Below are 52,150 nucleotides of genomic sequence, written 5' to 3'. Positions count from 1 at the left end.
AAGATAATCAGCTAAAATTATTTTAATGCCTCGTGGGCTTGCCCCGAGGATTATTTACTAAAATTTATATTTTATAGATATAAAGCATATTATCAAGATTAACAGTTTGTCATAATTTGATGTTTTTTATCGACAAATAATGTGAATTTTTTTTGATTGTTTTTAAATTTAAAAAAATACATCTAATTTTCAGTTAGTTATATTTTTTTAAATATTAAGTTGAATATGCTTAAATAGTTTAAATAAAATATAATATTTAGGATTTTTCTTTCTTTTTTAAATATTTTAATTTATTCGTTGACTATCTTTGCATTTTAAAAGCAATACTAGATAGCTTGCTTTTAAGAACTTAACCAAAAACAATGAATAATGGAAAAAAGTACAATTACTCATTTATTTAATCTCTTTGATAAACCAACGTATTCGGTGGACAAAGTGTTAAAAAGCCTGAACTCATTAATAGCAGTAGTATTCCTTGGAATTGGATTTACAATGAATGCTCAGTTCGAATTTGAAAGCATACCAATTGCACCAGATCCAGGAATTGGTAGAGTTTGGGAGTTGCAAGAAGCGCCTTCGGATGATTTTAACTATACCTTTGATGCAAGTACAACTCGTGTTGATTTTGGTCCTCCAGGTGAAAATAAATGGTATAACACCTATCATGATTTACCAAATGGACAGCCAAATGTTTTTGAAGGACCTGGTCCAACTATATGGAGACCCGAAAATCTTTATGTAGATGGAGATCATTTACATGTGTTTAATACACGTATTGATGGAGAAGAAAAAGATCAACTAGATAATCAATATCCTTATGCTACTAGAGGTGGTTGTATGACAGGTTTGACTAAAGTAATTTATCCTGTTTTTGTTGAGGCCAGGGTAACGGTTGCAAATTCAACTGCAGCATCCGATGTGTGGCTTTTAAGCCCCGATGATACTCAAGAAATTGATATTATTGAAGCCTATGGAGGGGCAGGGATTGATGGAACAGTACCTGGGGAAATGACTACGGAAACTGGAGCTGGACGTAATAGTTTTTTTGCAGAGCGTATTCATTTGAGTCACCATGTATTTATTAGACCCCCAAATTTTCAAGATTACCAGCCTAGGGATTTTAATAGCTTTTGGAGAAGAAATGGAATTACAACATGGGGTGGAACAACCGTGGATATAGGTGTATATTGGGTGACACCTACAAGAGTTGAATATTATATTGATGGAGAACTTGTTCGTGTATTAGATGATAATGGAAGCGCCTCAGAAATAATAGGTGGATCATGGGAGTATACTTACCCTACAGGTCTTGTAACTGCAGGCGGAGCTACTGTGAATATGAATTTAGGCAATGATGGTCAATTATTATTTGAAACACTTAGACCAGGTTTTCAAGATATGACATTGCAAAACTGTGGTCAAACGGCGATTTATGATGAATCTTGTTTAAGAGCAGCAAAGGCAGCTTCAAATATTAGTGTTTTGGATCCTTTTGATTATTTGAATAATGGACGTCGTTTTACTAAAGAATTAGATATTATAATTAATACAGAAGATCAAACTTTTCAAGCAAACTCAACACCTAGTCGATCTCCAAACGACAATGAAATAAGTGATGTGGAAACAGTTGATCAAACCATGTTAGTTGATTGGATACGTGTGTACAAACCTGTTGATGATGGTACTGGTGATAGTAATAGAGCAAGATCGGTTACATTTGATAATAGAGCATCTTTTATACCAGCTGGAGGTACTGACCCAGTAGTAGATTATGGAGAGGTCATGTCAATTGATATTACCTACCAAACTGGATTAGCAGCAGGAGTTGAAGAAGATTTAGATTATATTGCCATTCAAGTGCGTGAAGTTGATGAATCAAATAATATTGTAGCAACAAGTGCTTTTACACCTGTGGTGTTTACAACAGCAGAAAATAGTGGAACAGTAACCGTTGATTATACTATTCCGACTAATTTTGCAGTAGGATCAGATAATGTAACAGCTCTTACAGAGGCTATTCCTAGAACTGAAGATTTAGATGCAGGACACAAATTATTATTATTGATTTTTATGCAAACCGATAATGGAGAGGTAATGAATAGTAAATCTTTTGCGGATGCTAATGACACACTTATTATAGAAGAGGATACTACATTGTCTAGCCCTGTATTTGATGCACAAGCCGATGTAATTAGAGTTTATCCAAACCCAACACAGAATGTATTAAATATTTCAGGTGATTTTGAATCTTGGAAAGTTTATGATTTATCCGGTGTAGTTGTAAGTCAGGGTGGAGCAAAAGCAGTAAGTGTTTCAAGTTTAGCCACAGGATTGTATTACATTTCATTAGACGGAAATAAAAATAACACCTATAAGTTTGTCAAAAAATAACAGCACTTATTGCTATTAAGCTAAGCTGGTATTTATTAGAATAGTAAGACAAAAATTACTTTCCTTTACCGGAAACAACAATGACAAGCTCTCCTTTGGGGGGCTTGTTTTTGTAATGTGTAGCAACTTCTGTTGTTGTGCCTCTTTGAGTTTCTTCATGAATTTTGGTCAGTTCTCTACTAACCGATACTTTACGGTCTTCACCAAAATAAGTAGCAAAGTCGGTAAGTGTTTTTACCAATTTGTGAGGTGATTCGTAAAAAATTAATGTGCGAGTTTCTTCTGCTAAAGCAAGTAAACGTGTTTGTCTGCCTTTTTTAACAGGCAAAAAGCCTTCAAAAATAAAACGATCATTGGGAAAACCACTATTGACCAATGCAGGTACAAAAGCTGTAGCTCCGGGTAAACATTCTACAGGGATGTTATTGGTAATTGCTGCACGTGTTAGTAAAAAACCAGGGTCGGAAATAGCAGGTGTTCCAGCATCGCTTATTAGGGCAATTTGTTGGCCCGCTTCTAATTTTTTAATTATTCCCTCAACAGTTTTATGTTCATTATGCATATGATGACTTTGCATATGCGTTGAAATTTCAAAGTGTTTTAATAGTTTACCACTTGTGCGGGTATCTTCGGCTAAAATTAAATCAACATTTTTTAGCACTTCAATGGCTCTAAATGTTATATCATTTAGATTACCAATTGGCGTAGGAACAAGGTATAATTTACTCACAATAGTATTTTATGAAGACTTATAAGGTGTCAAACTTACGAAAAACTACTTCCAAAAAGCGCGTTTCAAATGCTTCTTTATTTTCCCAGTTGTTGTATTCGGGTTTTACCATTTGATTGATAAAGTTTATGGCTTCGGTATTAGTTTCAAAAGTATTGAGTTGTGAAAGCACACGCGTATAATCATCTTGGTTTCCATCAAACAAATGTTTTATAAAGCCAATACGGTCATTTAAGCCAATTTGAATGCTTTTTTTAAGGCTATCATTTAGTGATGATTTTTGTTGTGTCGCAATCACATCATTTACTTTAGTTTGATTTTCCGAAGCCTTTGAAATTACAGGTTCAAAAACTGGAGGAACTTCTGTTGTTGGGTTATTAGTTGTTTCTGTAGGGGTACTTATAGGATCAAATTCGGGTAAATCAAAACCCGACGTTAAGGCCTCGAGTTCGTGTAAAAGCGCTGGGGCATGAGTATCCTTTTCTGGAGTTGCTTCTGGTTTATCTGTCTCTTCGGTAACCAAAAGTGTTTCTTCGCGAACAACTTTAGGTTCGTCTGCAACGGACTCTAACTCTAACAGGTTGTTGTTTTCAGGAATTATTTCCGATAATATTTCCGAAATAGGTTTTGTTTCTGAAGTTGATGGGATTTCCCTTTCCACTACAGTTTCAGTAGTAAAGGTATCTTGAGCTGTAATTTCATCAGTTTCTTCCGCCAAGGAGCCTACAAAATCAGTTACTTCATTAATAGTGGTAAATTCTTTTTCAGGCGTAGTATCTGGATCGGCTATTTTAATTGTTTCAGTTTGATTTTCGGTGTAAGCCAATACACATAAGCGTTCGTATATTTGAGCAACTTTATGCTTTAAATCATTCGTATTTTGATGTTGCATACTTAAAATTTCAACAGCCAAGTCTTTTAATTCTTTTTCGAGTTGCGCTTTCATAGTGTATTTTTAATCCACATGGTGGAGTTCATTTTTTTGAGGCTTAGCTCAAAATGTAAAAAATTAGTGTTCAATAGTTACTTCATAGTTTGGTATAAAGTAAATTGACTAGCCAATGAAATATTAGCAGGAATCAGTGTTTATTGCATACATTTGTATGACTAATAACAGGTTTTATTCCTTAGTGCATACTTGCTTTAAAAAAGGAATTTAACCGACTGAAAAATACGAAATGTTTCTTGAAAATACAGTAAATCCTGATGCTCAATTTGGATGGATCGAAGTGATATGCGGTTCCATGTTTTCGGGAAAAACAGAAGAATTGATAAGACGCTTAAAACGAGCACAGTTTGCCAAGCAAAAAGTGGAAATTTTTAAACCCATGGTTGATACGCGTTATAGTGAACAAAATGTGGTATCGCATGATCATAATAAAATTTCATCAACTCCAGTACCTGCAGCGGCAAATATTCGTATTTTGGCAGATACCTGTGATGTTGTAGGTATTGATGAAGCTCAGTTTTTTGATGAAGAAATTGTAGGGGTATGTAATGATTTGGCGAATAAAGGCATTCGCGTCATTGTGGCTGGATTAGATATGGATTTTAAAGGCCAACCATTTGGCCCAATGCCAGCACTTATGGCTACAGCAGAATATGTTACTAAAGTACATGCAGTTTGTGCTAAGACCGGGAATTTAGCACATTATAGTCATCGGAAATCAACGGATGATGATTTGGTAATGTTGGGAGAATCGGAGGCATATGAACCTTTAAGCCGAGGGGCTTTTTATAAAGAGAATAATAAATAGACTTAAAAATACACCAATGAGCGGTACCGTTTTAACTATAAATTTGGATAATTTAACACATAACTATGAGTATTTACGTAGTAAAATAAATCCTAAGGTAAAACTTTTAGCGGTAGTCAAAGCGGTGGCATATGGGAGTGATGCCATAGGTATAGCCACTCATTTAGAATCATTGGGAGTAGATTATTTTGGTGTTGCTTATGCAGAAGAAGGAGTAGCACTTCGCGAAAGCGGGATAGGTACCCCTATTTTAGTACTACACCCGCAACCTAGTAATTTTAATTTGTTGGTCAAACATAAGTTGGAGCCAAGTATATATAGTGTACGTTTATTAAATTTATTTGCCAACTTTTGTTTAGAACAACAATTAGAAAATTATCCGATACATATAAAGTATAATTCGGGCTTAAATCGTTTAGGTTTTTCGGATACCGATATTCCTTTTATTTTAGATGAGGTTGAAGGGGCTAATTTGTTAATTAAATCGTTGTTTTCGCATTTAGCGGCAAGCGAAGATGTAAAGGAAAGAGCATTCACAATGCAGCAAATAAAGTCTTTTAAGCAGTTTTCGGGGGCTTTACAATCACAAATGATTAATGATCCTATTACACATCAATCAAATACATCTGGAATTTTAAATTATCCCGAAGCACATTTTAGTATGGTGCGAACGGGTATAGGTTTGTATGGTTTTGGAAACGAGGCAATATATGACGAAAACTTAAAACCCGTAGCCAGTTTAACTTCGGTTATTTCGCAAATTCATGAAATTCCAGCAGGGGGATCATTAGGTTACAATCGTGGCTTTATTGCGGATACACCTGTTCAATCGGCTACTATAGCTTTGGGTCACGCCGATGGAATTGGTCGAATGTATGGGCATGGCAAAGGCTTTGTTTATATTAATGGACAAAAGGCTCCAATTTTAGGAAACGTATGTATGGATATGCTTATGGTTAATGTGACTCATATTGATTGTAAAGAAGGCGATGAAGTAATTATATTTAATGAAACCTATTCAGCGGCAAGCTTGGCTGAAGCTGCGGGTACTATTTCATATGAGTTAATTACAGGTATAGCTCCTAGAGTTAAGCGCATTTTAACCCAAAAATAAGTCATACCTCGACATAAAATTAATAAAAAATTAACATAATTTTAAATATAGTTGATTTTTTAAGTAAATTAGTAGTGCTAACAATTAAAACAAAAATCAAATGGCATTTTTCAGTGACTTTAAAAAGTTCCTACTAAAAGGAGACATTGTATCATTAGCAACAGCGGTTGTAATAGGTGGTGCATTTAGTAAAGTTGTAAATTCGGCAGTAGCTGACATTATTATGCCTGTTGTAGGTTTAATAACAGGAGGAACAGATTTTACACAAAAATTTATTGCTTTAAATGGTGAAAATTATGAAAGTTTAAAAGCCGCTAAAGAAGCTGGAGCAGCTGTAATGACTTACGGAAATTTAATACAAACAATTATCAATTTTATAATTGTAGGTTTATTTATCTATATCGTACTTAAAGCTTACGAAAAAACAAAAGAGCCAGAAGCGCCAAAAGCACCAGCTGGACCATCTGATAATGATTTATTAAAGGATATATTAGAAGCTTTAAAAAAATAATAAATAGAAAAAGTAGCTAACCGCTATACTACTTATTTTATAAATGTAAACCCCAAGTTAGCCATCTGCTAACTTGGGGTATTTTTTGTTAAAAATAGGTAAATTACAATATAAAACTCTGATTTTTAGTAAATTACACTTGTATGAAAGTGTTGATGATCTGTTTAATTTTTATACCTATAACTTTATTTGGGCAAACCACAAATGATTTTAGATCAGTAGGTACAGGGAATTGGACAAATGTATCGGTATGGGAAGTTTTTAATGGAACAACTTGGGTAGCAGCAACAACCTATCCAGGGCAAGTGACAGGAACAAATGATGTAAGTATTGAAGGAGGTTTTTCGATTACCATAAATTCAAACATCCCTAATGAAATTAACTCATTGACAATAGGTGATGGTATTGGTGCTACTGATACTTTTTTTGTAAGTGGAACATCTTCACTAAACACAGCATTAATTACTTTAGCTAATGGTGGTTTTGGGGAGTGGACCGCAAATGTAACTTTTTCCATACCGGCAGGTACTGCTTTTGTTGTAATTCCTAATGGTAGTTTGGATACTTCAAACCCTTGTAGTGCCGCAAAAATTTTACAAATTGGAACAACAAGATACGCCAGTTGTAATGGTAATGGACAAGGAAACCCGTTCTCTTTTGCAGAAATAAATGCAAATGGAGGAAGCTTAAGTGTAACTCCAACGTCAAATACTCCTATTTGTGGAGGTGATATGTTAAGCCTTTTTGCGAATAGATCGGGTATAAATAGTGCAGGAGCTTCTTTAAACTGGACTGGTTCTGGCCCTGCTGGTTATACGTTTAGTTCAACCTTGGATAATCCCGTAATTGCTGGTTTAATAGCAGGGGATTATAGTTTTACAGTAACTATAAGTAGTGGTAGTATATTTAACACCAATACTATTGATGTAATAGTTGGTAATGCCCCAACAGCTCCTGTTAGTGGAGGAGATCAAACGCTATGTGCAGGTGGAACCATACCAACACTTACAGCATCGGTTAATATAAACGAAACGATTGATTGGTATGATGCGAGTACAGGAGGAAATTTACTTTTGAGTTCCAATACAAGTTATACCCCAACCATAGCGGGTAGTTATTTTGCCGAAGCAAGAAATTTAACCACAGGGTGTATATCATCAAATAGAACAGAAATTCAACTATCTATAGGTTCATGTACGATTGTTACCAACCGTAGAATTACCTACAGGGTAAAAAAATGAATGTTTAGGTTTATATAAATATGAATTTTTTGGATACTCTCCTAAATTATGGAGAGGGAAAATATTTGAGACCATAGTCCATATTTTTTTCTCTTTTTTTTGGTTGTATTTAAGTGTTGTTTTTTTTAGCGTTTTATTATAATAAAAATCCCCAAAACCAATAAAGGAAAAGGGGATCATAATATTTACATATAAATAAGCCTTAGGCTTTTACAATTTCGCTAACCAGCTTTTAAAAGAAGTTTTTTCTTCTAAAATTTGTTTTAAATCGGCAATAGCGACACGTTGTTGTTCCATGGTATCTCGATCACGAATGGTTACTGTTTTAGTTTCAAATGATTCGTGGTCTACCGTAATACAAAATGGGGTACCGTTGGCATCTTGTCGACGATAGCGTTTACCTACAGCATCTTTTTCATCGTAAAGGACATTGAAATCAAACTTTAAGTCGTTTACAATTTCTTTAGCCAATTCGGGCAAACCATCTTTTTTAACTAATGGAAAAATAGCGGCTTTTGTTGGAGCTAATACAGCAGGTAATTTAAGTACCACACGAGAGCTTCCATCTTCTAAAGTTTCTTCCTTTAAAGATTTCGAAAATACGGCTAAAAACATACGATCTAAACCTACGGATGTTTCCACCACATAAGGCGTATAACTTTCGTTGATTTCGTTATCAAAATACCTAAGCTTTTTACCAGAAAATTCCTCGTGCGCTTTTAAATCAAAATCCGTACGCGAGTGAATTCCTTCTAATTCTTTAAATCCGAATGGGAAATTAAATTCAATATCCGCAGCAGCATTAGCATAATGTGCTAATTTATCATGATCGTGGAAACGGTAATTTTCATCGCCTAAACCAAGTGATAAATGCCATTTTAAACGCGTTTCTTTCCAGTATTCATAGGATTTCATTTCTTCGCCTGGACGCACAAAAAATTGCATTTCCATTTGTTCAAATTCGCGCATACGGAAAATAAACTGTCGGGCTACAATTTCATTACGGAAAGCTTTTCCTGTTTGAGCAATTCCAAAAGGAACCTTCATACGACCCGTTTTTTGAACGTTAAGGAAATTTACAAAAATACCTTGAGCCGTTTCGGGGCGTAAATATAAATCGGTAGCCGTTTCGGCCGAAGCACCTAATTTAGTACCAAACATTAAATTGAACTGACGTACTTCGGTCCAGTTTTTTGAACCTGATTCTGGGCATCCAATTCCTAATTCTTCAATTTGAGCTTTAACATCGGCTAAATCTTCATTTTCTAAAGATTTACCCATACGCGATAGTATCGCTTTATTTTCAGCTAAATATTTAACTACTCTTGGATTGGTAGTTACAAACTCTTCTTCATTAAAAGCATCACCAAAACGTTTTTTAGCTTTTGCAATTTCTTTGTTTGCTTTTTGCAGAATTTTTTCAGCGTAGTCCTCAATTAAAACATCGGCGCGGTAACGTTTTTTAGAATCTTTATTGTCAATCAAAGGATCATTAAAGGCATCTACGTGACCAGAGGCTTTCCAAGTGGTTGGATGCATAAAAATAGAAGCATCTAAACCCACAATATTTTGATGCATTTGCACCATACTTTTCCACCAGTATTCGCGGATGTTTTTTTTAAGTTCAGCTCCGTTTTGACCGTAATCATAAACAGCACTTAACCCATCATATATTTCACTCGATCCAAATATGTAACCATACTCTTTGGCGTGTGATATTACTTTTTTAAAAATGTCTTCTTGTTTTGCCATGTGGCAAAAGTAAATGATCCCATTTTAACCTCAAAATGCTATTTAATGGAATAAGAAAAAAAATAGGATTAATCTAACCTAAAGGTGGTTGTTTTTTTCAATTCATGTTCGGCAGAAAATAATTGAAGTGTGTAAGTACCGTAAGTTAAATAACGCGTGTCGATTTTTATAGACACACAATGGTCTACTTGTTCATTTTTGTAGGGAACAAACTGTTTTGAACTGTAAGCAATTACATCACCCTGAAAATCTTCCTGTACAAAATCACCTAAAAGCACATTATTAGGATTTAATAATTTTAAATAAACCAGCTTATCCTCTCTAATGGAATAAATATTATCCATTATAGTAAAGCATATTTTTATACGTTGCGCTTTTTTAGCTTTTTTGGTACCATATTCTCTGTTTCCTTTAACTCTAACAGCTTCCCCTTTAAGGTTAGCAAAAGCTAATTCTTTCTTTTTGTGGACAATTGAGGTAAGTTTAGTATTCTCTTTGGATAGTTTTTTCTGTAAATTTTTACTTTGATTTAAAGCATTAGCCGTTTTGTTTAAATTGCCTTTTATTAAATCATTTTCCCTAGCTAAACTATCATTGATATGGAATAATCGTAATTTTTCCTCTTTTAATGCCGAAATTTCTCGTCTAAATTTTATAAGAAGTTGTAACTTAGGTTCATTGGAACGAATGGTATCTAAGAGTCTGACAATGCGCTTCTTAGATTCGATAAGATGATTGTCCATTACACTGTTAAGTGCTTGTACATTTTCATACTTTTCAACTAGTAGTGATAGTTCACTTTCCATAGCTAATTTCTCTTTAGCCAGATCTTCATTGTTAAGTAAATGCTGTTTATAATCATTATAGGTATACGCAGCCAGGCCTAGCAATAGAATAGCAAGCACGGAGGATAATATAGAGAGTGATATTGTACTACTTTTTGGACTCATAAAGGGTCTTAGATAAAACAAATATACTTATTTATTTGACACATTTATGTTGAACGAAATTTTGTACATTTTTTTTCCAAAGAGTTGTGGCTCTTGTAATATCCCATTACATACGTTTGAGGAAGGCATTTGTACGTCTTGCAGGCATTCATTACCCGAAATTAGTTTTGTCTCATCTGTTGAAAATCAGATGCATGACATTTTTAAAGAATATAAAATTAGTTTAGCAACGGCATTATTTAACTTCGAAAAACATACTGAGGTACAGGAGTTAATACATAATTTAAAATATCGAAATCAAAAAAAAATTGGAAAGGTTATAGGGCATTGGCATGGAGCAAAGTTAGCTTTGGACACCAATTTTTGTCATGTCGATGTGGTATTACCAGTACCCATTCATAAAAAAAAGTTAAAACAGCGGGGTTACAATCAAGTTTCAAGTTATGGAACAATTTTAGCAAAAAAATTAAATGCAGATTTTAATGAATCAATTTTAAAAAAGGTCATTCATACCAAAACACAAGCTAAACAAACACGACAAGAACGTTTTGAAAATATGTTTAATAGTATGGAATTGGCAGATGCCACTAGTTTAAAGAACAAACATATACTTTTGGTTGATGATGTAATTACAACAGGAGCCACCATGAAAGCTTGTATCGAATGTTTAAAAGAAATAGAAGGAATAAAAATTAGTGTGGCCGCAATAGCTGTCACATTGTTGGAAGATGCATAGTTGTTATAAAAGTCTACAGTAGTTCATATCAGAACTCGTTAGGTTTTTGTTTATTTGTATAAAAAAGAAAATGAAAGAAAGTAAGCTTACTTTTTTTATAAGTTATATAGTCGTCTTATTTACAGTAGTTAGCTGTGCAAAAAGGGGTTCTATTACCGGAGGACCTAAGGATGAAGAACCGCCAAAATTTATACGTTCCACGCCTCCCAATTATTCAACAAGCTTTAAAAGCAAGGAAGTACGTATTTATTTTGATGAGTTAATTACCTTACAAGATCCTCAAAAACAAATAGTGATTTCACCACCAATGAAAGTGAAACCCATTATTACTCCATTGGGAGTTCCAGGAAAGTATATCAAAATTCAATTTAAGGATACGTTGATTCCTAATACAACTTATACAGTAAACTTTGGATCAAGTGTGGTGGATAATAATGAAAAAAACCCTTTTCCATTTTTTCAATATGTATTTTCAACGGGACCTGTATTAGATTCATTATCCTTTAAAGGAAGTGTTAAGGATGCCTTTAAGCAAAAATTAGATGAATATGTTTCGGTATATTTATACAAAGCAGATGAAAGTTTTACGGATTCGATTGTATTTAAAGATCCTCCACGTTACATATCAAGTACGTTAGATAGTACAGAGTTTGAGTTCAAAAATTTAAAAGAAGGGAAATACCATTTAATTGCATTAAAGGATAACAATTCAAACTACACCTTTGAACCCAGACAGGACAAAATAGGTTTTTATGACACTATAGTTTCTATACCAAAAGATAGCATTGCAAATCTTAAATTATTTAGAGAAGTTCCTGAATTTAAATTTGACAGAGCAAAACAAGTATCAAAAAATCAGTTCATATTAGGTTACCGAGGGCTAATAGAAGCTCCAGAAATTAGTGTTTTAGGAAATAGAACTGTAAAAACACGATTTTATAAAGATCCAGATAAGGATACCTTGAATATTTGGACAAGACCGTTTTTTGAACAAGATTCTATTGTATTCATAGCCAAAACAAAAAAATACACCGATACTATTGTTTCTCGTTATAAAGATCAATTCAAGGATTCGTTAACGGTATCCATGTCGTCGCCTTCAAAACTACGTTTAAGTCAGCAACTTACTTTAACAGCAAAAACACCAATAGATAGTATCAAAATTTCTAAGTTTAAATTAATAGATCAAGATACCTTGGAGGTTGCCTTTAAACACAAATTAGATAAGCTTAAAAATGAATTGGCTATAAGTTTTAACAAAAAAGAAGATGCTCGATATTCGTTAAGGGTATTACCAGAAGCAATTACTGATTTTTTAGGAAATAAAAATGACAGTTTAGCATTTAATATCAGTACAGGTAATGAGTCTGAATATGGTAAAATGATTTTAAATTTTGAGCAGTTAAAGGAATGGCCCATTATTGTTCAGTTATTAAAAAGTGAGGGTAAAGTAGATTATGAGGTGATTTTAGAAGAAGGAAAAACATCAGCATTAATTGAATCAATAGTGCCTGGGGAATATAGTGTAAAAGTGATTTTTGATACGAATAAAAATCAACAATGGGATACTGGTAATTATCTTAAAAAATTACAGCCTGAAAAAGTGATTTTTCACCCAGAGCCTATAAATGTGCGCGCCAATTGGGATGTAAAACAAGCAATAAATTTAGGGGAATGAATTCAAAGGTTAAAATGAATGGTATTAAACATTATTTAGCGGTAGTTTTATGTTTGAAATGCTAGTATTGTTAATTTATACATTTTTTAAGCAATGATTATTAGTTATTTGTGATGTTTTTGTGTGATAGGTAAAACCTAAAGTATCTTTCTTGAAATGGATTCCTGTTTTAGATGTTTTTTAATGAAATGTAATAATAGAATCTCTCAGAAAAACAATCTTAAAAAAATCAATAAATTTTAATTTTTTAAGATTGGGAGGATTAGAAGAAATGATAGATCTTTAGAAATTGCACGAGAAGTTTCGAATAACCCTTTCTTACAAAAAACGACACGATTTTAGTATGAATATTTTCAGAATAATAGCTTTTTGTTTATTAATATTTTCCTGTGATAAGGAAAATAAGTACCATGGAGTAGTTAATTTAAAAGACTTTAGTAATTCTAAACAAATTTCCATACACTCGCCAAAAGAATATACACTGAATATTATAAGATTAGAAATGTTTATTTCTGGTTTTTTATCCGAAGAAGGGGGTACATTAAAACTTAGAGAAAATCGTAATTCTAGATTTGAAGAATTTGAATTGAAAGGAGTAATTGAAAAAAAAATACATACAGATTGGTATCAAAGAGAAGCAATAATTGAGTTAAATCCTAATATATTTAAAAAAACAGATAGTTTAAAAATTAAGTATCGATTTTATTAGTCCGAGCTATAATGTCAGATCTTTTGATCAGCTTCCTAATCACTTACAACAACTTATTAATTCTTTTTCTCACACTCCAGAAATAGAACAAGCACTTAACTTAATGATTAGGCAACAAGCTTATTTAGAAACTCATTTACAAAATAGCCAACCAGTATTTGCCAATTTTATTAGATCTTTAGAACAAGATTTTACAGCTACAACTTTTGATAATTTGGTTGCTATTAGTGAGATAAGGCAGGAATTAGTCAGAAATGTGCAGTCTCAATTTATTATGTCTACCTTTTCTGTACAAAATGTTACAGATATTTTATTTTTAGCAGCTTTTAAAATCGATTTAAGAGTGCCAGCGGCTATTTTTAGTTCTAACAAATGGTTAGATGCTTCTTTAAGATGGACTCGTTTAGGGAATAAAAGTATGATCCCTACCCAGTTTGCTAACTCTACGAGAATGGGGGAAGATTTATTAAAGTGGGGGGTTAAAAGAGATGCTGCCGCTGCCTTAAGTAGAGCTGTATTTGTTAGAAATAATCCTCAACTTATATTGAGTGAATTAACTCAAGCTGGATTTACGAGAAATATGGCTAAATTTTGGAGGGATTTTTATGTAAAAGCAGCAGCAAATAATTTAGGTGGACAAATGGCTCCAGCTAGGTTACAGTTGTTAGAAGAAATTTTAAGACTTTTTTAATGGAATATAAGTATGCAAATAAAGAAGAAAAGACTATAAAGGTAATTATTGAGCCGATTTTTGATGAATATTATTTAGAAAAGAAAGAGGTATTAGTCATCAAAACAGATGATGATATCCCAATTGATATAGACATTGACGAAAGTGATTTAGATCTAGTAGTTTTAACACTAGACAGTCATTTTTTTTACAAAACTGAAATAATAAAAGTCATTCAAGACTAAATAATTAAGAATTCTCTACCCTTGAAGTAATTAAGCTTTAGGTTTTTTTATACGCTATAAGCAAGTCTAGTTTTACAGAAGCTAGTAAATTATCGATAGCACGAAGTGTATGATTTGAAAAATCCAAGAAAAAATAGATGCTCCTATGAGAAAGAATCTATGCGATTATAAAAAGTAGCCATATGTTTTTTGAAAATTTAAGGAAAGAATAAAAAATTGTTTTCTCAACTATATGATCAGTTGATGATTCAAAGAACCTATTTTAAAGGATTTAAATATAGAGTAATGTATAAAAAATAACTGCTCTAGGTATAAATTAAAATGTACAACTGCTTGCTAATTGGTTTTTATTGGTCTCAAAAATAGTTAAAACTATACACTTTAGTGCATCTCGCTTTTAGTTTCTAAAAATAGGACAAAGAGCTCTTGGCTTTTTATATATTTATCAAATTTTTATTGCAAATAGCTAAGAGCAAAAATGGATGTTTAAAAAGATGGTGACTTTCAGTCATAACCGAAACTATGGTATTTTCAGTCCATAATGGTTCATTTAAGGATAAACTCATCTCGATCATTCAAAAAAGGGAATTTTTTTCGAATGCTTAGAATAGTTTCTTTCTCAAGAATAAGGTGTAGCATAGTTTCATTACGAGAAGTTTCCAAAAGTGGTTTTCCTAAAGGATCATATCCATTTGAATGACCAATATAGGTTAAGTTAGTAGCGTCTGTTCCTACTCTATTCACACCAATAGTGTAACTTTGATTTTCAATAGCACGCGCTTTTAATAAGGTGTCCCAAGCTTCTATACGAGTATGGGGCCAATTAGCCACACAAATGAGTGCATCATAATCTTCGGTATTTCTGGCCGAGACCGGAAAACGAAGATCATAACATATAATTGGTTTTATACGCCATGTATTCAATTCAAAAATAACAGTTTTGTCGCCTTTTTTAAAGTATTTATCTTCATTACCATAGGCAAATAAGTGTAGCTTGTCATAATGTTGAATTTCTCCAGAAGGAGCCACTAAAAGCATACGATTATAAACCGCATCATTATCTAAAATCATGATGCTTCCCATTAAAGCACTTTGGCTTTTTTTGGCCATTTTTTGCATCCATTGTACTGTAGTTCCATCCATGGTTTCGGCTAAATGAGTATCAAAGCAAAAACCCGTGTTAAATAATTCGGGAAGGATAATTAAATCGGTGTTTGTAATAGTTTCAATTTCTTGCTCAAATTTTAGCAAATTGGACTCAGGTTGTTGCCATAAAATAGGAGATTGTACAAGGACGCAATGTAGTTTGGAGTTTGCTTTAGTCATAATGGAGCCATTTTGAATTAAAAGTTACATAAATTCTAAAGTTTCACATAGTTTCATGGGCTTCAAATTTTTAAAAAAATCCCTATTTTCGCAACTTGGAAACTAGGAATAGTTTTTAACGTACGGGGCTTGCCTCATAATCATAAAAAATAGTGCAACTAAATTCCCTTGGTTTCATTGGAAGCAGTTGCTAAAAAAGCCATTACCATGAGCACAAAGTTCACTGAATATAAAGGACTTGACTTACCTAAATTAGCTGAAGAAACATTAGATTTTTGGAAGGCTGAAGGTATTTTTGAAAAGAGTATCACTGAGCGCGAAGGACAAACTCCTTACGTGTTTTTTGAAGGACCACCTTCGGCAAACGGATTGCCAGGTATTCATCACGTAATGGCGCGTGCTATAAAAGATATTTTTTGTAGGTATAAAACACAAAAAGGATTTCAAGTAAAACGAAAAGCAGGTTGGGATACGCATGGTTTACCTGTGGAGTTAGGTGTTGAAAAAGAACTTGGAATTACTAAAGAAGATATTGGAAAAAAAATCACGGTAGAGGAATATAATAAAGCATGTCGTACTACCGTAATGCGTTACACAGATATTTGGAACGACTTAACCGAAAAAATTGGGTATTGGGTGGATATGGAAGATCCGTATATTACCTATAAGCCAAAATATATGGAATCGGTTTGGTGGTTATTGGCGCAGTTGTATAAAAAAGGTTTGATTTACAAAGGCTATACGATACAACCTTATTCGCCAAAAGCGGGAACAGGATTAAGTTCACATGAGTTAAATCAGCCAGGAACCTACCAAGACGTTACAGATACTACCGTAGTGGCACAATTTAAGGCTTTGGATAATTCGTTGCCAGAATTTTTACTAGGTTTTGGAGCTATTCATTTTTTAGCTTGGACTACAACTCCTTGGACATTGCCAAGTAACACAGCCTTAACTGTGGGACCAAAAATTGACTATGTTTTAGTGGAAACTTACAATCAATATACCTTTGAATCCACTAAAGTAATTTTGGCCAAAAACTTAGTAGGTAAACAATTTGCGGGTAAGTTCACTGCCGTAGAAACAGCCGAGGAGTTACAAGCGTATACACAAGGAGATAAAAAAATACCATATAGAATTATAAAATCTTTTATTGGTAAGGATTTATTAGATATTCGTTACGAACAGTTGTTGGATTACACACAACCGAATGATAATCCTGAAAATGCATTTAGAGTAATTTTAGGGGATTTTGTGACGACCGAAGATGGTACTGGGATTGTACATACAGCACCCACTTTTGGAGCCGATGATGCTTTAGTAGCCAAACAAGCTACCCCAGAGGTGCCACCAATGTTGGTAAAAGATGCCAATGATAACTTAGTGCCTTTAGTAAACCTACAAGGAAAGTTTACGGAGCATATGGGGGAATTTGCTGGTAAATACGTTAAAAATGATTACTATGCGGATGGCGAAGAACCAGAACGTTCGGTAGATGTTGAAATTGCTATAAAACTTAAGGAAGAAAATAAAGCTTTTAAGGTTGAAAAATATGTGCACAGTTATCCAAACTGTTGGCGTACAGATAAGCCTATTTTATATTACCCATTGGATAGTTGGTTTATAAAAGTAACGGACGTAAAAGACCGTATGCATGAGCTAAATATGGAGATCAATTGGAAACCTAAAGCAACCGGCGAAGGCCGTTTTGGAAATTGGTTAGCCAATGCAAACGATTGGAATTTATCCAGATCACGTTATTGGGGTATTCCGTTGCCAATTTGGCGTACCGAAGATGGTGATGAAGCATTAATTATTGAATCTGTTTCCGAGCTTAAAGCTGAAATGCAAAAAGCAGTTGCAGCAGGAGTAATGGAAAAAGCAGTGTTTGAAGATTTTGTTTCGGGAGATATGTCCGATGAAAATTATGACAAAATTGACTTGCATAAAAATATAGTAGATACCATAACATTAGTTTCTCCGCAAGGAAAACCAATGAAACGCGAGAGTGATCTAATTGATGTTTGGTTCGATTCTGGAGCTATGCCAGTAGCACAGTGGCATTATCCTTTTGAAAATAAAGAAAAGGTTGAGGCAGGAGCTCGCAAGGCTGATTTTATTGCCGAAGGAGTGGATCAAACTCGTGGATGGTTTTATACACTGCATGCGATATCAACTATGATTTTTGATGATGTTGCCTATAAAAATGTAGTATCAAATGGATTAGTACTGGACAAAAATGGACAAAAAATGTCCAAGCGTTTAGGTAATGGAGTAGATCCTTTTGAAACACTAAAAGCTTATGGCCCCGATGCGACGCGTTGGTATATGATTAGTAATGCCAATCCATGGGATAATTTAAAATTTGATCTGGAAGGAATTGCGGAGGTGAGACGTAAGTTTTTTGGAACTTTATATAATACATACTCTTTCTTTGCGTTATACGCAAATATTGATCAATTTAATTATAGCGAAGCGGAAATTCCGATTCATGAAAGACCAGAAATTGATCAATGGATTTTAAGTGAATTAAATACATTAATTACTAAAGTCGATACGTTCTATAATGAGTACGAACCTACAAGAGCTACAAGAGCTATTTCGGATTTTGTACAGGAAAATTTAAGTAATTGGTACGTGCGTTTATGTCGCCGAAGGTTTTGGAAAGGGGAATATGCTCAGGATAAAATTTCGGCTTACCAAACCTTGTATACTTGTTTATTAACCGTAGCAAAGTTAGGAGCACCAGTAGCCCCATTTTTTATGGATAGGTTATACAAGGATTTAATAGCATGTACAGGTCAGGAAAGTTTTGAAAGTGTGCATTTATCAGAATTTCCAGTAGCCGATAAAAGTGTTATTAATAGTGCTTTGGAGCAAAAAATGGGAAAGGCACAAATTGTGTCATCATTGGTGTTATCATTACGTCAAAAGGAAAAAATAAAAGTACGCCAACCATTACAGCGCATTATGATTCCTGTATTGAATGAAACAGAGCGTAATGAAATTGAAGCGGTTGCCGATTTGATAAAAAGTGAGGTTAATGTAAAAGAAATAGAGCTATTAGATGATGCATCGGGTATTTTAGTGAAGAAAATTAAGCCTAATTTTAAAGCTCTTGGGCCTCGTTTTGGAAAGGATATGAAGTTGATTGCTGGTGAAATACAAAAATTTGATCAGCCAGAAATTGCAACACTTGAGCAAAAAGGTGAAATCCTTTTAGAAATTAATGCGAAAAGTATTACATTGCAATTGAGTGATGTAGAAATTACTTCACAAGATATTGAAGGTTGGTTAGTAGCCAATGCAAATGGGTTAACCGTTGCTTTAGATGTAACTATAAGTACCGAATTAAGAAAAGAAGGAATAGCAAGAGAGTTAGTAAATCGTATTCAAAATTTACGTAAAGATCAAAATTTTGAAGTAATTGATAATATAGCGATCAGCTTTACGGCTAATAAAACAATAGAAGAAGCAGTTAAACAAAATGAAGATTATATAAAAACGGAAACTTTAGCAAAGGAAATACTATTTAAAGAAAGGTTAAATGACGGAGTAGCTATTGAATTTGATGACGTAAAAGCAGAAATTTTTATTAAAAAAATATAATAATTATGGGACAAGAGATAAAAGAAAGATATTCTGATGAGCATTTAGCTGAATTTAAGGCGATCATTTTAGATAAAATAGCTCATGCTCAACGTGATTTAGAATTATTGAAAAGTGCTTATAAAAATGACGGAAATAATGGTACTGATGATACATCACCTACGTTTAAAGCCTTTGAAGAAGGGAGTGAAACGATGTCGAAAGAAGCCAACTCTCAATTAGCAATACGTCAAGAGAAATTTTTAAGGGATTTAAAGAATGCGTTAAATCGTATTGAAAATAAAACCTATGGTATTTGTCGTGTTACAGGTAAATTAATTAATCCAGAGCGTTTAAAATTAGTTCCTCACGCTACATTGAGTATTGAGGCAAAAAAAATGCAAAAGAAATAAAAGAATAAGTGATTTTAAAATGCAACGCTTCCCATTTTGGAAGCGTTTCTTTTTAAGAGTTGGAAATTTTAAGTAAAAAAATGAATTTAAAAAAGGCTTCGTTACTAATTTTATTAGTCCTTATAATTGATCAGGTTTCAAAAATATATGTAAAAACACACTTTGCTTTAGGTGATTCATATGAAGTATTTAGTTGGTTTAAAATACATTTTGTTGAAAATGAAGGTATGGCATGGGGAGTTAAAATTCCTGGTTTATACGGTAAGCTATTTTTAAGTTTATTTAGGTTAGTAGCTATCTCTGGTATTGGGTATTGGTTATGGGATAGTATACGTAAAAAGCAACCTAATTTACTTATTGTATCTATTTCATTAATATTCGCTGGTGCTACAGGGAATATTTTAGATTCCATTTTTCAAGGAATCTTTTTTAGTCATAGCAATGGACAAGTAGCTACATTTATGCCTGTCGAAGGTGGATACGCTTCCGTTTTTTATGGAAAAGTAGTTGATATGCTTTACTTTCCATTATACGAAGGTGTTTTGCCTGAGTGGATTCCCATTTGGGGAGGTACCTACTTTACCTTTTTTGAGCCTGTTTTTAATGTAGCCGATTCTGCAATTTGTATTGCCGTTATTCTATTAATTTTATTTAATAAAAAAGTATTTCCTAAGGAAGAAAATTTGAATATCCGTAATTAGCCATAATTGATAAAAAAGGTTTATTTTAGATAAAAAATCAAGGATGAATATTTTCAGTTTTATAGCCCATTTTGACAGTGAAGAAACTTGCCGTAATCACTTTAAGGCAGAGCGAGATAAAATAGGCGTTAATTGCAAAAGGTGTGCTCATACTAGTCATTATTGGATAAAGAGTAAATGGAGTTATGAGTGTAAAAAATGCCGAAGCAGAACTTCGCTGAGAAGCGGAACAATTATGCAAAGTTCTAATCTATCTTTTCTAGTTTGGTACAAGACGATGTTTTTATTAACTACTACAAAAAAAGGCTTTTCAAGTAAAGAAATTCAGAATCAATTAGGCTTGAAACGCTACGAGCCAGTATGGGCGATGGTACATAAACTTCGTAAAGCTATGGGTAATAGAGATGCTCGTTACACTTTAGAGGGAATGATAGAAATGGATGAAGGTTATTTTACTGTAGAGGCTTCAGAAATAGAGAAAAACAAAGGAGTTAGAGGTCGTGGAGCTGCAGGAAAATCAAACGTGGCAATTATGGCTGAATCCACCGTTTTAGAAGATATAAATACTGGAAAAGCACAAAGGCAGTGTGGTTTTTTTAAAGCTAAAGTTTTAGAAAATCATAAGGCAGAAGGCATAAATCAAACTATACAAGAATCCATAAAAGACACCAGTATAGTATTCACTGACAAAAGTACTTCATATATTGATATAGCAGATTTTGTAGAGCTACATTACACAGAAAAATCAGACAAACAAACCACAATAGAGACATTAAAATCGGTACATATAACCATAAGTAATGCTAAAAGAAATTTGCCAGGAAATTATCACAAAATTAAAGGAAAATATCTGCAGTTGTACCTCAATGAGTTTGTATATAAACTAAATCGAAGATACTTTGAAGACAAACTCTTTGATAGGCTAGTAATTGCTAATATTACAGGATTATGAGTAAAAACGGATATTCAATAAGAAAATTAAGAAGCAATAACATTACAAATAGTCTCGAAGGTTTTAAGCGATATCGGTTTGGAAATGTAATCCTGAACGCTATCAATATTTTTGGCCTTTTCCGAGTCCATAGGATCAATGGATGAACTTACTACATATAGACTAGGTTTTAATCCTAGGTTTGATTTTAGTTGATTGTATTGTTCTAAAAATTCCCAGCCATTCATAACAGGCATATTTAGATCTAATAAAATAAGCTCAGGTAATTGCTGAATTTCTAAATTTTCTTGACTAAAATAATCTATAGCTTCTTTACCATTTTTAAAAACAATAATTTTTTCGCAGAGTTTTTTTAGCTGAAGTAATTTTTTTACCAACTTAATATATACAGTATCGTCATCGATAATGCAGGTGAGTTTCAATGTTGGGGGCATATTGACTAACTTTGTGTTATTTCAAAAATAAAGTTACGAATTTACTTTTGCTATATTTTTGTGTTTTATTAGATGAAATTGTAGGTTTTGTCGGGCAAAGTGCAATAATCTAACGGAACATCTCGTATATCGACGTCATTTATTTTAGTTTCGGCTTCAAAAAAAGATAAGCCTACACAGAGTTTAGGTTTAGAAGAAGCTAAAAACCGATCATAAAAGCCTTTTCCGTAACCAACTCGGTTTCCTTGTGTGTCAAATGCCAAAAGGGGTACGAAAACTACATCAATTTTATTATCCGGTATAGGGATTCCATCATTAGGTTCTGGAATACCCCATTTATTTACTGATAATATAGTTTGGTCGGTAAGTAAAAAGTGAGAGAGACTTCCGTCAGAAAAATTACTTTTAGAAATCACTATGTGTTTATCCTTTCCTTGTAGAATGTGTAGTATAAATTCAGTGTCAATTTCGTTTTGAGTGCTAATAGGTAAAAAAATATGATAGTATTGGTGTTCCCAGATATTTAATTGTAATAATTGATTAGCAATGGCTATACTTTTTTCTTCAATTTCAATAGGAGTAAACTGCGCTCTAAGTTGCTTGTATTTTTTTCTGAGTTCCTTTTTAGTCATTTGATATTTTTTTATCACTACTTATATGAAAAATAGCATCACCTTGATATACAATAGGAGCTTCATTAGTGTTAATAATGTAACCTTTATTAGTTGCTTTTACTACATGTCTTTTTGTGCCATAGGGGTCAGTAATTACAGCAAGTTCATCTCCTTTTTTAACAAAAGTACCACAGGCTACTTTAAGGTGAATTAATCCACTGTATTTGGCGCGTATCCAGTGACTATTTTCAATAATAACAGAGCCAGTTTTAGGTGTTTCAATTTCAAATGTTGATTGTAACATACCCAAATGTTTTAAAACGCGCATGGTTCCCTCTATACCTTCTTTAGCAATAGCTTTATCATTTGAAAGGGACTTCCCTCCTTCGAATAATAAGATTGTTTTCCCTTTTTTTGAGCAGGTTGCTCTATAAGATTTATCAATATTTTTTGAATAAAGCAGGAAAGGGGCATTAAAAACATGGGCCAGTTCTAAGCTAATTTCATTGTTTTTTGATATTCTAATTTGAGGCGCATTATATCGACTAGCTCCCCCAGTATGAAAATCGATACAAATATCCGCATGAGGTAAAATTTCGGTACTAAATTGATAAGCAAATTGACTGGCAAGGGATCCGTTTTTTGAACCAGGAAAAACACGATTTAAATCACGTCCATCGGGGAAATTCCTGCTCATAGACAAAAAACCAAAAACATTAAGTACTGGAATACATATAATAGTGCCTTTTGCGGGTCTATTAATTTTTTTTTGAATCAATTGACGTACAATTTCAACACCATTAATTTCGTCACCATGAATACCTGCTGTTATTAAAACTACTGGACCAGGAATTTTTGATCGCTCTACAACTATAGGAATTTCAACTTTTGTCGAGGTGTAAAGTTTGGCGATATTTAGGTTAATTGTTTTACGTTGACCTAGTTTAATTTCCTGACCTAAAATTTGTAAAATATCTGTATTCATACATTAAATATTTTTTTCAATGTATCTAATTATAGTTTTAGCAACATTTTTTTTTGTGGCTTTTTCAATGCCTTCGAGTCCGGGTGAAGAATTTACTTCTAATATTAAAGGGCCACGTTCACTTTGAAGCATATCAACACCTGCAACAGCTAAGCCTAGTGCTTTGGTAGCCTTAATTGCTGCGATTTCCTCTTCGTCGGTTAATTCAATAATACTAGCTTTTCCACCTTGGTGCAAATTAGATCGAAACTCTCCTTCTTTACCTTGTCTTTTCATGGCGCCCACAACATGTCCATCAACAACAAATGCCCTAATGTCAGCTCCTTTAGCTTCTTTAACAAATTCTTGAACTATAACACGAGCTTGTAAGCCATTAAAAGCTTCAATTACCGATTTTGCAGCGTTTTTGGTTTCGGCTAAAACTACACCTAAACCTTGTGTACCTTCAAGTAATTTAATAATTAAAGGGGCGCCACCCACGTGGTTAATAACCTCGTCAACATTTTTAGAATAGTTGGTAAAAATTGTTTTTGGTAGCCCTAATTTTGCTTTGGTCAAAATTTGTAAACTTTGCAGTTTATCGCGCGAAAGTACTAATGCTTGTGAGCCCACGGTAGTCATCACACCCATCATTTCAAATTGGCGTACAACAGCAGTTCCATAGTAAGTTATTGATGCACCAATTCTAGGAATAACAGCATCTACCGATTCTAGCTTTTTACCTTTATAATAAATAGCTGGATTCTTTTTTTCAATAACAATATCACAGTTTATAGGATCTATAATACGAACATTATGATTTCTTTTTATAGCAGCTTGCGCAAGAGCATCGGTACTATATAAATTGGCGTTACGAGATAAGATAACGATATTCATAAGTTATTTTTTTTGGACATATGACAGGTTAAGTTGCTTGGGGTCTATAATAAATTTTCCGCTTAAAAATTTACGGCCAATTAAAACAGGAAAACGCATCTTGTCTCGATCATTTAAAGTTAGTGTAATTGGGTATGTTTTGTTAAATATAGTAATGCTTGTTTTAATGGAATACCTTTTCGAAGAAATGCCATTACTGCTTTTTACAACAGTGGTTTTATAAGTGTTAAATGTAATTTTTTTTTCGATAAATTGTTCATGTGTTTCATCTAAAAATTGACAATGTAACACATTGTTAATTTCTACTACATTTTTGCAATGAATACTTGATGTATAGGCACCACTATCAATTTTAATAGCAAGCTCGTAAAGACATAATTCTGTAAAATCAGCAATGTCCGATCTTCCGATGATTATTTTTTTCTTTTCCAAATTTTTAAGAAGTTGATAGTTAATGTTTGGAGCATAAATTAGACTAGTTTGTTTTAGGTGGTTTTTGTGTGTTATAAATGTATTTAAAAATATAAAAAAGGGGCAAAAAAAAAATTTTTTAAAAATAATTGAATTTAGTGGTAGGGTAATTTGCTTCTCAGGCGTTTTAATAGTGTATTTTGATTAGCTTGAGTAAACGGCTTAGGATTTTTAAAAGGTTTAAGTGCCTTAAAAGGATTAATAAAGTTGAAAGAACTGATAAGTAAAATATAGTGTGTTTAGTTTTTAGAGTTTTAATATATACCGTTGAAACTCTTTGGTAGTCCTCCCTTTTTATTTTAAATAGAAAGGGAGGTTTTTTTTAGTTAGCATCGAATAAAATTGGCGTTAAATACAAATTCTTAGCTTTAAATCATAGCGACTTTGATTTTGTCTAGATTTCGATATAAAATAGATTTTACGTTACGGTATTTGAATTAAGCTTAGTGTAAAGTGATTGAAATCTCATTTTGTATAGATATTTATTATAAATAATAGGGTAGGGTTTTTGAATAGTAGTTCGTTTTAAATAGAAAAAGACCACTATGGGAAAACTTCAAACAATCAATTCCGGATTATTAAAATTATCTTTTATTTTATGTGCTTCTTCCGTATCCAATGCGCAAACACCAAATAAACACGCTTTTTGTGGAGCTTCAAAAATGTTGGATTTACCCACCGAAAATATAGGAGGGCTGTTTAGAGTAAATCTGCACGAAGAAAAGGATGAAAATAATAATGATAATATTGATAAAGCTGAAGATATTAGTGATTTTCGTAAGGATAATTCATTAGTAAATTTAGGAGTTATTAATGGGAAAAATGCAAATTTTGACAAAAAACAATTATTGAAAAAGCATTTTACCGAAGATGAAATTAGAGGTAACGATGATCTATTACACGCCGAGCTTTTAAATTTTAATGGACCCATTACTGTTATTGAAGGCACATCATTTTTAGGGAATGGTCCTATGAAATCGTATGATATAGATGTTTATAAAGTAAATTTAAAAGCAAATGATTTACTGAGTTTTGAATTTAATAAGGCTATTGCCGATGCTAATCAAAAATTAGAATTGGTAGTTGAGCTTTTAGACAAAGATTTAAATACCATAAACTTGGTTCGAATTACAGATGATTTTTCGCTGCGTTATTATGCCGAAAAAACAGATTCATACTATATGAGGATTTATAATGACAATTTTTTTGACGAAATTAAGGAGCCTGTAGATCCTGAAAAGGAAGTGAACTATGGATTTACAATTGATATTGGACGTGAATATAATGATGACTATTACAAGTTGAATTTAAAAAAAGAAGACGTATTAGTATTTAAATCTACCAGTAGATCTGTAGTTGATTTTAGTTTATATAATCCTGCATTAGAAAAAATTTATACAGCTTATCAATTAGTCGGAGCGAGTAATTCTTTTGTTATTGGCGAAGATGGAGGACCTTTAGGTAATTCGCCGGGGGCATTTAACTTAACAGGGACGTACACAATTCCAGAAACAGGAACCTATACTTTTAGAGCGGGAACCTATGGGATAGAAGAAGATTACGAAATAGAGACTTTTATAGGGAGACCAGGGTATGAATTGAATAAAGGAAAAAGGCATATTGTTTATCTTGATTTTACTGGAGAAAAAATACGATCAAATGTAAATACACAAAGGGCCGATTTTAAGCCCTTAAAATATAATAACTTAAAAGGAGTCGAAGGTGAAATCGAAGTAGTAATCCCAGCATTTAAAGAGTATTTAGAAAATTGGGGTATTGAAAAAACAGATGAAAATACACAACGATTGGCTAAAAAAATTACTGAACAAGTGGAACTTGATTTTGAGGAATTAAAGCAAAAAAACTTAAACCCTAATTATGATATTACGTTTATTTCGGATTTAGGAGATCCTTTTTTAGGAGAAGTATTACCAGATACTATGGAAGATCTAGGAATAGAGTACAATCGTGTATATTTAGGAGGAAGTCTTAATGACTTTAATATTAATGATGACTCAACTTTTAGTGGTATTGCGAGTTCTGTAGATATCGGAAATTATGAATATGATAATCATGCCATAGTTCTTCTAGAATCTTTTAGTAGCAAATATAACAGTACCTATAGCTTTAATTTTGTTGACCTAGTCAAAGGAAGTAAAAAGGAAGATTTAATAGCCAAAGGTGTGTCGGTAGTTGTATCACATGAAGCAGCACATTTTTTTGGTATGGAACATACTGCACAACATAGTGATGGTGTAAATTTTGATATCATGAATTCAGGCTTGGAAAATCATAAATTAGTGGGACTACAATTTGATGAAAAATTTGATAATTCAAAAGCAGTAAACCTTTCTTTTGATGCCGGTAAATATGATGATGGATTTTCAGTTGGTGAAAATTTGGTTGATTTTAATTTATCAACAGCACTGGGATATTTACCAGAGCGATCTTATAAAAGTTTAAACAAGGAAGATGATATCATACAAAAATTGAAAAAGCTAGAGGATCGAGTATTAAATAAAATTGCTAGTGCCGAAAATAAAGCACAAGTTATTGCTTACACAAATCCAGGGACCAAAAAAGAAATAACATTAAAAATTACGTCTCAAATTGTAGGGAAAGTAGCTGTTAACCTTTTCGATAATAAAGGGGCTTTAGTTGCGCAAGTATACGAGGATACTTTAGAAACAAACGAAACTAAAGAATTACAAATATCATCGGATACGTATAAGTTAAGTAAAGGAATGTATATATATCAAGTAGCATTTCCTCAAAAAACGGTAACTGGAAAAATACAGCTTAAATAAAACAAGCACATATTTTTGAATTTAGGAACAATTTAAAATTGTATAATAAACGAGCGTCTTTGTTTATGTATAAAAAACAAAGATGCTTTTTAATTGAATAAATACTCAAAAAAAACAGGAAATCAGTAGATAATTTTATCTTTGAGTTATGGACATTTCAGCCATAGATTTACAAGTAAAAGTGCTGCCTAGCACGCCAGGTGTTTATCAGTATTTTGATAAAGAAGGGAAAATACTGTACATAGGTAAGGCAAAAAATTTAAAAAAAAGAGTAGCTTCCTATTTTTCTAAAAATCATGACAGTGCGCGTCTTCGGATTTTAGTTCGAAAAATAGTAACGATAAAGCACATTGTGGTTAATACCGAGTCAGATGCCTTATTGTTAGAAAATACACTAATAAAAAAGCATCAACCTCGCTATAATATTTTACTTAAGGATGATAAATCCTATCCATGGATTTGCATAAAAAACGAGCGATTCTCCAGAGTGTTTAGTACCCGTAGGCTAATCAAAGATGGCTCAGAATATTTTGGACCTTACACAAACAAAAATGTGTTATACACATTATTAAATTTAATAAAAGAATTATATCCTTTACGCACTTGTAATTATGATTTATCTCCATCAAATATACAATCGGGAAAATATAAGGTTTGTTTAGAGTATCATTTAAAAAATTGTAAAGGGCCATGCGAAGATTATCAGTCTGAGGATGAGTATAAAACATATATTTCAGCAGTAAGAAACATATTAAAAGGCAACTTTAAGGATGCTATACAGTCTTTTAATAAACAAATGTTATTACATGCCGAGACTATGGAATTTGAACAAGCACAACAATACAAGTTAAAAATTGAAGCGCTCCAAAACTACCAATCAAAATCAACAGTAGTAAGTGCTAAAATTAGTAATGTTGATATATTTAGTATTGAAAGTGATGAGAGTTATGCTTATGTGAATTTTATGCAAGTGCATTACGGCTCAGTGGTACGTTCACATACAACCGAAATAAAAAAGAAGTTAGAAGAAACAGATGCCGAAATTTTAGAGCTAGCAGTCGTTGAATTTAGAACACGATTTAAATCGCTTTCGCGAGAAGTTTTACTGCCTTTTCCCGTAGCAGTTCCAGAAGGGCTAAAAATAACCATACCTCAATTAGGTGATAAAAAAAAGTTAATCGATCTTTCGTTACGAAATGCCAAGTATAGTAGGCAAGAGCGTTTCAAACAAATTAAAATTGTTGATCCCGAAAGACATACTAAGCGCATGTTGGCTCAAATACAAAAGGATTTACGATTACCTGCTTTGCCAGTACATATGGAATGTTTTGATAATTCAAACATACAAGGGACTAACCCAGTAGCAGCATGTGTGGTGTTCAAAAATGCAAAACCAAGTAAAAAAGATTACCGAAAATTTAATATAAAAACAGTTGAAGGCCCAGATGATTTTGCGTCAATGGAAGAGGTTGTATACCGAAGATATAAACGTTTGTTAGATGAAGAACAGTCGTTGCCTCAATTAATTATCGTTGATGGAGGTAAAGGACAATTGTCATCGGGATTAAAAGCCTTGGATCAATTAGGTATACGTGGAAAGGTAACTATTGTTGGAATAGCAAAACGTTTGGAGGAAATTTACTACCCAGGTGATTCGTATCCCTTATATTTGGATAAAAAATCGGAGAGTTTAAAAATAATCCAACACATGCGTAATGAAGCTCATCGTTTTGGTATTACTTTTCATAGGCAAAAACGTAGTAAAGCAGCTCTGGAAACAGAGTTAGACGCTATCCCTGGTATTGGCGAAAAAACAGCCATAAGTTTATTAACGCATTTTAGGTCCGTAGCTCGGATTAAAACGGCCAATAAAGCAGAGTTAGCTGAGGTCGTAGGTATATCAAAAGCGCAAAAGATTATCGATTTTTACAAAGATTAAAAACCAATTTTACCGAAGTATTTTGAAGTGTTTTTTAATTTTAATAACAACTCTTTTCTGTTTGCTTAATGTAGAAGCACAACAGCAACAAACGGATTCTACCGATGTAAAAGTAGGTCTTGTGTTAAGTGGAGGTGGCGCAAAAGGTTTGGCACATATTGGAGTGTTAAAAGTAATTGAAAAAGCAGGAGTCCGCTTGGACTATATTTCGGGCTCAAGCATGGGTGCCATAGTTGGGGGCTTATATGCATCGGGTTATTCGGCAAAGCAATTAGATTCTCTTTTTCATACCGTGGATTTTAATAACCTAATTCAGGATATATTACCTAGAGATAGTAAAACATTTTATGAAAAAGAAGATGCCGAAAAATATGCATTAACCTTGCCTATAGTTGATAAAAAAGTAAGTCTTCCTAAAGGAATTTCTAATGGACAAAATTTTTATAATTTCTATTCAAAATTAACTACTCATGTAAGGCATATTAGTGATTTTGGTAAACTCCCAATTCCTTTTTTTTGTACAGGCACAGATATTGAAACTGGTGAAGGACTTATTTTTGATAAGGGTTATTTGCCAGATGCTGTTACTGCTAGTGGGGCTTTGCCTACAGTGTATAGCCCAGTTAAATATAAAGGACGTTTAGTTACCGATGGAGGAGTAACAAATAATTATCCTATTGAAGAAATTAAAAAACGTGGTGTAGAACTAGTTATTGGAGTTGATGTTCAAGATACATTAATGAATAAAAAACAATTGAATTCGGTAACAAATATAATGTTGCAAATAAGCAATTTTAGGACAATTAAGGATATGAAACGTAAACAACCACTTACGGATGTTTACATAAAACCAGATATAAAAGATTATTCCGTAATTAGTTTTGATCGTGGTGATGAAATTATTGATGAAGGAGCGCGTAGCGCAGAAGAACAAATTACTATTTTGAAGGAAATAGCGGCCAAACAATCATCTTTGTTTAAAAAAGAAACAATAAAGAGGAATAAGGATATACTAGCTGTTTTTTTAGATATTGAAGGCCATAAACGATTTACAAGAGCTTACATAAAAGGAAAGTTAAGGTTAAAAACACCTTCTTTTGTTAGTTTGGAGGATTTAAATAAAGGGTTAGATAACCTATATAGTACTGGTAATTTTGAACGCATTCGGTATAAAATTAGACAGAAAAGTTTAATAGACAGTGAAATTCAAATCAAGGTTGAAGAAAGTCCAATTAAAAGTTTTGTGCGTTTTGGATTGCATTATGATAATTTATACAAATCGGCAGCCTTAGTAAATTACACACGTAAAAATTTATTTTTTAAAAGTGATGTATTGTCCTTAGATGGTATTTTAGGGGATCAGCCTAGGTATAATTTTAATTATTACATTGATAAGGGATATTACTGGAGTGTTGGAATAAATCATAGGCTCTATCAATATGAAAGAGCCTTGGATTTTGCGTTTGTAAGAAACCGATTAGGCTTACCAGATCTGCCTATTAATTTTTTGGATTTTGAAACGCTTGATATCACATCTCAATTGTATTTAGAAACTATATTGGGACAAAAATTTGGATTCAGAATTGGAATAGAACATAAGTTTTTAAAAAATTCTACCGAAACTATTGGCGTAAATAGAAACCAAGTACCAGGTACTGTTTTTTCAAATATTAATTATTACAGTGCCTATGCGGCTGTTAAATATGATAGTTTAGACGATAAATATTTTCCTACTACAGGAGTGCTTTTTGAAGGATCATTTTCTGGTTACCCTTTTTCTTCTATTCCTTCGGAAGAATTTGAGGAATTCGCAGTGACAAAATTATCATTAAGCTCCGCAGCACCCATTAAAACTAATTTAACTGGTTTATTACAAGTTGAAGGAGGAGTACGTTTAGGGAATACAACGGGAGTAAATTCATTGGACTTCTTTTTAGGAGGATTTGGATCAAAAACGATTAACAATCAAGTTTCCTTTTATGGATATGATTTTTTACAACTTTCAGGGGAAAGTTACGTTAAAGGTTTAGTACAATTAGATTATAATTTTTGGAAAAAACATCATTTAAATGTGGCGGCTAATTTCGCAAATGTAGGTGACGAAATTTTTAATCTCAGGGACATTTATGAATTAAAAGGTTTTTCGGGTTATGCATTAGGTTATGGGTACAATTCTCCAATAGGGCCAATACAAGTAAAGTATTCTTTTTCGGATGATCCTAAAACAGTATCTGAAGTGTTTTTTAGTGTAGGTTATTGGTTTTAGTTCAATGGAGCATTAACAAGGTTTTTTAGGTGAATTTTTTGGGGTTTTTATAAGATAGTAATGGTGAGACTTAATCAATACTTACTGATTTGACAGTACTGTATTTGTTAGACATAATGGTTTTAATTAATTTTGGAATAGAAATTGACTATATGTAATTGTATTAACGTTTTTTGTTTTTTTAAAAAGCGTAAAAATTAAAAAATATGAAAAAATTTATCGCATACATAGCAGTCTTGTTTGGTTTTTTTTCTATGTTTTCTCAAACTACAGAAAAGGAGCCCGTATTTTCGAATAATGAATATATTGAATTCAAAATAAAATACTTGAGCTTTAATACAAGTACGGCATCATTACAAACAACAAAAGAAACTTTGGAAGGTAAAGATGTGTACCATGTAGTAGGTAAAGGAAGATCTTCAAAATTTTTAAGCTTTTTCTTTAAAATACGGGATCAATATGAAACTATAATTGATGCTAAAACTTATTTGCCTTATAAATTTGTGCGTAATATTAATGAAGGTGGATATACAAAAGACATAGTTATTGATTTTGATCAAACCAATAACAAAGCTTTAGTAAATAATAAAAAACACAAAACAAAAAAAACATTTGATGTAGTACCTAATGTACATGACATGTTATCATCATTTTACTATTTGCGAAACGTTATTGATACCTCTAATTTAAAAGTGGGAGATGAAGAGTCGTTAACAATGTTTTTTGATGAAGAAAATTTTAAGTTTAAATTGCGCTTTTTAGGAAAAGAAACCATTAGAACAAAATATGGAAAAAAAGCTTGTTTAAAGTTTAGACCCATGGTAATGGCAGATCGTGTTTTTAAAGAAGAGGAAAGCTTGACCGTATGGATAAGCAACGATGAAAATAAGATTCCTGTAAAGATTTCTGCGGATTTGGCAGTAGGGTCTTTAACAGCAAATCTTTCTAAATACAGTGGATTAAAGTATCCATTTGTAACAAATTAATGATGTATGAGTAAATCGCTAGATCCCGAAATTGTAAAGCGTTTAGAACAATTAGAAGAAAAGTTTCGAAACTCCGGTCAGGATTTGGGATCTTACCTAGATGGGTTGTTACATGATCGTTATTTAACCTATTGGGATTATATTCATTTGGATACCTTATTGAGTTTGCAAATACCACGAACTCATTTTCCCGATGAAGAGATTTTTATTACCTATCATCAAATTACCGAGCTTTATTTTAAATTGATTATTCATGAAATGAAGCAAATAGTTGATGATAAATTGCAAACAGCAGCTTTTTTTATTGAAAAGTTGAATCGTATAAATCGTTACTTTAATGTGCTCACGGATTCCTTTGATATTATGGTTAAAGGAATGGACAAAGAGCAGTTTTTAAAGTATCGAATGTCTTTACTCCCAGCAAGTGGATTTCAGTCGGTACAATTTAGAATGATAGAAGTGTACGCCACACCGTTATGTAATTTAGTAAATGATAAAGAGCGTGGAAATTATTCTGAAAATGAAGCCTTGGAGGATACCTATGAGCGATTGTATTGGAAGTTTGGTGCAACCGAAACAGAAACGGGTGAAAAAACCTTGACACTCAAACAATTCGAGTACAGGTATACGCCGCGTTTAATGCGTATAGCCAATCAAGTACAGGATAGTACCGTATATCAAAGTTTTAAAAATCTTCCAGAAAGCGAGCAAAACAATGCAACGCTTATCAAAGCAATGCGTACTTTTGATGCTAATGTAAATGTCAATTGGTGCTTGGTACATTTAAAGGCAGCATATAGGTATTTGAATAAAACAGGAAATAAATCAGTAGCAGCAACAGGAGGAACTAATTGGAAACAATTTTTACCACCAACTTTCCAAAATATAAGTTTTTTTCCTTCGTTGTGGAGTGAAGAAGAATTAGCAAATTGGGGAAAAAAATGGGTCGAAGATTTAGTAAATACGAGTAATTAATAATGTTTAAAAAGGGACTTTTTTTAGTTATAGCTATAGGTTTCATTGCGTGTAAAAAACACACGCCTCCACCCCAAATTGAAGTTGAGGAAACAGCACCACTCCCGCCCATAGTAAAAGAGTTTGATTTTGTGTTAAATGACTACCATGTAGTTAAGGATACTATAAAATCGGGAGATAGTTTTGGTGCTATTATGGATGCTCATGGAGTCAATAGATCTCAAGTTTTCGAAATTTCAAACAAAGTAAAAGATAGTTTTAATGTTGCTAGAATTGCAGTAGGGAAACCTTACACTATTTTAAAGTCAAAGGATAGTATGGCTCAAGTGAAAGCATTCATTTATCAAAAGAGTAAAGTTAGTTACACGGTTGTACATGTTGATGATTCTATTTATGCCCTTAATAAAAAGAAAAAGGTAGTTACCAAGCGTAGGTCAATGACCGGAGTTATTGAAAGTTCGTTATCGCAAACCATCGAAAATGAAAACGTTTCTCCATACTTAACACATATGCTTTCGGGTATTTATCAATGGAGTATTGATTTTTTTAAAATCCAAAAAGGAGATCGCTTTAAAGTGATTTTTACAGAACAATATTTAGAAGATGGAACCTATGTAGGAATTAATGACATAGAAGCTTCTATTTTTGAACATAACAATACTCCATTTTATGCTTTTCAATATGAAGTTAAGGAAAGTGAAAAAAAGGAAACCTCCTATTACGATGATCAGGCAAAATCATTACAAAGCTTTTTTCTGAAAGCACCGCTACAGTTTAGTCGTATTTCATCACGTTATTCACGCAGAAGGTTTCACCCGGTTCAAAAACGATGGAAATCACACAAAGGAACTGATTATGCTGCTCCTCATGGTACACCGATTTGGTCTACAGCAAATGGAACAGTAATAAAGGCAGGTTATACTTCCGGAAACGGAAAATATGTAAAAGTAAAGCACAATAATAAGTATAGTACACAGTATTTACATATGTCCAAAATTTTAGTGAAAAAAGGGCAATACGTAAAACAAGGAGATGTTATTGGTCGTGTAGGGAGTACAGGTTTAGCAACTGGACCACATGTCTGTTATCGCTTTTGGGTAAATGGAAGACAAGTAGATCCTTACCGACAAAAATTGCCAAGTGCTAAAAACATTGAAGAAAAACATAAAGAGGCTTATTTTGAATTTATTAAGCCAATAAAAATAGCATTAGATAGTATACCTTTCAAATCAGCTAATAATAATCAAACTTATGAAGACATTACCATCTCAGAATCCAACTCAAACAACTGCTTGGAAAGCCTTACAGGCGCATTATAACCAAACAAAAGATCAACACTTAAAAGATCTTTTTAAGGAAGATGCTACCAGAGGAGATGCCTTTAAAATTCAATGGGAAAATTTTTATGTGGATTATTCTAAAAACAGAATAAATGCCAAAACAATTGAATTGTTGTTGGACTTAGCTGAGGAGGTCGGTTTAACAGAAGCTATTAAAAATTATTTTGGGGGCGAGGCTATTAATGTAACGGAAAATAGAGCTGTGCAGCATATGGCTTTACGTGCTCCAGCATCTCAACAAACAATTGTTGATGGTGTTAATATTGTTGCCGAAGTTGATGAGGTAAAGCAAAAAATAAAAGGTTTTTGCGAAAAAGTAATATCGGGAGCTCATAAAGGATACACGGGAAAAGCAATTACTGATATTGTAAATATTGGTATTGGAGGATCGGATTTAGGTCCTGTAATGATTGTGGAATCTCTAGAATACTACAAAAATCATTTAAAAACGCACTTTATATCTAATGTTGATGGAGATCATATCCATCAAAATTTGAAAAAATTTGATCCTGAGACAACTTTGTTTGTAGTCGTTTCTAAAACATTTTCAACGCAAGAAACCTTATCAAACGCTACAACAGCGCGTACTTGGTTTATTGAAAAGGCAAGCGCAGCTGATGTAAGTAAGCATTTTGTTGCCGTTTCAAGTAATATTAAAAATGTGACCGAATTTGGTATCGCCGAAGAGAATATTTTCCCACTATGGGATTGGGTTGGAGGCCGTTTTTCATTATGGAGTGCCGTAGGCCTTTCGGTAGCATTGTCCATAGGTTTTGATCAATTTGAAGAGCTGCTAGCAGGTGCTCACGAGATGGATACACATTTTCAACAGGAGTCTTTTGATAAAAACATTCCAGTTTTATTAGCCTTGTTAAGTGTATGGTATAATAATTTTTATGGAGTAGAAACAGAAGCCATTATTCCTTACAGCCAATATTTACATCGTTTACCGGCTTATTTACAACAGGGAATAATGGAGAGTAACGGTAAAGGGGTTGATCGAAATGGTGATAAAATTGATTACCAAACGGGAACTATTATTTGGGGTGAAGCTGGGACAAATTCACAGCATGCTTTTTTCCAATTAATTCACCAAGGAACAAAAATTATTCCAACAGAATTTATTGGTTTTAAAAAATCATTGTTTGGAGATCAAGATCATCATGATAAATTAATGGCGAACTTTTTTGCGCAAACAGAAGCCTTAATGAATGGGAAAACTAAAAATGAAGTACTTTCAGAATTAGCTACAAAAAATTTATCCCAAACAGCATTAGATGCCTTAGCTCCTTTTAAAGAATTCCCAGGAAACAGACCAACCACCACATTGTTAATTGATAAATTAACACCAAAAGCATTAGGCTCATTGGTAGCCATGTATGAACATCGAATTTTTGTGCAAGGTATAGTTTGGAATATTTTTAGCTACGATCAGTGGGGGGTAGAATTAGGGAAACAATTGGCTTCGCAAATTTTAAATGAAATAAAGGATAACAGTCCAGAAGGTCATGATAGCTCAACATCAAATCTATTAAAAGCTTATTTAAAATAAAAGAAACAAATAGCCTTTACTTCAAGTAAAGGTTATTTGTTTCTTTTATTTTAATTTAGTACATTAGAATATAAAGAAGTATGGAAAACATTATAAAAATTGTTCATTCAACCTGGGCGTATTTAGTAGTAACTATATTGGTGTTAGCTACATTTAATGCCATTGCTGGTTTGGTTTCAAAAAGAGAATATCAAGCTAAAGATTTCAGAATTTCATTATTTGCATTAATTGTTACGCACTTACAATTAGTTATTGGACTTGTGTTATTATTTGTATCTGGAAAAATATTATGGTTTACGGATATTCCTGTAAAAGATATTATGAGAAATGCTGAAATGCGGTTGTATAATGTAGAGCATCCTACTGTAATGATATTGGCAATTGCAGCTTTAACTATTGGGTATTCAAAACATAAGAAAAAATTAACTTCAACACCTAAATTCAAGTTTTTAGCTATTTTTTATTCATTGGCATTATTATTGGTTCTTTCAAGAATACCTTGGAATGCATGGTTTTAAAAAACGGGGAATTGTTTTATAGTAATGAGCAAAATGCTTTTACAAAATTGATTGTAATATGAAGTTAAATTATATTTTAAATAGTACGTTAATTTTAGGTTTTTCGGGTGTTTCTCTAGCTCAAGAAACAAATATTACTATTGATTTAGGGATAAAAAAATACATAGGTAAGGAGAGTACACTGGATCGTTCTAAATTTTTTGGAATTCAATCTGGAGCAACATCAAATGAACTTAAGGAAGAAAGCACTTACTTATTTACGGAATTAAATACCTTTCCTGCACGTGGATTTGAAGGGCCACAACCGCATGGAGATTTAGAAGATTTATCTACTGGAAAAATTAGTTCACAAGTAAAAATATCAAGTGCTGATTATAAAAATACGCCTATTTTTAAAGCGCATACTAAAAGTAATTATGTAATTACCCAAAAGCCTTCAAAGGTGTTCAAAATGGGTGCAGATGCTAATGAGGCGGCAGATAAGATTACTGCTTACATAAAAGAGGCTTTTTCAGAAAAATCTTCTAATTATTTAGATTTAATGGATGAGGCTTTTGCTAATACGTCATTATTTTCTGATGATACTAATGCTGCAAAAAAGGAAATAAGTACATATTATTCAAATGTTGCAAAAGTTGTAAAAAAGAAGTTTCCAGCGTTAAAAATTGGAGGTTTTAGCTCCATTCGACCTCGTTTTGAATTAAATAATTTCAAATATTGGGAGGCAAATCATAAAATGTTCATGGATATTGCTGGTGAGCAAATGGATTTTTTATCATTAAAATTATATGATGAGGTTGATAGAGATACATCTACCATTAACTACTGTGCAGGAAGTGATGCAGAAGCGACATTGGATTTAATTGAAACCTATAGTTTTAATAAATGGAATAAAGTAAAGCCTTTATTAATTTCAGAATATGGTTTAAAAGTACCTTACTGGGAAGGAACAGCATACAGCCCAGACAGGGACGCTTTTATATTAGAATCACTAAATAAAATAGTGATGTCCTTGTTGGATAAACCCGATCGTATTGAAAAGGCTATTCCCTATATTTTAGGAAAGGCAGAAAAATTTTATGAAAACTCTGTAGTTAATCCTAATGGTAATCCACATCCATGGACTATAAGTCATAAGTCGGCAGATGGAAAGTCTTATGAATATACGAACTTAATAAAGTTTTATGAGTTTTGGAAAGATGTTGAAGGAGTGCGAACTTATATCGCATCTGATAACCCAGACATTCAGGTAAACGCTTTTTATAAAAAAGGAAAGTGGATCTTAATTTTTAATAATTTATCGGATGATGCACAGTTGTTAAATTTTAATTTTTCGGAATTTGATGCTGAAAGAATTACCAAGTATACATTACGTAGGTTGTTTTTAAATGAGTCGGGACAACCTGAGTTAACCGAAGCTTTTACAGATATACATATTGACCAGTGGGATATTGATCCTAATGAAACATTAATGCTAATATGTGATGTTCCAGAGGATACCGAATTTGCAACATCAATAGTAGAATATAATAATTATTCTAAGGAATTATTGAAACCTATAGTAGCCGATAAGCCTATAGAGTTCGAATTTACAAATGTAAAAACAGGAAAAGGAAAAGCGAATATTCGTGTATCTTTTGGAAAAGAAATAAATTCTGATTTACAGCCTATCGTAAAAATTAATGGAAATATAGTTTTGACTCCAAAAAACTGGGCAGGTTATGATCAATCAAATAGAAAAACATTTTTTGGAATGTTATCCATACCTATCCCAATGTCTTATTTAAAAGACACGAATGTGGTTGAGGTTACTTTTGCTGATACTGGAGGTAAGGTGAGTTCTGTGGTTATTAATACGGAATTATTTTCTACAGACGTAGAAAATAAAAATTACGAAGCTCCAAATGCACTAGTATATTCAAGTCATGGAGGTAATTTATTACATATTTCAAGTGATATTAAATGTAAAAGTCCTAAAATAACAGACTTGGAAGGGAATACGGTAAAAAAATTGAAAGCGTATAAAAACGGAGAAACGGTTGATATTTCCACATTAAAAGTAGGTAAATATATATTAGAGACAACCACTGATGGTAAAATTAAATTCAAAAAATAAATGAATTTTAAAATACTAAAAGCTTCACTTACAATTATTGTAGTGGGGCTTTTTTCGTGTAATAAGTCCGATAAAAAAAAGGATGAGGCTTCAAATCAAGAGGTAGTAGCTGTTTCTTTTCATCAGAGTTACATGGATGAAATCAAAAAATTACCAGTAAAATCAATGGCTTCCTCTACAAAGGATATGGTTTTAGTAACTGGTGGCAGTTTTTTAATGGGGGCTACTAGTGAACAAGCAAGAACCGATGAATTACCTGTACACAAGGAAACCGTTACTGATTTTTATGTGGATACCTCAGAGGTAACAAATGCACAATTTAGAGCATTTGTAGCCGCTACAGGTTACGTTACCACCGCAGAAAGACCTATAGATGCTAATTTTATAGCAGCTACTTCGGGCGTAGACCCTAAAATTGTTGATACCGACCCGGCAGCATTGGTATTTAATGGAGATCCCCAAATGTGGTGGTCCATGATTAAAGGCGCCAATTGGAAGCACCCCAAAGGTCCTGAAAGTACCATTGAAGGGAAGGATGATTATCCTGTTGTGCAAGTTTCATGGTATGATGCCATGGCTTATTGCCATTGGGCTGGAAAACGCTTACCAACCGAAGAAGAATTTGAGTATGTGGCACGAAATAAAGGGAAGCGAATTAAATATAGTTGGGGGAATGATTTTAGAAGGGCGGTGGAATTTGTGAATTTTCATCAAGGAAGCTTTCCATCTCAAAACCTTAAAGAAGATAATTTTGAAGGTTTAGCACCTGTAAAAAGTTTTAAACAAAATGAGTTGGGAGTATACGATATTGGTGGAAATGTATGGGAATGGACATTGAATTCCTATTTTTCGGATGGTTATACCCGAAAGCTAAATTTTGAAAAGCCATTATTAGCAAATGATCAATCGATTCATCAAAAAAAAGTAATTAGAGGAGGTTCCTTTTTGTGTAATGAGAGCTATTGTTCTGGTTACCGAGTTGCGGCTAGAATGAATTCTTCACCAGATACAGGCTTAGAACATTTAGGCTTTAGGTGCGTAATGGATGTGGTTAATTAACGGTATGAATTTTGATATTTAAATAGTTCGTACTTTAGTTCTTAGTTTTAAGACAAATTTTTTAGCAAAAATCAAGAAAATAATATTTTTGTGTAAATCCAGTATTATGAAAAAGTTACTAGTAATTTTAAGCCTTGTATTTTTTGGAAGCATCCAAGGTTATTCTCAGGCATTCATAAAGTTTGCCGAGGAACCACCAATGCAATTAAAACCAGCCCGCGATTTTTTCAATTATAAAATTGAATATAAAGCCTTGAAAAAAAGTACTATTTATTTAGAGTTAAAAAAAGGAGATTCATTAGTAGGAAATAGTGTGTATGATGTCACTAAGCCAGATCAAAAAACGGTGTCAGTTAATTTACAGGTATTTAAAAAAATTGATCGACTAGCCGCTGGCGAGGACTATTCGTATAATTTATATATGTACGAAGGGGGGAGAAATGATTGGTCAAAACGTGCTTGCGAAACTCAAAAAATAGATGGAGTTCGGGTTGTTTCAGTTAATGAATAGGGCGAACTAAATACATGTATACAGGAAAATGGTCGCTGTAGCCTCCAGTATAAATACCTCTACTATAGGTGCGCAAGGGATATCCCTTATACTTCCCTTTAGTGTGCATTAAAAATTTCGGATTAAATATATGTGTTTTATATAATTTAAATCCCACAGAATCCAATAGCGTACTTGATACTATGAGTTGGTCAAATAAATTCCATTTATCTCTATAAGCTAGGCTTCCCATGCCTTTTTTGTGCATTTTTTCCATAGGGTTATATAAATAATAGGGAGATGAGTGTGTAATGGTTGCTTTGGTTTTCAATTTCTTTTTAAAACTTTTGTCATTGGGGTCATCATTAAAATCTCCCATAATAACAATAGAAGCTTTTGGAGTAATATGTTGAATAGAATCAGTTATCCTTTTGCATAATTGAGCCGCCTCAATACGTTTAGGTTCACTTCGTTGTTGTCCTCCTCTACGTGATGGCCAGTGGTTTACAATAATATACAGTAGTTCATCTCCTAAATAGCCCGAAACGCATAATTGATCTCTGGTATGTATGGTTTTGTTGAATTCATTTTTTAAAAATAAGTGATGCTTTTGGGCATGTGTCAATGTAAAAACAGCTCTATCGTACAATAGAGCAACATCTATCCCCCTTCGGTCTGGCGAGTTATAATGAGCAATTCCGTAGTCACTTTTTTGTAAAAGCGGATGATCAACCAGTTGTTCAAGTACATCACGGTTTTCTACCTCGGCAACACCAAGAATTGCTGGAGGTTTTTTAGTTGTTTTAACACCAATGTTCGCAATTACTTCTGCTATATGGTCAAGTTTGGTTTTTAGTTTTTTTTCGTTCCATTGATTTTTTCCTGTAGGGGTATAATCTTCATCAAAAGTTAGAGGATCATCAATACAATCAAATAAGTTTTCAAGGTTATAAAAACCAATGCTAGTTATAGCATGTTTTTGTTGTTGTGCATAAATAGTGGTGCAAAAACTCAAAAAAAAGAGCGATACACTAAAAAAATGATGGCGCATAAATATTTGTTTTACAGCAAAGTAAAAAAATACGGTATTTTAATTTATCATTGAGGTTTAAAATTTCCTCATGGAACCAACTTTTACATGATTAAATTTAAGTATTGCATTTGTATTTTTTTGCAAAGCATTTCATTTTTTGCACAAAACCAAGAACTTTCAGGAAGGATTGTTGCAGCTACTACTCAAAATCCAATTTTTGAAGCGCATATTTTTTTGGAAGGAACTGATTATAGCACATTAACCAATTTGGAAGGGAGGTTTAATTTAATAGGAAAACTTCCGTTAGGAGAGCAAATTTTAAGCATCCAGAAAAAAGGTTTTTTAATAAAACGTCTACCTATTATTATTGAATTGGGTAAATCTATAAGCTTAGCGAATATAGTTTTGCAAACAGATTTTGCGCATACGCATCAAGCTTTTGCTAGTGTTGATTTATCGGATGTAGGATTAAGTAATGATCAGGATGATATTCAAAATCAAACATTATTACAAGCCTCGCGAGATGCCTTTTTAAATAGTGTAGCTTTTAATTGGAATGCCACCTTTTTTAAATTGAGAGGGCTAGGAAGCGCTTATACTAAAGTGCTCATTAATGGAGTGGAAATGAATAGCCTTTATAATAATAGGCCTAATTGGAATAATTGGTCTGGGTTAAATGATGTGCTTAAATCTCAGGAGCATACCACATATAACAGCATAAATTCGTATAGCTTTGGTAGTCCACTTGGAGTAACAGGTTTTAATTTTAATGCCTCCAGATTTGCAAAAGGAAAAAAGGTATCCGTGGGAGGTACAAATCGCTCGTATCAAGGTCGATTAATGGGAACTTTTCATTCGGAGATATTGTCTAATGGCTGGTCATTTAGCGTTTCTGCTTCCGCAAGAAGGGCCGAACAAGGCTATATTAAAGGAACAACATTAAAAACATATAGTGTATTTGCAAGTGTCGAAAAGCAAATTAATGAAAAGCACCGTATAAGTATAACAGGGATATATACTCCTGTTGAACGTGGAAAATCATCGCCTAATACGGCCGAAGTGACAGCGTTAAAAGGCATACGTTATAATTCATATTGGGGAAATCAAAATGGGAGGATTAGAAATTCAAGAATAAAAAGAATAAGTGAACCCATTATAACATTATCACATTTTTGGAAACCTTCTGAGCGATGGAGTATTCAAAATAATATACTTTTTCAGAAAGGGGAAAAAGGAAACAGCCGATTAGATTATACAGGGAAAACAAGTAATGAAGTCAATGGTCAAACATTTTTTGAAGGAGGTGGTCAAAATCCAGACCCTGCATACTATCAAATACTCCCAAGTTATTTTGTAAGAAATAAAGGGAATGAGAATTTTGAAGCCGCATTTTTAGCCGATCGTAGTTTTAGAGCAAACGGACAAATAGATTGGCAGTTTTTGTACAACTCAAATAGGGATGCTTCCAAAAATGCAACATATATATTGTATGAGGATCGTAGTGATGATACTTTTTTGGCTGCAAATTCAATTATAGATTATCAACTATCAGAAAAGTTAAGTATTCAAACTAAAACGGCTTTTAGAAGTTTAAAGAGTGAAAATTTTGCCGAGGTATTAGACTTGTTAGGCGGAAGTGCTTATTTAGATATTGACGGTTTTTCACAGGGAGAAGTAGCTCAAAGTGATCTCAGGAACCCGAATAGATTGGTACAAGAAGGGGATGTGTTTAACTATAATTATACACTTAATGCGTTGGAGGCAAATGGCTTTTTACAAGTAAATTATTCTCATAATAAATGGAATTTAAATGGAGCTATTTCTGCAAAAGCAAAACAATATCAGCGTAATGGTAAGTTTGAAAATGGATATTACCCTGGCCATCTATCTTTAGGACAAAGTAAAAAGCTTAACTTTTTAGGCTATGGGTTAAAATTAGGAATACAACGACAAATTACACCTAAATGCTATAGTAAAGTTTCTTTGTTGTTAGCAAGTCAACCACCATTATTACAGCATTCATTTATTAATCCACGACAAAATAATAATACCGTATTGGGTATAAAAAACGAACAATTATTAGCTAGCGATGTGAATTTGTTTTATCAATATGGAGCTATTAAGTCTCGATTTTCTGCCTATTGGATTCAGCAACGGGATATGACAAATCGTTCATTCTTTTTTACAGATAATTTAGCAGGTTTGGGTCGAGTAGAAAATGCAGGTTTTTTTCAAGAAATTATGACCGACATAAACAAACAAAATATAGGAGTGGAATTTGGAGCAGAAATAGCACTTACAAGTACACTTACTTTAAATGCTTCGCTAGCTTATGGGAAACATAGTTATAGTAATAACCCAAATTTAACGATCACATCTAATACGATAGCAACTCCTTTATCTGCAGGAAAAACTTTTTTAAAGAATTATCATTTGGCAACGGGGCCACAACAAGCCTATGGATTAGGCTTTAGTTATCGCGATCCAACCTACTGGTGGTTTAGTACACAATTAAATTACTTTTCTCATTCATACAATAATGTAAGTCCATTTCTACGAACTCAAAATTTTGCAACTGATGTTGATGGGCAAGCTTTTTCCAATTTTAATGAAGGGAGAGCAAGGGAGTTATTAGCACAAGAGCAGTTTCCTGCTTATTTTTTGTGGAATGCTATTGGAGGGAAATCATGGAGGTTAAAAAAGAATTATTTAGGCTGTGTGCTAGGTATTCAAAATATACTAAATCAAGTTTTTAAAACAGGAGGCTTTGAACAGTCTCGAAATTCAAATTATCGTACGTTAAATGAAGATCAAAATAGGGAAAACCCATTATTTGGATCTAAATATTGGTATGGGTCAGGAACAACATTTTACATAAACACCTATTATAGGTTTTAAAAAGAGTTCAATGAAAAAAGAAGGAATTAAAAAAATCATGAATATAGTCGTATTGGTTTATTGTTGTATAGCATGTGATGCCGATTTTGAGACGCCCACTCCTAAAAGTATTGAAATACCTGAAGGAGCTATGATTAGCATAACTGCTGCAAAAGCGGGCTTGGATCGTATAGCAGATAATACAACCACTTTTACCACCGATCAATTGATGGAAGCTTATGTGGTATCCACAGATAAAGGGGGTAATTTTTTTAAAGAATTGATTTTACAGGATAGACCTAATAAGCCTACATCTGGAATTCATTTTTTATTGGATGAACGTGCTTTGCACAATCGTTTCCCTTTTGGAAGTAAAATAGTGATTCAGTTAAATGGATTGAGTGTTGGTTTTGGGAATGGCGTAGTAAAATTAGGCAAACTTCAAGAAAATGAAATTGTAGCATTAACGGCATTCGAAATTGATCAACATGTATTTCGGACAAACGAAGTAGTTGCTATTGAACCTTTGGAGTTAAGTATTCATTCGCTTACGCGTGAAAAGGAGTCCATGTTAATAAAGCTAACTAATATGCAATTTAGTAGTAATTTTATAACAGAGACCCCTAAAACATTAGCTGCTGAGTCTAGCGATAATTTTGATGGTTTACGGCCCATGTTGAGTTGTGCAGAAGGGGTTGAATTAAGCTTATGTACGAGTACTTTTGCAAGTTTCAAAAGTTTAGCATTGCCCCAAGGTTCAGGTGAAGTAGTGGGGGTTTTGGGACGAGATTTTAGAGATGATTTTTTTGTATTAAAAATGAATTCAGCAGCAGATTTAAGTTTTGAATCGGATACCCGATGTGATCCTGTTTTTTTTGATTGTAAGCCTGTAGAAAATAAAAGTAAAACGCTGTTATTTTCCGAAGATTTTGAGACCATAACTAACGAAGAAAAGTTAGAGCGTTTAGGCTGGATAAATGTAAACGTAACTGGGGATGAAAAGCGATGGGCAGATAAAAAAATAACCAATGTTAATAATCGAGTATTAACAATTTCTGCATTTAATACGAATCTTAGGCCTTTGGAGGCATGGTTAATTACACCAGAAATTGATTTGACAATGTTAAATGAAGCAACTCTTGAGTTTAAGGTAAGGAGTCAATTTAATAACGGTAAAATTCTAAATGTATGGATTACAAACAATTTTAAGGATAATCCAAAATCGACCCTGTGGGAATTACTTCCTGTTAAAATACCAAGGGCTTCGTCAAATTACAAAGTGATTACACAAAATATTTCTTGTATATCAGGTAAGGTTAGAGTAGGTTTTCAATACAAAGGCTTTGATCCACTGGCAACATCAACTTACCAAATTGACGATGTTCAGTTTTATTAAAATGTTAATATTATATAAAAAAAATGTAAGAAAAATAGATATTTAAAATCCTTACATTTAATTAAGATTATTCTTACAAAGTGTAAATAACTGACAGTCAGAATATATATTTGTGGGAATCATGTGTAATTGATTTTATTTAATCTTTGACAGTAAGTTTCATTTTTGTTTAAGGTAAATTATTGTTAGAGTTTTAAATATTTTTTTGCATATATTTAGGAAGTTTTAACAAATTATTGAAAATAAATAGTGCCCTTTTAATCTACTAACCCAAAATTAAAATTCATGAATTTAAAGCTATTTTCATTATTAACAGTCCTAGGGCTGAGCGGATCTGTGTTTGCTCAGGTTGAAGTCGACGTAAACTTCGATATGAAGCATACTGTCGGTGGTAAGGAAACCTTTGATAGGAATAAGTTTATTGTATTGCATGCGGATGCTACAGAGAACGACTATAACGATGAACTCGGAAAGTTAGACTCTTTAATAAATCTATATGATGCTTATTATGGTCGAGAGACTGGACGTATGCGTTTTACTGCTGATCAAGTAAGAGAAAACCCAAACAGAGCAGGTTTTGCTGATCCTGCGAGCATAGCAGAATGGGGAACTATTCTGAACAATGCTTATGCAAATAGAACTTCTAAACATCCTTTCGAAAAAGGAACAACTATAGCAGCAGCTCAAGATGCTCCTTTTTTTCCTAACGGTAGTCATGCCACAGGTCAAGGTTGGTTTTTTTCTCAAAATAATACTCCCGAGGAACCTTTTGGATCAGCTACAGGGCAGTATATGGGATTGTTTATGAGAGACCTTTATGGTAATGGAGGTACAACTGGAGCTCCAAAACCAGAATATGTTGAGGTGATTAATGAACCATTTTTTCCTTTAGTAGATTTTGCTGCAGCAGGAGAAGAGTCAAACGCCACAGACATTTTTGAAATGCATAAAACAGTTGCGGATTCTGTTAGGAAATATTCACCCGATAGTAAAATTGGTGGATTTACAAATGCCTTTCCAGATTTAGAAGCAGAAGGTTTTGAAGCACAAAATAAAGTTCCTTTTGGTCAATGGGAAGAGCGTTGGAGGCGCTTTATTGACGAAGTAGGACCTAAAATGGATTTCTATTCCATTCACTTATATGATTTTCATAGTATAGGAGGAAAAGAGCAATTACGTAAAGGTAGTAATATGGAGGCTACCATGGATATGATTGAGCATTACAATACGCTTCAGTATGGTGAGGTTAAACCATGGGTAATTTCTGAATATGGAGGACAATTAAATGATTTTTATGCACAACCCTGGTCTCCTGCAAGAGATTGGTTAATCTTAAAGTCATTCTCATCCATGATGATGCAATTTATGGAGCGTCCAGATGTGATTGAAAAAACCGTACCTTTTGTATTAGGTAAGGCAGAATTTTTATTTGGTGATCCAGCACCAGGATTTCCTTACCCTTGGCGTATGATGCGTAAAAAGGATGAACCGGCTTCGCGTAATAGTGATGAATACGTATTTACTGATGTAGTTAAATTTTATCAGTTATGGAGTGATGTTAAAGGTACACGTGTTGATACTAAATCTACTGATTTGGATATACTAGTAGATGCCTATGTGAATGCTCCAGAAAATAAAGCCTATTTAATTTTAAATAGTTTAGCAGAGACAAACTTACGAGCAAATTTAAATGAGTTCGGTTTAGGTGCTAGTAATGTTACTAATGTAAAAATTAAGCACCTATATTTAGGGAGTGATAATACACCAAAATTAGATGTTACCGAAAGTAATACAGTTCCTGATTCGGTAGTAATTAATGAAGAAGGAACATTAATTATTGAGTATACTTTTGATAATGCAGTGGCTATCACAGAAACTTCTAACGAAAGTAAAACCTATGCTACTACTTATAAGCAGGCAATTTCTGCAAATCAAGCCATCACATTTACTGTTCCTAACTTAAGTATTGCCGCTCAAGGTGAGGCTGTTTTAAGATTAGGTATAGGTAGAGCTAGTGATGCTACTAGAGTACCGGTAATCACTGTAAATGGGAATACGATTGCAGTACCAACAGACTACCGTGGTGATATTCAAACTGACCGTGATAATTTCTTTGGAATTTTAGAAATACCTGTTCCTTATGCTAATTTAGTTGCAGGAAATAATGAAGTTACAGTTACCTATAGCGATGATGGTGGTTTTGTGAGTAGTTTGGCTTTACAAACGTTTGACTTTTCACGTGAAGTAAATAGAACGCCTATTGGAGACCGTGCACGTAGTCTAACATTTGACAATATCGCAGACTTTATTCCTGAAGGGAATACAATTCCAGAGGTAACTATTAGTCAGGATGTAAATTTAACTTTATCATACGCTACAGGAATAACCAATGAAGTAGAAGAAGATTTAGGTTACATAGCAGCTCAAGTTCGTCAGGTAGATGAATTAGGAAACGAAGTAGCCACTAGTGAATTTATAACATTAGTACCTGGTGAAGCTGATAATGCAGGTATTGCAGGAAACTTTAGCTATAAAGTACCTACAAATTTTGCTACGCCTAACACAGATTTAATTCCAACAACGGCAGATTTACCTGAGGGGCATAAATTATTCTTATTGTTATTTATGTCAGTTGACGGAGATACTGGTTTTGCTAATGCGAATACCGAAATTGTAATTAATGAAGTTCCAGATCGTACACGTAGTTTAACATTTGATAATATCGCAGATTTTATTCCAGCAGCAGGAACGTTACCAGCTGTAGCTTATGGGCAAGAAGTGCCTTTGCAATTGACTTATGCGACTGGTTTAACAAATAGAGTTGAAGAAGACTTATTTTATATAGCAACCCAAATTCGTCAACTTGATGAAACTGGAGCTGAAGTTGCCACAAGTGCTTTTACTACTATTTTACCAGATGCTGCAGCAAATACAGGTACAACTAATTTTACCTATACGATACCAACTGAGTTTGCTACACCAGCAGTAAGTCCAATACCTACTACAGCAGATTTACCAGAAGGGCATAGTTTAGTATTATTGTTGTTTATGTCAACTGAAAATAATACACTTTTTGCTAATGCCAATACACCGATAGTATTGAATGCAGCAGCAGATAGAACACGTAGTTTAACTTTTGATAATATTTCAGATTATATAGTTTCTGGAGCTAGTATACCAACTTTTGAGCAAGGACAAACATTTGAAACTTCGTTAACTTATGCGACAGGTGTAAACGCAGGAGTGGAAGAGGATTTAAGTTATGTAGCCATGCAAGTACGTCAATTAGATGAAAACTTTGATGTTGTTAACACAAGTGCATTTCAAGCAGTGGTTAATGCAGATGCAGATAATGCAAATACAGTAACTTTTGATTATGCATTGCCAACCACTTTTGATGATGGTACAGCAATTCCATTATCATCAGAATTACCAACTGGGCATAAATTATTCTTACTAACATTTATGTCTGTAGATAGTGATGCTGGTTTTGCGGATGCGAATACAGAAATTACTATTATTGAACCAATAAGAAGAAGAAAAGTTACTTTTGACAATATTTCAGATTATACAGTATCTGGAGCTAGTATACCAACTTTTGAAGAAGGTCAGACTTTTGCTACTACTTTAACTTATAGTACTGGTCTTAATGACGATGAATCTGAAGAAGATTTAGCGTATATCGCTATGCAAGTACGTCAAGTTAATGAAAACTTTAGAATAGTGAACACAAGCGCATTCCAAGCGGTAGTTAATGGTGATGATCCAAATACGGGAACAGTTGATTTTGATTATGCATTACCAACTACTTTTGATAACGGAGATACTATTCCATTATCATCAGATTTGCCAGAGGGACATAAATTGTTCTTATTAATTTTCATGTCTGTTGATGGTGATACAGGTTTTGCAGATGCCAATACCGAAATTGAAATTGTTTTAGCGAATAGAGCGCGAGCAATAACATTTGATAATGTGGCTGATTATACAGATGTAGAAACAGGTTTACCAACATTTGATTTTGGTCAAACATTTGAAACGACATTGACATATAGCACTGGAATTTTTGATAATGCAACTATTGAGGATTTGGATTATGTGGCGATGCAGTTACGTCAAGTTGATCAAGCTGGAGGTGTAGTAAATACAAGTGTGTTTGAAGCTGTAGTAAATACAGATGCTTCAAATACCGGAACAGTAACTTTTGAATATGTTTTGCCTGTAGCTTATGAAAATGGAGATCCTGTTTTAGATTCTGAAAATTTACCTGATGGACATAAATTAGAGCTATTGATTTTTATGGCTGTTGATGGAAATACAGGTTTTGCTAATGCCGACGGGGAAATTTTTATAAATCAACCAGCAGCTACGCAGGAAAGAGCGGTGTCATTTGAAAATTTAGCAGATTATATCCCAGAAGGAGCTACATTACCAACGTTTATAGAAGGAGATACGTTTTCGGTTTCTTTGGCCTACAACACAGCAGTATATCCTAACAGAACGGAAGATTTATCAAGTTTAAGTATTGAACTACGTCAAGTAGATCAGGAAAATGGTATTGTGAACACGGTTAATATGGGTGGTAATCTTACTATTCAAGATACTGATACTTCAAATGAAGGTACAGTTACTGTAGACTTTAGCTTGCCTACAGTTTATGATAGTGGTGACCCTGTACTGTTTACAGAAGCGTTGCCTGATGGTCACAAGCTTGTTTTGGCAGCAAAACTGGGTGTAAATAATGATGCAGAATTTACTGACGTGCTTGAAGAGATTGTTGTTGATGAGTTATTGGAGGATAGAGAGGCGTTTATTACTTGGAATAATAGAGATATTTTTACTTCGGTAATAAGAAACTACCCTATTTTTATATTTAGAGAAACCATTGACTTAGATTTAAGTTATGCTACTCCAATAATGGATAATGAAGAAGAAACATTAAAAGTAGTTAAGGCTAAAATTGTACAATTGGATCGAAGAGGAAGAATTGTGAGAAAAACGAAAGCAACAAAATTGTTATCAGGTGATGCGCCTAATGCAGATACAACAACAGTTGCTTATGAGTTACCTACTCAATTTGATGATGGTCGTCTTATTCCAAGTTTAAGAAGATTACCTAGAGGACATAGATTACGTTTGGTAATTTCGTTAAAAACAAATGAGTCTGAGAAAAGAGTAGCTAAAGCGAGATCTATAGTTGGATTCATAGGCTTTAATTTCTTTACATTTGGAAACTTTTTTGGAGCTAAAAACTTAGAAGAAACAAATACTCAGGTAGCATTATATCCTAATCCTGCTCATGAAGAACTTGTTGTTACTGCTCCGGAAGCGTATACAACAGCTAGTATTTATGATATAAATGGATCGGTCATTGCTACTATCAATTTAGTTGATGAAACTAGCTTTAATGTTAGTCAATTAAGTGAAGGGATGTATATAGTAAGGCTTTTAGGAGTTGATGATATAGAGCAATCTCATAAAGTTATAGTAAGGCATTAGAAAAGCTTTATTTGAATAATTAAAAGGCTGTCCATAAAAGGGCAGCCTTTTTGTTTTTATTTAGTTTTTAGCAAGTAGTGTTATGGTTGAGTTAAAAGTACAATGGAACGTTTAGTTTAGTAGAGATTTTTATACGGAATAGATTATATATTCCGGGTTCAATGATAGTATATAATATAGCATAGAGTTAGCTGCTAAAAATGAGCGATAATGGTTTCGCTGTTGTTGAATTTATAAGAAGATGTTATTTATATGATATATGGTTGAAAATTTAGTTTTTACTTTTGGTGTAACTGCTAATCAGTATATCGTATTGCCCTGCGTTAGGCTAGTGAAAGAAAAATAATCAATATGTTTATATGAAATTTGTACTCATAAATTATATTATAATTCGTATCCATCCGAGCAAACACATATTTTAAATTACACAGTTGTGTTTTAAGTTTGAAGAAA

39 protein-coding genes are annotated in these 52,150 nt (G+C 33.2%); 28 read left to right on the top strand and 11 right to left on the bottom strand.

Going from position 1 to position 52,150, the window contains the following annotated elements; all coding sequences use genetic code 11:
- Positions 1-369: 369 nt before the first annotated feature.
- Entirely contained in the window at positions 370-2,391 is a 2,022-nt protein-coding gene (locus KQA_RS0213885; protein WP_010182031.1) for a T9SS type A sorting domain-containing protein, read from the top strand.
- Positions 2,392-2,446: 55 nt separating this feature from the next.
- Here KQA_RS0213885 and rsmI read toward each other — a convergent pair whose 3' ends face one another.
- Both rsmI and KQA_RS0213875 read right to left on the bottom strand, forming a co-directional pair.
- Positions 2,447-3,121 carry a 16S rRNA (cytidine(1402)-2'-O)-methyltransferase gene (gene rsmI, locus KQA_RS0213880; protein ID WP_010182030.1) on the bottom strand — a complete coding sequence of 225 codons (675 nt, stop codon included), beginning with the start codon at positions 3,119-3,121 and terminating at the stop codon, positions 2,447-2,449.
- Positions 3,122-3,140: 19 nt separating this feature from the next.
- A complete protein-coding gene (locus tag KQA_RS0213875) occupies positions 3,141-4,067 on the bottom strand; it encodes a hypothetical protein (protein ID WP_010182029.1) in 927 nt (308 codons plus the stop codon).
- A 232-nt stretch (positions 4,068-4,299) separates the two neighbouring features.
- Between KQA_RS0213875 and KQA_RS0213870 the strand changes: the two genes are divergently transcribed.
- From KQA_RS0213870 to KQA_RS0213855, 4 genes are all read left to right on the top strand, one after another.
- Positions 4,300-4,878: a thymidine kinase gene (locus KQA_RS0213870; RefSeq protein WP_010182028.1), complete on the top strand. Its 579-nt coding sequence runs from the start codon at positions 4,300-4,302 to the stop codon at positions 4,876-4,878.
- 16 nt (positions 4,879-4,894) lie between these two features.
- The gene (gene alr, locus KQA_RS0213865) at positions 4,895-5,992 is read left to right on the top strand and encodes an alanine racemase (protein ID WP_010182027.1); all 1,098 of its coding nucleotides are present in this window, start codon (positions 4,895-4,897) and stop codon (positions 5,990-5,992) included.
- Between the two features lie 100 nt (positions 5,993-6,092).
- The gene (gene mscL, locus KQA_RS0213860; protein ID WP_010182026.1) at positions 6,093-6,503 is read left to right on the top strand and encodes a large conductance mechanosensitive channel protein MscL; all 411 of its coding nucleotides are present in this window, start codon (positions 6,093-6,095) and stop codon (positions 6,501-6,503) included.
- Between the two features lie 143 nt (positions 6,504-6,646).
- The gene (locus KQA_RS0213855; RefSeq protein ID WP_010182025.1) at positions 6,647-7,744 is read left to right on the top strand and encodes an Ig-like domain-containing protein; all 1,098 of its coding nucleotides are present in this window, start codon (positions 6,647-6,649) and stop codon (positions 7,742-7,744) included.
- Between the two features lie 210 nt (positions 7,745-7,954).
- Here KQA_RS0213855 and KQA_RS0213850 read toward each other — a convergent pair whose 3' ends face one another.
- Positions 7,955-9,496, bottom strand: a complete 1,542-nt coding sequence (locus KQA_RS0213850; RefSeq protein WP_010182024.1) for a glycine--tRNA ligase — start codon at positions 9,494-9,496, stop codon at positions 7,955-7,957.
- 68 nt (positions 9,497-9,564) lie between these two features.
- Positions 9,565-10,446 carry a hypothetical protein gene (locus KQA_RS0213845; protein ID WP_010182023.1) on the bottom strand — a complete coding sequence of 294 codons (882 nt, stop codon included), beginning with the start codon at positions 10,444-10,446 and terminating at the stop codon, positions 9,565-9,567.
- Between the two features lie 46 nt (positions 10,447-10,492).
- Between KQA_RS0213845 and KQA_RS0213840 the strand changes: the two genes are divergently transcribed.
- The 5 genes from KQA_RS0213840 (at position 10,493) to KQA_RS0213820 (ending at position 14,484) form a co-directional block, all read left to right on the top strand.
- Positions 10,493-11,182 (top strand): ComF family protein, encoded by a 690-nt coding sequence (locus KQA_RS0213840; protein ID WP_029209603.1) that lies wholly within the window; start codon positions 10,493-10,495, stop codon positions 11,180-11,182.
- A 70-nt stretch (positions 11,183-11,252) separates the two neighbouring features.
- A complete protein-coding gene (locus tag KQA_RS0213835) occupies positions 11,253-12,860 on the top strand; it encodes an Ig-like domain-containing protein (RefSeq protein WP_010182021.1) in 1,608 nt (535 codons plus the stop codon).
- 343 nt (positions 12,861-13,203) lie between these two features.
- Positions 13,204-13,569 (top strand): hypothetical protein, encoded by a 366-nt coding sequence (locus tag KQA_RS0213830; protein WP_010182020.1) that lies wholly within the window; start codon positions 13,204-13,206, stop codon positions 13,567-13,569.
- Between the two features lie 103 nt (positions 13,570-13,672).
- Positions 13,673-14,260 (top strand): hypothetical protein, encoded by a 588-nt coding sequence (locus tag KQA_RS0213825; protein WP_010182019.1) that lies wholly within the window; start codon positions 13,673-13,675, stop codon positions 14,258-14,260.
- Positions 14,260-14,484 carry a hypothetical protein gene (locus KQA_RS0213820; RefSeq protein WP_010182018.1) on the top strand — a complete coding sequence of 75 codons (225 nt, stop codon included), beginning with the start codon at positions 14,260-14,262 and terminating at the stop codon, positions 14,482-14,484. The genes KQA_RS0213825 and KQA_RS0213820 overlap by 1 nt, the downstream gene beginning before the upstream one ends.
- 546 nt (positions 14,485-15,030) lie before the next feature.
- On the opposite strand, the gene KQA_RS0213815 is transcribed toward KQA_RS0213820, so the two are convergent.
- Positions 15,031-15,810, bottom strand: a complete 780-nt coding sequence (locus KQA_RS0213815; RefSeq protein ID WP_010182017.1) for a nitrilase-related carbon-nitrogen hydrolase — start codon at positions 15,808-15,810, stop codon at positions 15,031-15,033.
- A gap of 207 nt (positions 15,811-16,017) precedes the next feature.
- On the opposite strand from KQA_RS0213815, the gene ileS reads away from it, so the two are divergent.
- The 4 genes from ileS (at position 16,018) to KQA_RS0213795 (ending at position 21,464) form a co-directional block, all read left to right on the top strand.
- On the top strand, positions 16,018-19,419 hold the full coding sequence (ileS, locus tag KQA_RS0213810) for an isoleucine--tRNA ligase (RefSeq protein ID WP_010182016.1): 3,402 nt from the start codon (positions 16,018-16,020) through the stop codon (positions 19,417-19,419).
- A gap of 5 nt (positions 19,420-19,424) precedes the next feature.
- A complete protein-coding gene (locus KQA_RS0213805; RefSeq protein WP_010182015.1) occupies positions 19,425-19,811 on the top strand; it encodes a TraR/DksA family transcriptional regulator in 387 nt (128 codons plus the stop codon).
- 80 nt (positions 19,812-19,891) lie between these two features.
- Positions 19,892-20,512 carry a lipoprotein signal peptidase gene (locus tag KQA_RS0213800; RefSeq protein WP_010182014.1) on the top strand — a complete coding sequence of 207 codons (621 nt, stop codon included), beginning with the start codon at positions 19,892-19,894 and terminating at the stop codon, positions 20,510-20,512.
- Between the two features lie 43 nt (positions 20,513-20,555).
- A complete protein-coding gene (locus KQA_RS0213795; protein WP_029209602.1) occupies positions 20,556-21,464 on the top strand; it encodes an IS1595 family transposase in 909 nt (302 codons plus the stop codon).
- Positions 21,465-21,490: 26 nt separating this feature from the next.
- Here KQA_RS0213795 and KQA_RS0213790 read toward each other — a convergent pair whose 3' ends face one another.
- The 5 genes from KQA_RS0213790 to KQA_RS0213770 all read right to left on the bottom strand — a co-directional run bounded on the left by KQA_RS0213790 (position 21,491) and on the right by KQA_RS0213770 (position 24,805).
- Positions 21,491-21,898: a response regulator gene (locus tag KQA_RS0213790; protein ID WP_010182012.1), complete on the bottom strand. Its 408-nt coding sequence runs from the start codon at positions 21,896-21,898 to the stop codon at positions 21,491-21,493.
- Positions 21,899-21,966: 68 nt separating this feature from the next.
- Positions 21,967-22,530 (bottom strand): 5-formyltetrahydrofolate cyclo-ligase, encoded by a 564-nt coding sequence (locus KQA_RS0213785; RefSeq protein WP_010182010.1) that lies wholly within the window; start codon positions 22,528-22,530, stop codon positions 21,967-21,969.
- The gene (locus tag KQA_RS0213780; protein ID WP_010182009.1) at positions 22,523-23,497 is read right to left on the bottom strand and encodes a succinylglutamate desuccinylase/aspartoacylase family protein; all 975 of its coding nucleotides are present in this window, start codon (positions 23,495-23,497) and stop codon (positions 22,523-22,525) included. Before KQA_RS0213780 ends, KQA_RS0213785 begins: the two co-directional genes overlap by 8 nt.
- Before the next feature lie 3 nt (positions 23,498-23,500).
- Positions 23,501-24,373 (bottom strand): 30S ribosomal protein S6--L-glutamate ligase, encoded by an 873-nt coding sequence (rimK, locus tag KQA_RS0213775; RefSeq protein WP_010182008.1) that lies wholly within the window; start codon positions 24,371-24,373, stop codon positions 23,501-23,503.
- A gap of 3 nt (positions 24,374-24,376) precedes the next feature.
- Positions 24,377-24,805 carry an ATP-dependent zinc protease family protein gene (locus tag KQA_RS0213770; RefSeq protein ID WP_010182007.1) on the bottom strand — a complete coding sequence of 143 codons (429 nt, stop codon included), beginning with the start codon at positions 24,803-24,805 and terminating at the stop codon, positions 24,377-24,379.
- 584 nt (positions 24,806-25,389) lie between these two features.
- On the opposite strand from KQA_RS0213770, the gene KQA_RS0213765 reads away from it, so the two are divergent.
- From KQA_RS0213765 to KQA_RS0213715, 11 genes are all read left to right on the top strand, one after another.
- A complete protein-coding gene (locus KQA_RS0213765) occupies positions 25,390-27,651 on the top strand; it encodes a T9SS type A sorting domain-containing protein (protein ID WP_010182006.1) in 2,262 nt (753 codons plus the stop codon).
- A gap of 148 nt (positions 27,652-27,799) precedes the next feature.
- Positions 27,800-29,590 (top strand): excinuclease ABC subunit UvrC, encoded by a 1,791-nt coding sequence (uvrC, locus tag KQA_RS0213760; RefSeq protein ID WP_010182005.1) that lies wholly within the window; start codon positions 27,800-27,802, stop codon positions 29,588-29,590.
- Between the two features lie 61 nt (positions 29,591-29,651).
- Positions 29,652-31,856: a patatin-like phospholipase family protein gene (locus tag KQA_RS0213755; protein ID WP_010182004.1), complete on the top strand. Its 2,205-nt coding sequence runs from the start codon at positions 29,652-29,654 to the stop codon at positions 31,854-31,856.
- A 206-nt stretch (positions 31,857-32,062) separates the two neighbouring features.
- A complete protein-coding gene (locus KQA_RS0213750; protein WP_010182002.1) occupies positions 32,063-32,842 on the top strand; it encodes a DUF3108 domain-containing protein in 780 nt (259 codons plus the stop codon).
- Between the two features lie 6 nt (positions 32,843-32,848).
- Complete coding sequence (locus KQA_RS0213745; RefSeq protein ID WP_010182001.1) at positions 32,849-33,817, top strand: tryptophan 2,3-dioxygenase family protein; 969 nt, start codon at positions 32,849-32,851, stop codon at positions 33,815-33,817.
- A 2-nt stretch (positions 33,818-33,819) separates the two neighbouring features.
- A complete protein-coding gene (locus tag KQA_RS0213740) occupies positions 33,820-35,136 on the top strand; it encodes a M23 family metallopeptidase (RefSeq protein ID WP_010182000.1) in 1,317 nt (438 codons plus the stop codon).
- Complete coding sequence (gene pgi / locus KQA_RS0213735; protein ID WP_010181998.1) at positions 35,069-36,709, top strand: glucose-6-phosphate isomerase; 1,641 nt, start codon at positions 35,069-35,071, stop codon at positions 36,707-36,709. The genes KQA_RS0213740 and pgi overlap by 68 nt, the downstream gene beginning before the upstream one ends.
- Before the next feature lie 80 nt (positions 36,710-36,789).
- Positions 36,790-37,227: a hypothetical protein gene (locus tag KQA_RS0213730; RefSeq protein ID WP_010181997.1), complete on the top strand. Its 438-nt coding sequence runs from the start codon at positions 36,790-36,792 to the stop codon at positions 37,225-37,227.
- Between the two features lie 58 nt (positions 37,228-37,285).
- Positions 37,286-39,343, top strand: a complete 2,058-nt coding sequence (locus KQA_RS0213725; protein WP_010181995.1) for a hypothetical protein — start codon at positions 37,286-37,288, stop codon at positions 39,341-39,343.
- Positions 39,344-40,402, top strand: coding sequence for a formylglycine-generating enzyme family protein (locus tag KQA_RS0213720; RefSeq protein ID WP_010181993.1), 1,059 nt, complete (start codon positions 39,344-39,346; stop codon positions 40,400-40,402).
- 106 nt (positions 40,403-40,508) lie between these two features.
- A complete protein-coding gene (locus KQA_RS0213715) occupies positions 40,509-40,913 on the top strand; it encodes a hypothetical protein (protein ID WP_010181991.1) in 405 nt (134 codons plus the stop codon).
- On the opposite strand, the gene KQA_RS0213710 is transcribed toward KQA_RS0213715, so the two are convergent.
- Entirely contained in the window at positions 40,903-41,943 is a 1,041-nt protein-coding gene (locus KQA_RS0213710; RefSeq protein ID WP_010181990.1) for an endonuclease/exonuclease/phosphatase family protein, read from the bottom strand. The genes KQA_RS0213715 and KQA_RS0213710 overlap by 11 nt on opposite strands.
- Before the next feature lie 87 nt (positions 41,944-42,030).
- Here KQA_RS0213710 and KQA_RS0213705 point away from each other — a divergent pair, with 87 nt between their 5' ends.
- The 3 genes from KQA_RS0213705 (at position 42,031) to KQA_RS0213695 (ending at position 51,697) form a co-directional block, all read left to right on the top strand.
- Positions 42,031-44,823, top strand: coding sequence for a peptidase associated domain and porin domain-containing protein (locus KQA_RS0213705; protein ID WP_010181989.1), 2,793 nt, complete (start codon positions 42,031-42,033; stop codon positions 44,821-44,823).
- Positions 44,824-44,833: 10 nt separating this feature from the next.
- Positions 44,834-46,198 carry a DUF5689 domain-containing protein gene (locus KQA_RS0213700; RefSeq protein ID WP_010181987.1) on the top strand — a complete coding sequence of 455 codons (1,365 nt, stop codon included), beginning with the start codon at positions 44,834-44,836 and terminating at the stop codon, positions 46,196-46,198.
- Between the two features lie 285 nt (positions 46,199-46,483).
- Positions 46,484-51,697, top strand: coding sequence for a T9SS type A sorting domain-containing protein (locus tag KQA_RS0213695; protein WP_010181986.1), 5,214 nt, complete (start codon positions 46,484-46,486; stop codon positions 51,695-51,697).
- Positions 51,698-52,150 lie beyond the last annotated feature (453 nt).

This window comes from Aquimarina agarilytica ZC1, assembly GCF_000255455.1.
Classification (GTDB): Bacteria; Bacteroidota; Bacteroidia; order Flavobacteriales; family Flavobacteriaceae; genus Aquimarina; species Aquimarina agarilytica.
The sequence above is the reverse complement of the archived record's forward strand: the minus strand, read 5'-3'. Positions and strand labels throughout refer to the sequence as shown.

Bases quoted from the DNA above. Each gene is read 5' to 3' on its own strand.
- KQA_RS0213740 (WP_010182000.1), top strand. From the start codon at position 33,820: ATGTTTAAAAAGGGACTTTTTTTAGTTATAGCTATAGGTTTCATTGCG.
- KQA_RS0213835 (WP_010182021.1), top strand. From the start codon at position 11,253: ATGAAAGAAAGTAAGCTTACTTTTTTTATAAGTTATATAGTCGTCTTA.
- mscL (WP_010182026.1), top strand. From the start codon at position 6,093: ATGGCATTTTTCAGTGACTTTAAAAAGTTCCTACTAAAAGGAGACATT.
- KQA_RS0213805 (WP_010182015.1), top strand. From the start codon at position 19,425: ATGGGACAAGAGATAAAAGAAAGATATTCTGATGAGCATTTAGCTGAA.
- KQA_RS0213850 (WP_010182024.1), bottom strand. From the start codon at position 9,496: ATGGCAAAACAAGAAGACATTTTTAAAAAAGTAATATCACACGCCAAA.
- KQA_RS0213795 (WP_029209602.1), top strand. From the start codon at position 20,556: ATGAATATTTTCAGTTTTATAGCCCATTTTGACAGTGAAGAAACTTGC.
- KQA_RS0213715 (WP_010181991.1), top strand. From the start codon at position 40,509: ATGAAAAAGTTACTAGTAATTTTAAGCCTTGTATTTTTTGGAAGCATC.
- KQA_RS0213695 (WP_010181986.1), top strand. From the start codon at position 46,484: ATGAATTTAAAGCTATTTTCATTATTAACAGTCCTAGGGCTGAGCGGA.
- KQA_RS0213870 (WP_010182028.1), top strand. From the start codon at position 4,300: ATGTTTCTTGAAAATACAGTAAATCCTGATGCTCAATTTGGATGGATC.
- KQA_RS0213800 (WP_010182014.1), top strand. From the start codon at position 19,892: ATGAATTTAAAAAAGGCTTCGTTACTAATTTTATTAGTCCTTATAATT.
- KQA_RS0213875 (WP_010182029.1), bottom strand. From the start codon at position 4,067: ATGAAAGCGCAACTCGAAAAAGAATTAAAAGACTTGGCTGTTGAAATT.
- KQA_RS0213725 (WP_010181995.1), top strand. From the start codon at position 37,286: ATGAAGTTAAATTATATTTTAAATAGTACGTTAATTTTAGGTTTTTCG.
- KQA_RS0213840 (WP_029209603.1), top strand. From the start codon at position 10,493: ATGTTGAACGAAATTTTGTACATTTTTTTTCCAAAGAGTTGTGGCTCT.
- KQA_RS0213750 (WP_010182002.1), top strand. From the start codon at position 32,063: ATGAAAAAATTTATCGCATACATAGCAGTCTTGTTTGGTTTTTTTTCT.
- KQA_RS0213745 (WP_010182001.1), top strand. From the start codon at position 32,849: ATGAGTAAATCGCTAGATCCCGAAATTGTAAAGCGTTTAGAACAATTA.
- KQA_RS0213845 (WP_010182023.1), bottom strand. From the start codon at position 10,446: ATGAGTCCAAAAAGTAGTACAATATCACTCTCTATATTATCCTCCGTG.
- KQA_RS0213815 (WP_010182017.1), bottom strand. From the start codon at position 15,810: ATGACTAAAGCAAACTCCAAACTACATTGCGTCCTTGTACAATCTCCT.
- KQA_RS0213730 (WP_010181997.1), top strand. From the start codon at position 36,790: ATGGAAAACATTATAAAAATTGTTCATTCAACCTGGGCGTATTTAGTA.
- KQA_RS0213785 (WP_010182010.1), bottom strand. From the start codon at position 22,530: ATGACTAAAAAGGAACTCAGAAAAAAATACAAGCAACTTAGAGCGCAG.
- KQA_RS0213720 (WP_010181993.1), top strand. From the start codon at position 39,344: ATGAATTTTAAAATACTAAAAGCTTCACTTACAATTATTGTAGTGGGG.
- KQA_RS0213765 (WP_010182006.1), top strand. From the start codon at position 25,390: ATGGGAAAACTTCAAACAATCAATTCCGGATTATTAAAATTATCTTTT.
- uvrC (WP_010182005.1), top strand. From the start codon at position 27,800: ATGGACATTTCAGCCATAGATTTACAAGTAAAAGTGCTGCCTAGCACG.
- KQA_RS0213830 (WP_010182020.1), top strand. From the start codon at position 13,204: ATGAATATTTTCAGAATAATAGCTTTTTGTTTATTAATATTTTCCTGT.
- KQA_RS0213700 (WP_010181987.1), top strand. From the start codon at position 44,834: ATGAAAAAAGAAGGAATTAAAAAAATCATGAATATAGTCGTATTGGTT.
- ileS (WP_010182016.1), top strand. From the start codon at position 16,018: ATGAGCACAAAGTTCACTGAATATAAAGGACTTGACTTACCTAAATTA.
- KQA_RS0213820 (WP_010182018.1), top strand. From the start codon at position 14,260: ATGGAATATAAGTATGCAAATAAAGAAGAAAAGACTATAAAGGTAATT.
- KQA_RS0213825 (WP_010182019.1), top strand. From the start codon at position 13,673: ATGATTAGGCAACAAGCTTATTTAGAAACTCATTTACAAAATAGCCAA.
- KQA_RS0213855 (WP_010182025.1), top strand. From the start codon at position 6,647: ATGAAAGTGTTGATGATCTGTTTAATTTTTATACCTATAACTTTATTT.
- KQA_RS0213780 (WP_010182009.1), bottom strand. From the start codon at position 23,497: ATGAATACAGATATTTTACAAATTTTAGGTCAGGAAATTAAACTAGGT.
- alr (WP_010182027.1), top strand. From the start codon at position 4,895: ATGAGCGGTACCGTTTTAACTATAAATTTGGATAATTTAACACATAAC.
- KQA_RS0213710 (WP_010181990.1), bottom strand. From the start codon at position 41,943: ATGCGCCATCATTTTTTTAGTGTATCGCTCTTTTTTTTGAGTTTTTGC.
- KQA_RS0213705 (WP_010181989.1), top strand. From the start codon at position 42,031: ATGATTAAATTTAAGTATTGCATTTGTATTTTTTTGCAAAGCATTTCA.
- rimK (WP_010182008.1), bottom strand. From the start codon at position 24,373: ATGAATATCGTTATCTTATCTCGTAACGCCAATTTATATAGTACCGAT.
- KQA_RS0213885 (WP_010182031.1), top strand. From the start codon at position 370: ATGGAAAAAAGTACAATTACTCATTTATTTAATCTCTTTGATAAACCA.
- KQA_RS0213790 (WP_010182012.1), bottom strand. From the start codon at position 21,898: ATGCCCCCAACATTGAAACTCACCTGCATTATCGATGACGATACTGTA.
- pgi (WP_010181998.1), top strand. From the start codon at position 35,069: ATGAAGACATTACCATCTCAGAATCCAACTCAAACAACTGCTTGGAAA.